We start from the raw sequence: 57,671 nt of genomic DNA, 5'->3' as shown, positions 1-57,671 counted from the left end.
TGGACTGAATCGCGGTTTGTAATCTCCCGTTACGTAACCTTCTACCTCTTTTTCGAAAGTTTCCATTCCACCCTGACCAACACCCCAAATGACACCGATGTCAAAGGGATCCATGCTTTCAGGTACTAGTCCCGAATCTTCTAGTGCTTGAGCTGCACTGTATAACGCATATTGCGTGAAAAGATCACTCCTTTTGATTTCATTTCTATCTAAGTATTTTTCGGGCTGAAATTGCTTAATTTCACTTGCAATCTGTGTTCGAAATAGGGATGCATCAAAACGGCTAATCGCTGCTGTGCGGTTTTCACCGCGCAAAATGTTATTCCAGAATGTATCAATGTTTTCTCCCAGCGGATTTATGGTTCCCATGCCGGTAACTACAACTCTTTTCATCTCTTTTTATTTTAATATTTTTGTAATAATATACCGATTGGTATTTGAATTTTTAAAAAAACTAACTTTTGATTTCCCGGTTGACCATTTCTCTCATTTTTTCTAAGACAATCGCTAAATCTTTTCCTCTTCCGGTAATTTTTGAAAGCAAAATTCCGCCCTCGATCATCGCCATAAACGTAATGGCGTAATCCTCAGCAGAAACATCTTGCTTAAATTCTCCATTTTTTATTCCTTCCTCCAGAATCAAGATTAAACGCTGGCGCCAAAGGTCAAATGAACGCTTCACTTTTGGCGTTAAAAAAGGCAGTGAATCATCTGCTTCAACAGCAGCGTTCATCATTGGACATCCGCCAGAGGCTGCGATAGCTTTAAAATTCTCTTTGTAGAAATCAAAAAAAGACAAAAGCTTCTTTAACGCTGTTTTTTGCTGAATAATCTGCTGATGAACCGCATCGGAAATGTTTTTGCTCTGATAAGTATAAACATGTATGGCCAGATCGTCTTTGTCCTTAAAATTACCATAAATACTTCCTTTTGTTAAGCCTGTCGCTGTTGTGATATCTGATAGGGAAGTCGCAAAGTAACCTTTTTTATTAAAGATGGGCGCAGTTTTCTCAATAATAAATTGCCGTGTGTGTTCTGCTTTCGACATGATGAATTCTATTCTTTGCGTGCAAATATAGAAAATACTTATCGGTATATTACTAGTTTCTTAGCATTAATTCGATAGGGTAGCCTTATTTCTTTTCCATAATGCGATACGTACAACGTGGAGCGTTGTCTATTATATATTCCGTTCTGCTGATGACATAGGCCGGACCGACCAGTTGTTGAAAATTCTTCAGCCTGTTAGCTGCTATAACCTTGAGTTTTTTTCAATTGAGTCGATATCCCTTACTGCCTCGGCATATTTTTGATATATCTTAGACTCCTGGTCACTAAAAAGTAGATTTAACGCATTCCCGCCAAGCACATGTTAAATCGATTGTAACAATTGTACCGCAATTTCAGCGTGACTATCTCGAAATCTTAGCATACCTTGTGAAGACAGGATGTAGTTTTAAAACGTAAAGTATGATTAAATCGGCGCTTTTTGAGTCCGATAATCCAAATGTGCTGTCTTCGGCGTACCAACCAGTGTAAGCTAGATTGGCTGATCGATATTGCGACAAAAAAGAGCAGCTAATATCTTTTAAAAACGCCTCTCGGGCTATCTGGAGGCGTTTTTTTTAGTTGAAATATTTTGGCCTGTTTTTAAATAGACTAGCCTATTCTTGTGTTGGCAATTAATTTCAAAAAAGTAGAAGAATGTCTTTAACAATTCATTGTGGAGATATATCTTTGTTTTTTTGCGATCCGCCATTTGATTATGCGGTTTTCCGGCATGTATTTTCTGCTGTCGACATTGATGAAGTCTAATAGCATGCTAATAGAAGTAGATTGAAGTCTTGAACCACCATAAGATATTCAGTATTACATATTATATAACCATTGGCTGAAAAGGCCCGATTTAGTTTAGTTGTTTAAATGATATAATATATTGGATTAATGATATTTCAGTTGAAAGAGTTAATGAAGATAATGGCCTTTTTTATAGTATACTTTACTATACATGCTGCAGCTGGACAGAGTTTCCTACCATTGGATGAGAATAAATATCGAGTTGACGCGGAGAAGTTATTGCTATCGAGGTCCAATGATAGTGTGAAGGCAATGCAACATTTTTATTTGGCAGATTACTATCGATTTAGAGATACGGCGAAATTTTGGAATCATATGCGTGCGGGTGAGCGGTTGGCTAGGCCATTCAGGACCTTACAGGCCATGGGCGCATTATATAAAAGCTATTATTATGGGCAATTCCTGGATAGTAAAAACGCGAGCATTGAAGTCCAGAAATGTATCGACCTGCTTGGCAATACGCAAAAGCCTTTCCAACAAGGGCTATTGGCTAGAGCATGGTACAATCTGGGCTTGATTCGATTTCCTAAAAAGGGATTTGCTGACTTTTTGGATATTCTTAATGGGAAGTGCTTACCGTACGCTAAAGCGCACGATCCTATTATGGAAGGTAGTATAAATACTATGATCGGTATGACTTTTATGTCGTCCAATCAGCTTGCAAAAGCGGATGAATACCATCAGTTGGCGATTAAGCAGCTTGAGCAGCAACCTCCGAGTGCCGCACTTTTAGTAACTTACCTCAACGCAGTAAGCAATTATTGCTATCAGGTAAAATCCAAAGAAGCAAAAATCTTATTGGACAAAGCCAAGCAGCTATTGGACGAGTATCCAAATTCTTCTCAGCTGCCCAATTACTATTACAACGAGGCTCTTTACTTTACGACAAAGCAGCAAACGGATGAGGCGTTAAGGTTATTGGATATCGGTTTGGATTGGTCGGTCAAGATGAACAATTGGAAATTATTCCAGATGATGCGGTTCAGAAAGTTTAATGTGTATCTCCTGCAGAAAAAGTATGCCGATGCCAAACTGCAGCTGGAGGAAATTGTAAAAAATGGCCTATTGACCCGAGATCTTTATAATAGCAAAATAGTATATAGTCAACTGGCAGCCGTAAATGAGCTGATGGGTAATTATCAGGATGCACTGAAGATGTCCAATACCGCAAATAAGCTATCCGATAGCATTCTGCAGGTCCAACTGCTGGAAAAAATGAATGAGATGGAGACCAAGTATAAGACCGTTGAAAAGGAAAAGGAGATTCTGAATCTGCGTGCAGAAAAGGACCGGAACCAATTTCGAGTTTTTCTAGTTTTGGGTATTGCTATTTTGCTTTTCTTCATTGTGCTATTTACTGCTTTTTTTTACAGAAAGCAGCGGAAGCTCAATACACAGATACGGCTCAACCACGACATAGTATTGGAAAAATTGGAAAAGGAAAAGCAGTTGCAAATTTCGGAATCTATGCTCAAGGGGGAGCAGCAGGAGCGGCAGCGCATTGCTCAGGATCTGCACGACAGCATAGGCGGTATGTTGACAGGGTTAAAATTTAAGATTGCGGGCGACGTAGCGAAGAGTACAATCTTGACGGACGAAATACCGCAGAAGCTGAATGATATTTTGGGCGAAGTAAGGCGGATCTCACATAATCTAATGCCTGCATCTTTACGTCAGTTTGGGTTGATAGCAGCATTGGAGCAATTATGTCTGGCAATGAAAAATAGTCATGTTTCCATTCAGTTTGAGAATTACGAACCTGAATTGAATGTCGATTTTCAAAAAGGATTGGCCCTCTATCAAATTGTTCAAGAAGCGATTTCAAATGCACTAAAGTATGCAAATGCAGATACGATTATTGTTCAGGTAAGTAAATCGCAAGAAATATTACATATACTTGTGGAGGATAATGGTAAAGGCTTTGATTCCTCCGTATTAAATTATGGATTGGGATTAAATAATATGGTCAATAGGATTAAATGGATCAACGGATCAATTGACATTCACAGCAAGCTTGGATCCGGAACCCAAATCGAAATTGCTATAACTGTTTAAATTGGCTGAGTCATGAAGATAATTGCGGTGTTAGATGATCATCCCTTACTGTTGGAAGGAGTTGTTTCTTTTCTCAATAATCAGGACGGGTATCGGGTATATCCATTTTTGGAAGAGGTGGCAATGATTGAATTTTTGGATACAACTAGAGTTGACTTGGTTCTGATGGATATGCAGCTTTCCAACATTAGCGGCGTAGATGTATGTAGGCAGGTCAGGAAGCAATTCCCTTTGATTCCTATAGTCGCCTTGAGCAATTTAGCCGATGGCAATCTTATTTTTCAGTTTATGCGTGCCGGCGGAAATGGCTATATTTTAAAGGATGTGTCCAACGAGGAATTTTTAGGTTGCGTACAACTGGGGATAGATGGCAAAGAATCAATTTGTGATCGTGCAAAAGAGCTATACACGGGCGCAGTTGCCACAATGAAAAGCCTTCCTAGGCTGACACAACGTGAAAAGGAGATTTTGATTTTGATTTCAAATGGACTGACAACGAATCAGATCGCAGAAAAGTTATTTTTAAGCCCAGTTACTGTAGAAACGCATCGGCGTAATCTACTGACTAAATTCAAAGTCAAAAATATGATTAAACTTGTACAGTTTGCAATGAAGCATAAGTTATTGGACCTTTAATCGAGGGCGCATCTTAGTGTTCGCCGTAACCTACATTATCTAGCTTACCTTTGAATACTCTAAATTGGATAATGAAATAGGCTATTACTAAAATGGCAGCAACTATAAACCAGCCTAAACCTACAGAGAGACCATATTCGTGTGCAGCAGTATTTTGAATCGTCAAGGACGGATTTACGTCATTCGTTGATGGTAATAATATGGGAAACATGGAAGCCACGGTTGTGGCAAAGCTCCCGAGTATAAAGAGGGATGAAAACAAGAAGCCCATACCGTCTTTCTTAAAGCTCCTGATCCAGAATTGTCCGAGCAATCCAGCTGCTGCAATTAGGGGAAATAACCATAGCCAATAATGATTTTGAAAATTGCTTAAAGAGATGGGTTTTACGTAATGCCATACATAGGCTGATAGCATAACGAGAATAAGCAAGACAACGTTGAGTTTAAAAACAATACGTTTTAATCTATCGTTTAAGGTGCTGGAGGTTTTGAGGATAATCCAGCCTGCTCCATGAATCGTCAATGTAACGACAGCGACTAAACCCAATATAACGGTAAACCAGTCAATAATGCCTTGATGCTGGGCTAAGGGGTCAAAGGTCGGGTTCCAAAGTGCAAGGAAAAAATAATGTGGCTCCTGTGTTGATACACCATTTTCGACCATACCAAGATTGACTCCACGAACGACGTTTCCCAGGGCCGCGCCAAAGAAAAGCGCAAGCAATAAACTTGCTAGTCCAAAGGCTTTGTCCCACAAAGCTTCCCAAAGGCGATGGTGTATCTGACCTCTCAACTCGAGGCTTATTGCCCTAAAAATAAGTAGCCATAACACAAGCATTAGCGGTAGGTAAAATCCACTGAAAGAGGAAGCGTAAAGCGTAGGGAAAGCAAAAAACAAGACACCTCCGGAAGCAATAAGCCACACTTCATTGGCATCCCAAAATGGTCCAATGGAATTCGTTACAGCTTTTTTCTCCTGTTCCGTCTTAGCGAAAAATAGATGGACAATTCCTGCTCCAAAATCGTACCCATCGAGTACAATATAGATTCCCAACATAAAAGTTAATACGATAAACCAAAATATTTCCATAGCTAATTAGGTTAATGCAGGGTAAGTTTCGGGACCTTTTTTAATGATTTTGAGGACTAACATCAGAAATAGTAAACCCAAAAGAATGTACAGACCAACGAATCCCAGAAAGGTGAATAAGGTGTTTCCAGAAGAGACTGTAGGGGATACACCGTCTACCATTCGCATGAGATTATACACAAGCCAAGGTTGTCTTCCAAGCTCGGCCGTGTACCAGCCTGCCGTATTGGCGATATAGGGAAAAGGGATCATAAACATGATAATCCATAATAACCATTTTGTTTGGTATAATCTGTTTCTCCAAAGCAGTAGCACTGCGAGCACCATGACTCCAATGAATATGGTACCAAGACCTACCATGATGTGATAACTATAATAAAGTCCAGGCACGTTCGTTGGGTGTAACGATTGGTCGAATTCATTTAATCCCTTAATTTCTGCATCCCAGCGTTGATAGGTAAGAAAACTGAGGACATTCGGTACGGCTATTTTATTATCCAATTTTTTATTTTCCATGTCCGGTTGACCGATCAGAACAATCTCTGATCCGCCTTTTTCTGTTTTGAAAATTCCTTCCATCCCAGCAAAGGCAGCGGGTTGGTATTTTGCCACATTTTTTGCAGCCAAATCTCCGGTAGGAAAGGCAAGCATCACCGAAGAGATCGCACCAAAGATGACCCCGCTTTTAACGAATATCTTACCAAATTTGCTATGCCTGTCACTGAGCAGATAAAATGCGCCAATAGAAGCAACAAAAAAGGAACTTGTAACCAAAGATGCGGCTTGATTGTGAAGATAGGAGGGCCAGAGCCATGGATTACTGAATAATGCGCTAAAATTATTCAGTATAAATTTGCCGTTTTCAAGAATCTCATAGCCCACCGGATGTTGCATCCAAGAATGTGTGGCTATAATCAGGAAGCCACTGGCCCAGGATCCAATAAAGACCATCAGTCCTGATAGAAAATGGAGCTTATGGCCGAGCAACTTTTCTCCAAAAAGGAACATTCCTAGAAACGAAGATTCTAGGAAAAAGGAGAACATGCCCTCCATAGCTAGGGTCTGCCCAATAATCCCACCGGTAAGTTCCGAAAACTTCGCCCAGTTTGTGCCAAACTGAAACTCCATGGGGATGCCGGTGACAACGCCCATGGTAAAATTAAGGGCGAAGATTTTCATCCAAAATTTTGAAGCGTGGTTGTAATCTTCGTTTTGAGTCTGCAGAAATTTCCATTTAAAGTACACGATCATCAGCGATAAACCCATGGTCAATTGGGGGAAAAGATAATGAAATGTAATAGTAAATGCGAACTGAAGCCGATTGTAGAGAATCATATCTTCCATGGATCCGAAGTTTTGGTTAAAAGACAGCTAAATATAGCCATTTTATTTCCCGATTTAGCTTGGAGCCAATTTATTTTTTGCTAAAAATTGTTCATTTTTATCATTTTCTGAGTTAATTGTAAAATAGTAGAACGATAATCCCTCATGACTCACCATAATCCCTTATTTATCTTATCTTCGTCCGATTTAATGATGGACTAGAAAGGGAGAGAAGAACATAAAGGGAAATGAAGAAAATAATCATTTTGATGGGTGTTTTATTAATACCTGTACTTTTAATTGTCGTAAATAATATCGGTCGCGGAAGAACTGCTAAAGATAATATTGTATTTAGGAGCAAATTATCGGATTACAATCTGTTCAAAGGTAAATTGGCTGATCTTGTGCCAAACGACCAAGGGATTTCCTATGAATTAGCATCTGCCTTATTCACAGACTATGCTGATAAAAAGCGTGCAATCTTTCTTCCCAAAGGGGAAAAAATGAGTGCATCGGACGATGGACTACCCGAATTCCCCAATGGTACTATCATAGCTAAAACTTTTTTCTATTCGGCAGCAAATGTGGTAAAAGGGGCTAAATTACAGCTGCTTGAGACTAGGCTTATTATCAATAAAGATGGGCAATGGAATGCGGCTACCTATCAATGGAATGCAGCTCAAGATGAAGCTTTTCTACTCATGGACAGCGCTTCCGTTCATGTTTCGTTTCTAGACAGCAAAGGTGTCGAAAGACAGACGAATTATATCATTCCTTCGCGGGAGGATTGTATCGCATGCCACCGTCAAGGAAATCATATGCTTCCAATAGGTCCCAAAATAAGAAATATGAACCGTATTGTCCATGTCAATAAAGAACCTATCCAGCAATTGTTATATTTGAGGGATAGGGGTATGCTTGATTTAAAATCGTTGAGTGATTTTAGCGCCCTGCCAAGTTATGATGATGTGACCCGGTCGACACCTGTGCGAGCACGTGCTTATTTGGATCTTAATTGCGCCCATTGTCATAATCCTAAAGGTACCGCTTATATGACTATGCTGGATCTCCGTTACGAAAGCCCCTTGAATGAAACTGGAATTTTGTTGAAACAGGCCAGGATGATTGGAAGAATGTCAACATTAGGAGAGATGCATATGCCCCAAAAGGGAACCACAATCTTGCATGATGACGGAATATCGTTGATCAAAACCTATTTGAAATCTTTAAAATAAAAGGTCTTTTAAAGATGAAGTTGTTAGCATCGACTGACGATCGCCACAGAAAAACAAAGCGGCACTTATTGATTTAAGTGCCGCTTTGTTTTTTTATAGAAAAATAGTTTTAAAGCAATTCAAATTCTTTTTCTTTGACATCGCGACTGTTGGGGCCAATGTACACTTTGAAATTTCCTGGCTCTGCGATATAATTCAGGCTGTTGTCAAAAAATTTCAAATCATCCACGTTAATTTTAAAGTTTACCGTTTTTTGTTCTCCTTTTTTAAGGAATATTTTCTGAAACCCTTTTAGTTCTTTTACGGGACGCGTAACTGATGCGACTACGTCTTGTATATAGAGCTGTATAGTTTCCTCAGCATCATAGTTTCCAGTATTACTGATGTCTATACTCGCTTGTAGCGTACCTTTTTCGTCTATTTTGGTACGGTCGAGACGAATGTCACTATAGGTAAAGGTCGTATAACTTAAACCATATCCAAAAGGGTAAAGTGGCGAATTACTTACATCGAGGTAATTGGATTTGAATTTTTCAAAATCACCTGAGTTTCCGTAAGGTCTACCGGTATTCTTGTGCGCGTAATAGATCGGAATCTGACCAACATTACGTGGGAAAGTTGCCGTAATTTTTCCCGATGGTACAACATCTCCAAATAAGACATCAGCCACTGCTTTTCCAGTTTCTGTTCCACCAAACCAAACATTTAATATCGCGGGCACGTGAGCATCTTCCCATGTGAGCGTCAGTGGTCGACCCGTAAATAGCACAAGAACGACTGGCTTTCCGGTAGCCAACAATGCTTTTAAAAGATTCTGTTGATTTTTTGGAATATCCAGTTCCGATCGACTGGAGCTTTCTCCAGACATTTCCGACGATTCGCCGAGCGCAGCGACGACGACATCGGACTGCTGGGCAACTTTTACGGCTTCTGCAATGATCTCTTCTTCTTTTCGGGGATCACGTGCGATTGTACGGCCAAACATAGTTGCATGTTTTTGGTAATTCGGATCCTCCAACAGATTACTGCCTAGGTGTGTCAGGATATTTACTTTGTTACCCAATACAGCTTTCATGCCCTCAACCAAGGAGGCCGTTTTGTCTAGTTCAGCACTGACACTCCAGGTTCCTGGCATATTTGCTCCTGAATTGGCTAAAGGGCCAATAACAGCGACTGTGCCTGTTTTTTTCAATGGAAGCGCTTGGTTTTCATTTTTCAATAAAACAAATGATTTTGCTGCAATTTCTCTTGCTTTCGCATGATTGTCTTCAGATCCAATCACTGTTTTCGCCCGTTTTTCATCACAATAGCGATATGGATCATCAAATAAGCCTAATTTGTACTTGGCTTCCAAAACAAAACGGCAAGCCCTGTCAATATCTGCGATTTTGACTTTTCCAGCGTCCAAAGATTTCTTTAGCGTCGTAAGAAACCCTTCACCGACCATATCCATATCAACACCCGCATTGAGACTTAAAGCAGACACCTGCTGGAGGTCACCTAGACCGTGTGCCGTTAATTCATTTACCGCTGTATAATCGGTTACGACCAATCCTTTAAAGCCCCATTGTTTGCGTAAAACATCAGTCATTAACCATTTGTTTGCTGAAGCAGGGACACCATTAATATCGTTAAAAGACGTCATAATACTTCCAGCTCCGGCGTCTATTGCTGCTTTGTAAGGAGGTAAATATTCATTGTACATCCGGTGAAGGCTCATATCCGTGCTATTATAATCACGACCGCCTTCGGCTGCACCGTATAGGGCAAAATGTTTGACGCAGGCCATCATGGTGTTGTATGCCGCGAGATTATCACCTTGGAAACCATGGACGATAGCCTCAGCAACCCTTGAGCTAAGATAGGTATCTTCACCTGCACCTTCAGAAATACGACCCCATCGTGGATCGCGAGAAATATCGACCATTGGCGAAAATGCCCAATTGATTCCATCCGCAGTAGCTTCCTCTGCCGCAATACGTGCAGATTGCTGAATTAAATTCATATCCCAAGTAGCGGCAAGTCCCAAAGGAATAGGGAATACGGTACGGTACCCATGAATGACATCCATACCAAAGATAATGGGTATTTTTAAACGGGACTGTTTAATGGCTATCTCCTGTGTTTTGCGGATCTTAGCGGGGGTACTCATGCTGAAAATACCACCGATTTGACCATTTCTAATTTTTGATTCCACATCAGTGGAGACAGTCGTTCCTGTAGTCGCCTCACCACCTGTTACTAGATTAAGTTGTCCAATCTTTTCTTCGACAGTCATCTTAGCCATCAGCTGATCAATGAACTTGTCCATTTTCTGATTGCTTTGAGCCGAACTTGTATGCCAAGCGAGAAATGCAAGAAGGAAAGCACCTACTACTTTTTTCATCTTATTATCTTTTGTTTATGTGCGCATGAATCTTCTACTCTGCGCTACTTAATATTTAGGGTAGATGTTCAATTTTAATTGTTGAACTTTTTGATACTATGCAATGTTATTTTCGTGGTAGGAACCATTTTCAACGTGTGATGGATCGAAAATGATTCCACAGACCACTATTTTAAATAGGGACTTGTAAAACCAAGTTTTTTTAGTCCCTGTTGAATTTCCGGGGCTTGCATAAAAAGATCCCAGATTTTACCAGTTCTATAGTTTTCGATCATCACTATAATAGGTCCCTGATCAATCGCCAGATACCGTTGTGGATACCAATTTGCTGTTTCGCTATACGCGTCGTAATAGCCATATTTACCCCAAATTTTGTCGCCAAGTTGTTTGTCGAGGTATTGTGCAAATTGAATGCTTTCGTGCGGTGTATAGGGAATGGATGATAATGCCGCTGTTGGCGCGATCACGCCAGGATCGTTGTCTGGGTGATGGGCATCATAACCGTTGATGGAATAACTGGCTGTCCAGCCCCATCCTTTAGAGGAACCATAACCCGTGTAGCCTTTTGGGTTTAGATCAGCATAGGCCAAATTTATTTTGGCATGGTTGCTTGTTGCTTCCCAGTAATCTGCATATTGATCTTTTAATCCCTTGGGGCTTAATCCTAAATAAGAATAATGCTCCCAGAAAAGTGGCCCCACTTCGCCTTCTTTGGCATTATGCTTAAGGACGAGTGGAATGTCATATTTTTTAGCTGCTGTTTTAATCGCACCTGATCTTGCCCAGCCCTCATGGTATACCGATGGAGCAATAGGATAAGTAGGCGAGGAGGCTGCTAAGATATAGGTGATCAGACATTCATCATACCCTCTTACCGGGTGATTTTGTTGAAAGTTAAATTTGGGGCTCCAATGCCAATACATGACATTTTGCCCATTTGTATAATGATTCCAATTGATTTCTTTCCATAGCTTGTCAGCCTTTTGGGCAACCTTTTGAGCAGAATCATCTTTATCCTTTAGGTACTCCCGAATGGCAATCAGACCCTGTGCTAAGAATGCGGTTTCAACAATATCGCCGCCATTATCTTTTTCACTGAATGGTTTAGCTGTGCCTAGTTCGCCATCATACCAGTGAGCCCATGCACCTTTGAACCGTTCGATTTTTCCTAAGTAATCCATGATGTGATCCAATTTTTGGACACCTTGTTCTTTGCTGATAAACCCGCGTTCCATGGCGACAATCATCCCCATAAGACCGAACCCACTACCACCTATGGTGACGACGTTACGGTCATTTTGAGGGTAGACACCATCCATATGGATGCGTTCCCTGGCGAGGCCAGAAGTAGGCTCCGCACCTTCCCAAAAATATTGAAATGTGTGTTGCTGAATATTGGTCAATAGCGAATCTTCATTGACGCGGCCTGCATTTGTTGAATCAATTTTTGAGGGATTGTCTGGACTGCTATTGATAGCATTTTGGCACGAACTGCTGAGAATAAGCGCCAAAGCTATACCGGTGAATACGGGATATGCTATTCGTTTTCTCATGGATATGTTGTTTAATTCTTGAAAAAATGTTCAAACGGCCAAAGGCCGTTTGAACGGAGTTACTTTTACTTATATGATTACCAACCGGTATTCTGCGACATTTCTGGAGTTTGGATACGTTGATCTTCCGGAATAGGGAAAAGCATCATTTTCTCCTGGAACGCTTTTCCATTGGCTGCCATGGCTGCTTTAGCCTGTTTTGTACGAATGAGATCAAACCAGCGGTCGTGCTCAAATGCCAATTCAAGGCGTCTTTCTTTCCAGATCAATTGACGGAGCTGTGCCTGGTCTGTTGTTGTTACATTAGGCAGTTTCACACGAGTACGAACAGTGTTTAACGCTGTGAGTGCCTCACTGTTATTTCCTAGTTCATTCGCAGCCTCAGCAAGGATAAGGTAAATTTCGCCCAGACGAAGGTAACGTACATTTTTATCACCATCAGCTGCACCTCCGTTTGCAGAAGAATACGCTTTTTCATTGTACATCGGATTCTCTACACCATTGTCAATCAGACGACCGTCGTAAAGAGTTTCACCCCTGAAAATAATCGTTGCATCGCGACGGATATTATCTTTTTCGGCATTGAAGGCATCCAATAGGTTTTGGCTTGGAATATTAAAACCCCAGCCTAAATTGACGGCTCCACCACGAGGCGCCTGTACCTGACTATATTGTTGGATGCCGTGAGCAATGGAAGTACCACGGGCTTGCCATTCAAAGAGTGATTCCGGACCATTTTCTCCCGCTAATCGCCAAATCGTTGCATAATCCGGCTCAAGGCTGTATCCACCTGATGTAATGACAGTCTTAGCCATATCAGCCGCTTGTTGCCATTTGCTTTGGTACAAATATACCTTCGATAGCAATCCTTGTGCAGCCCCTTTGGTCGCTCTGCCTAAATCTTTTGCTGCATAAGCAGATTTGATAGGTAGGTTGTCAATAGCAAATTGTAGATCTGCTTCAATATAGGCATACACTTCAGCTGCAGGTTCTCTCTTTATATAATCTCGTTCTTGGATAGGCACATCACCCCAACCCCGTACAAGATAAAAGTAATTCAAAGCACGAAGAAAACGGGCTTCAGCAATTAATCTATTTTTATAGGTTTCATCAGTTAAACCGTAATTTTCAGTATATTCTATGGCTCTTGTCGCGCGACCAATAGATTTATACCAACGCGCCCACATGGAAAGAAAGGATCCAGTTGTTGAGGTATAGGTTAGATTGTCTAAACTTAGTTTATCGCCGCCAGCATCGGTTTCAGAGCTGCCTTTATCTGCATTATCAGAAATCATTTCTGTAATGCCTATATACGAAAATGAGTAATCCCAGTCGGTAAACATGCCGTAGATTCCATTGACATATTGCTCTGGTGTATAAATTTCTTCACTATCCTCAGCTTCAACCAGTTCCTTTGAGGGTACATCCAGGAAATTATTGTCTTTGCAGCTCTGTAATGCAATTCCTGCAGTGAACATGAGCGCTATATAGAGTTTGTTAATTTTCATTGTTTTCAAAACTAATTGATTAAAATTGCATGTTAAGTCCAAATAAGAAATTACGGGTAGTTGGATAAGCTGAAAGCTCGATACCAGACGTAAGGTTTGGACTGCCATCGCCTGCCAGTTCAGGAGAGAAACCACTGTAATTTGTAAATATAAATGGATTTTGTGCCGTCACATAGAGTCTCAGCTTAGATTTTGAACTATAAAGTTTGTTGAAGGTGTAGCCAAGAGTGATATTATTGATTCGGAAGTAAGCTCCTGATTCAAGAAAATAGTTAGAGGCCCAGTATGCTCTTTCAGCACCAGGATGTTCATTGGTTGAACCTGCGCCAGTCCAGCGATTTTCAAAAGTCGACAGGGCAATATTCTCCCCAGCATTGGAGCGTACACTATTTAAACCGTTGTAAACCTTATTGCCGGCAACACCATAACCCGAAACATTGAAATCGATCATTTTATAATTCACACCTATATTAATGCCGTATGTGGAGGTTGGTAGGAATGAGCCAAAGAATTTTTTATCACGAGAGTCAATTACACCATCACCATTTTGGTCTTTGTATTTCAGGTAGCCCGGCTTCGCAACTCCAAAAGATGGTGTGCTAGCGACATCTGCGGCGTCTTGATACACACCATTTGTCTCAAACATCCACCACGCATAGATGGGTTGTCCAACACGTAGCCGTTTGGTGATTTCGCCATTATTTAAGCTACCTCCTGTAGCACCGTCAAAAGTATAGACTACCTCAGTAACCTTGTTTTTATTATAAGCATAATTCACGCCTACAGTATAGCTAAAATCGGGACTTATATTTTTGTTCCAATTCAATGCCACTTCCAGACCTTGATTCAGCACTTTGGCACCATGCGCATAATAATTTTTCTCATCTGGAGCAGAGTAAAGTGGCGTTACATCAAGAATGGTGTTGGTATTAAACTTATGGTAATAGTCAACCGATCCTGAAAGCTGATTGTTTAAGAATGCAAAATCTAATCCAGCACCAGTTTCCCTGGTTACTTCCCAGGTCAGATCTACGGCAGGAGTACCTTTTGCACTTCCGTACACCATATTTTGTTCAGGGCCGAGTACATAATTGTAGTTTGCGCTTTCCGGACTTGATAAGATCGTGGAAACATTTAATGGAATATCTTGATTTCCTAATTTACCCCAATTTCCGCGCACTTTTAGTAAATTGATCCAAGTAGCGTCTTTCATGAAGCTTTCATTGGTGACGGTCCAGCCCAATCCAACAGAAGGGAAAGTACCCCAGTATTTTCCTGTATTACGAAATACACTTGATCCGTCACGGCGCAAAGTAGCTGTTAAGTAGTATTTACTATCGTAATTGTATTGTAGTCGACCAAAATAGGATGCTAATGCCCTTGGTGTGTAATTGGTTTGTAAGGAGACTATACCGTAATCATTAGTACCTTTGGCTAAGTTAATATTCCAATATTGCTCTTGTTCCGGTACATTGTAGCCTGTTTGGCTGCTCATACTGTTGATATCGTATTTTTCACGCGACATACCAACGACGGCTTCGATATTGTGCTTGTCAAAACTTTTGTTGAATGTCAGGAAGTTTTCGAATGACCAGCGAAATTGCTCAAGATTCTCGTATTTTAAGCTGTTGTCGACATACTCAACGGCCTTGGGATTATCGGCTTTTAATTGGTTGAATCTAGCTTCATCCAACAATGTGTTGGCATTTAACCATTGATCTTTTACGTTATTAAAAATCCGTTGTTTTGAGTAGAATTTATTCCCGCCGATACGCGAGTTGATTTTTAAATAATCGGTTATTTTGAATTCGCCTTCCATACTTCCTTGTAGACGGAATGTATTTGTTCTTTCATTTTGGCGGAGAACTTCATAAACTGGATTACCAATAGAGTTTAAATTTCCAATAGGTTCCCCGTTGGCTGCGTCAATGCCAGCCACTCCCGTTTTTGTATTTACGCGACCAAGACCATAGCGGCCATTGTCAAACATGACTGGAGCAAGCGGCGATTGACGATAAGCGGTAGTAAAAGCACTATATGGTTTTGGTGTTGCGTTAGTTAAAGTAAGATTTAAATTTTGACTGAATTTTAGACGATTGTTTAAAAATTTATAAACATTGTTGTTGCGTACTGTATTTCTCACAAATTTAGAACCATCAAGAATACCATTTTCGGTATAATTGTTTGCAGACACAAAATAGTCCACTTTTTCTGTTCCTCCAGAAAGATTGACAGCATTATTAAAGACAGAACCTGTGCGTAACAACTCATCATACCAATCTGTATTATATTTTTGTTTCTCGGCTAAGAGGTAAGATGCATTAGTCGAGGTAAGGTATTCATTGGCAAATATTCTAAACTGATCAGCATTGGCCATTTTTACGCGATTGAGAACGTTCTTAATGCCTGCAAAGCTTTCGTAATTAATACTTGTCGTTCCAGTTTTACCTTTCTTTGTTGTTACAATGATGACACCATTTGCAGCCCGAAGACCGTAAATTGAAGCCGAAGACGCATCTTTCAAAACATCCATGGATTCGATATCGGATGGATTGATATTATTGATGTCCGTCTGTGCGATACCGTCAACAATATAGAGTGGATTTCTGCCTCCAAGCGCTGTACCCAGACCTCTGATGATGACGTTCGGTGACGATCCCGGAGCTTCGTTGGCAATGATATTGATACCGGCAGCTTTGCCCTGTATAGATTGCATGGCTGACATGGCCGGTTGCTTGGTGATATCGGACGATTTCAATGAACTGATCGATCCGGTTAGATCGGCTTTCTTTTGCGTACCGTAACCGATAACCACAACCTCTTCCAATGCTTGATTCTCATTTTCTAAAAATACATTCAGCTGTGTTTGGTTGCCGATGTATACAGTTTGTTTGCGATAACCGAGAAAATTAAAGACTAGAGAATCTGTAGGAGCGGCGTTAATCTGAAATTTCCCCGTTGCGTCGGTTTTCGTAGATACAGCTTTCCCTTTAATACTAATGGTTACGCCAGGCATGGATATCATGCTTGAGCCATCTTTGACCACTCCTTGTATAGAAGTTTGTCCATAGGCAACAGAGACGACCATGGAAGTCAAAAATAATGCGGATAGATTCCTCATATCGTAAATTTTTGGTGTTTGTTTAAAATACAGTTGGTTATTTCCCTGAGGCAAATATGTTGATGTAGTACAACATTCCCAAAATTTAACATTTGCACATCACTACTACACGAAAATTTCCCCTGCTCAATCGTGTTTTATGTGTATGTTATTATTTTGATAATCAATTTTTTAAATTGTTTTTTTTGATGAAATAACACACTCTTTAGTGTGTTTTATACACTAAAGAGTGTGTGTGGTAATGATGTAGTGTTTGCAAGGAGAATTTAACGTTCTAACAGAAATTCAGATAGGTTCTTGTCTGTTGGAAGTCCTAGTTTTTTGCGTAATCTATAGCGTCTGATCTCGACGCCGCGCGTACTAATGTTGAGCAACGAAGCGATTTCCTTACTCGACATATTGAGCCGTAAATAGGCGCATAGCTTAAGGTCATTGGGGACTAGATCAGGAAACTCCTGCTTCAATTTTTTGAAGAAGTTTTCATGCGATTCATTAAAACTTCTTTCAAATATATGCCAGTCACGGTCGTCATTATGGGCATCGTCTATGAGCTTATTGATTTTTTTCAGCTCATCCGAACTCAGTTTGTTCCCATCCGCATCTTTAAGCTGTTTAAGTTCGTCGTGCAAGTTGTTCAACATCTCATTTTTGTAGACGATATTGAGTGCTGCATTCGCCAATTCTTTGTTTTTTAATTGAAGCTGGTCTTCCAATTGTTGGTTTTTCAGTTTGATCCAGTCTTTTTCCTTTTTTTCAGCTTCGCGTTCCAAAGCAATCTTTTTTTCTTCGAGCCATTTTCGCCGTATTTGAAACTGACGCCTACGCTCACGTTGAACATTAAAGATATAAGCAAAATATAGAAGTATTAAAACAGCAAGTGTGTACAAAGCCTTTGCCCACCAGGATAGATACCAGGGATGCTGAATTGTGAAGGAGTATGATTGGATTTCAGAAACCATCCCCATATTATTTTTTGCCCTTATTTTAATTTGGAATTTTCCATAGGGCAGATTTGTGAAATCCTGGTAGGCAGTCTCACTCCATTCGGACCAATTGTCTGAGTATCCCTCCAGATAATATTGATATTGAAGCGGTGAAGATGAGTAATAGGGGCTCGAAAAGCTAATTCTAAGGTTATTGTCTGAAGACGATAATTTAAATGTTGAATCTGGAAAGATAGCTTGTCCGGTGGTCAAGTTGATGAGCTGTGCTATTTGCGGAAGTGGCAACCTATGTTTTTGTGATTTGTCTGTATGTCGATAGATCGCAAACCCATCATCTAGCCCGATGAGGTAGTATTGATTTTCAATAGGAAGGATGTTTTCATAGTTATTCATCATACGGTCCTGTAGTGGACTTAATAGGTTGGAGTCAATGTGTAATTTACCCTTGCTATCAAAATCTACTTTGGCAATTTTAGTCTTCTGAATAAACCAATAACTGTTTGTGTTGATCGGTATGATCTTATTCGAGTTTTTATAGGTACCTAGTGCGGCGTTCAATTCATTCGCATAACTGAATCTCTTTACAATATTGTCGAATTGAAGGAATCCGCTGTCAGTGGCGAATACAAGATTATTTTCTAACGTATACACCCCTTTAAATTGTCTCTTCGAGGCAATACTGTCCTGTTTGCAGGAGAATAATATATTTGCCTGTTGAAAACTCGGGTCAAATCCGATAAGTTGTAGTTGTCCCCAGTCTCCAATCCAAAAGGAATGAGTATCCTTTTGGGCTAAAAATCGAACGGGCTCCTTAATACCCTCAAATTGCTGCACAAATTGTAATTGCATACCATCGAAGGTAAATTTTGAAAGACCGGTATAATTTCCTTGCAGGATATTTCTCGTGCCAAATATAGGTTTGAAAATCCACCCCCCGGTGATCTGTGAAATCTTTTCTAGACGGCCGTTAAGTAGCTTAAATGTTCCATCGTTGTGGCCACAGATGAGTTCATCACCGAATAGTGCTAACGTCCAAACCTGGCCATTTGAATTTGGGACCTGAGTGAAGTTTAATGCATTGTAATTGTTCAATCCCTTCCATTCACTGGAAAATAATCCTTTATTGGTACCCAGGTAGATTTTTCCCTGATAGATAATAGATGTATAGACCGTGCCAATTTTTCCAATAAAATCTGTATAAAATGAAATAGGGGAGTTGATTTCAATACGATCGATACCATTATCCAGTCCTACCCAGATATTCTTTTGGTTGTCTTTGACGATACTGAGCACCGTATTGTTTTGCAGCCCATTGTTTTTATTGATGTGTTGAATGACTTGGCCATCCTTGTTGATAATGATAACGCCGTTCTGGATGGTGCCAAAGGCGTATTGTCCATCATAGAGGTAGATGCCATTATTTACCTGTGATTGGCTCAATAGCTGATTTGCAGGAACCGACCAAGGTTCGATAGTTCCGTCGGCTTTCATCAGATAAAGGCCGTTTCGTGCGGTGGCGATGAGCGAAGTATTTGTGTCGAAAGGCAATAGGGCAAGGACGTTTTTATCTTTTAAGACGTCTTTGCCTTTGATTGGAATCAATTTACCCTGTCTAAATTCATGCAGACCACTGGGTAGTTGTTCGAAAAACAACTTTTCATTAAGCTGATGTGGGAATAAAAAAGGCTCTCCTTTTGCCGTTAACTGCCTTATCGTATTGTTTTCCCAAATATAGGATTTGGAAAAGGTATGGAAAAATACGCGCTGGTCTTCCACAATGATTTTCCAGATTTCTTCGTTTGGAAAATAGGTCTTGTCGCGTACCAGCCTCGAAAGACTATGATAAGTCAAGTTTCCAAAAGGCTTAGCAGTCCAATAACCAAATTCTCCTCTGCCACCGGTATAAATTTTACCATCTTTACCTATCGAAACACTTCGGACGGTGGAATGGTTTGGTAGCGGAAAGATACGCCAGTACTGTCCGTCAAATTGTAATAGACCTTCAGTATTTGCACTATAGATACGGCCATCTTTGTCTACTGCCAACGACCAGTTTTGATTTCCAGCCTTGTATTGGTCTTTTTTGAATTGTTTAACAAAAGGTGTACCTGTAGGTATGATGGTCTGGCAATAGCTGCAGTTTGGAAAAATAAATAAAATGGTGCAAAACCAAAAGATATAGACGTTCCTATATTTTTTTATTGTCATCGACTCCCTCACTTAAAATTGATTTGGGGTACAATATATCGATTTTATTGGAGAATTGGTAATCTCCGAGCTCATATAGCACTTGAAAATCTCCTTAAGACATCCCTCTTGTGCTGGGGAAAAAAATCATTTGGTTGATCCTACGTATTTCTTTTGATATTTCGATTTTTAATAGCTGGGGTACGGCACAAAAGACCAGAATAAGTGCTACCGGGGATATTAAAAAATTAGGAGAAAAAAAAGGTTTTCAAACGGGGAGAATGAAAACCTTCAATAACCAATTATAAACCTAAATTATGATGATACAAATATAGTTGTTTTTGATACTAAGTTAAAAACAATTCATCTTGTATGTGTATTTTTGTGGTCAAACGACTACAGGGGGTCTGTGTTTTCTGTGTGTAAGACTCATTCAACAACTAGCTGCTCTTGACGAGCTTATTTATCACATATAAGGTGATCAAACCCAATATGGAAAATACGCCATATCCTAATCCAATCTGAAACTGAGTAGCAGGGTTTACTAGACTCACGGTGAGATAGCTGAGTGAAGATGTGAGCAGGTAGGTTATTCCGCCTACTAGTCCTCCGGCAATACCAGCCGACAATGGAAATCTTCCCAAACAGTAGCTGAAATAATTGTTAAAAACGAATCCGGCAGTACAATGTACTGCAAATGCAAAGAACGTAAGCGTGTATAAATTCGCTTTATAAAGTGAAACGATCAGCATGCCTATGATGAGCAATATTTGAATAAAGTTGGCAATTCTCAGTTTGGGTATCAATGCCTTTTTGATCAATGCTTTTCCAATAAATCCACCACACATCCAGGCTAAACCCATAATAAGGGAGATGTAGCCAGTGGTAATCGCGCTATATCCCAGTTGATGCTCAATAAAGAAGGGGCCACTGAGATTGTAGAACATGACCAGGCCATAGGATATGCCGCACATGAATATGCCGAAGGTAAAATCGATGCTTTTTAGCATCATTTTAAACTCGCTAATCAAATAATCGATGTGAAGGGGCTTTTTCTGTCTGATTGTTTCCCTGGAAAAGATCAGTTCAAGTACAAAGAGCACAGCACTATATGCAGCCAGAACAATAAAGTTGGAACGCCAGCCAAATTGTGTTTGGAGGTGACCACCGATAAAGGGAGCCACAATCGGTCCGATCGACCAGACGATGGTCATGATACTCAGGTAGTGCTTACGCTGTTCACCGTCGTAGACATCTACAAAATAGGCTCTTTTGGAGATGACAACAAATGCCGATAAAATTCCCTGTAAAATCCGCATTAGGTAGATAACCCAGATATCCTGCGTGTGTGCCGTGACCCAAAAACTGATAATAAAAAGAAAAAGTGAAATGAGGTTAATGCGATACCTTCCCCAGGCATCCACCAATGCTCCTGTGAAGAACTGAGCGATACCATAACTAATTAGAAAAAGCGAAAGCGTCAATTGAATTTTGCTTTCATTTAAGCCAAGTTCCTGCGCCATTTGTGGCATTGAAGGAAGATAAATATCTGTGGCAAGCCCGGTAATCGGAACAAGTGCAAATGCAAGTATTGTCGGTATAAATGACTGTTGTGAGGTAGTGTTTTTTTCCATCCTTTAAAAATTTTTATTTGTTTTCCGTCGCTACGGACGTTCACGCTGCCTTAAATAGCGGGCATGTCACGGAAGGGTGGAGATTAATGCTATTTTCAAAAATTTCATGACGCAAAGTTATAAAAAGCAAACCTTTCGTTCTGTCCACTATTTTCCTTGCTTGGTCATTGATTCGTCAAATAAGAATAGGGGGTAAAAGAAAAGTCCCATTGCTCTGGCAGTCGTGACGGGCCAGGGACAATGAGACCTTTTGAAAAGATTGACCTATTAGAATCTCGATTTCAGAAATTCTTTGACAAATTCATCATCGTTTAAGTCTGGGTAATCGCTATATACGCGATCAATTTCTTCCTGCTGTCCGATGGATAGATTTTCTTCCGGATTTAGGCACCAGATACCTTTCATCAGCCCTTGTCTGCAGAGTACCGCATGTAATCCCGGTATACATCCATGGAAAGCATTCGCTGGATCGAAGAAGGCAGCATTGCTATCTGTTACAGCAATGCCTTTGCTCAGTAGCTGACTTGCGGTGCAGTTATTGGGCTGTTGCTTATATGCTTTTATTTCTTGTAGGAGTTCCACGGCTTTTGCTGTCCAAACGGCCCAGTGGCCTAATAGCCCTCCTTTAAATCCTATGGAAATGTTTTCTCCAGCTACGGGAAAGGTATAGGTTGTCATAAGGTCGTTCACGATATTATCATCATTGCCGGTATACATGGCGATCTGCTCTCTTCGGCTTGAGTTGGCTACAGCCCGCATGACGTCCAAGGTCTGGTAACGGTTGAATGAGGCACACTTGATTGCGACCACGTTTTCGATTTCGGCAAACTGCCGCCAAAAGGAATAAGAGAAAATGCGGCCCCCAACAGCAGGTTGAAGGTAAAAGCCAAAGACAGGGATAACAGCTGCAACTGCTCTGACACGATCTAATATCGCCTGTTCTGTCCAGGTCTGTAAACCACCCATACTCAAAAGTCCAATATCATAGCCGTATTTGACGGCAATGGTGGCTTCCTGAATGGCTTGTTGTGTGGTACCACAGATGCCCGCGATTTTGATAAATGGCCTATTAAGTTGTGCTTTTTCGACTTCTTCGCTAGCCCATTTTAATACCGTTTCAAAGAGATTGACCTCAGGATCGCGGATTTCAAACTGGGTCGAATGGACAGCGACAGCGATTCCGCCTGCTCCGCTGGCGATGTAATATTGGGTCAGGAGACGTTGATGTACCTCGTCGATAGTGCGATCCTCATTTAGGGCTAGGGGATGTGCAGGAATGACTGTTCCTTCCCAAAGTAGCTGTTGTAATGTGTGGTCTAAAGTATTCATTAGAATTTTCCTTTTCGTTCTTGAAAATGCGTGTCCTTGTTCCAAAGTTCACCGCCATGGCTTAGCCATTGAGCAGTAATGTCTATTGCTTCCCGAATCGTTGTCTTAGGATAGCCAAATAGACGGTGACATTCTGAAGCGTTGTTTAGTAATGCTGTGCCAGCAGGCGCATTAATAAATATCGGCCTTGTATTAAAATGTTCTGCAAAACGCTCGGCTATCCATCGGATAGAGAGGATTTCTGGCCCTGTGACATTCAATATTTTGGCTGGCGACTGGCAGTGCAGCAACGATCGCAAAGCAATTTCATTGGCATCTCCCTGCCAGATAACATTGACATTTTCTGTCGTCAAATCTATGGGAAGCTGGCCTTTGACTGATTTAGCGATTTCTACCAATACACCATAGCGAAAATCTACCGCATAATTTAATCGATAAATTAGGGTAGGTGTACTATTTTTCTTTGAAAAGTACTCAAATATGCGCTCGCGGCCTAAGCAGGATTGTGCATACTCGCCAATCGGCTGGGGGGATGTTTCCTCGGAAACACCCGCATTGCTTATCGGTACAAATGGCAGTACGTTTCCCGAAGAAAAGGCGACGATATTGGATCCTTTAAAATGAGAAGCCACCATTCCGGGAAGGTACGTATTCATTGCCCAGGTAAAATCTTCATTTCCGGTGGTGCCGAATTTATGTCCAGCAAGGTAGATGACATTTGGAACTTGTGGTATTTTTTTGAGTTCCTCTTCATTAAGTAGGTCGCAGGCAATGGTCTCTATGCCTAGATCCTCCAGCTCCTGTTGAAGTTGTTTGGTGGAAAAACGCGAAACCCCGATGACCTTCTTGTCAATCCCGGCTGCCTGGATAGCCCGTATAGCCAATTTGGCCATGCTCGGACCCATTTTTCCGCCAATTCCTAAAAAAAGAATGTCACCTTCTATCTTTTTGATGTCTTCAATGAGGTCTACTGATGGCGCAAGTATTTGCTGCTCCAATTCTGCTAAACTGTTATGATCCATGGCTGATTATTTAATTAAATTATAGAAATTACTAAAGGCAAGAAAAACAAGTAGGATAAGTCCAAGGATAGCCCATAATTTTGTTAAAGGTGTATTTGTCAGGGCACCCATGATTTCTTTGTCATTGGCGACTAGAAATAGGATCAATCCAATAAAAGGGACTAGGAAAATCGTAATGCTTTGGGCAAAAACAATGAGCTCAAGCGGTAGGTTCCCAAAAATAAGTGCAATTGCAGATCCAAAAATCATGACCAGCGAAATAAAGAATTTCACTTTGGGGTGATTAAGATCGTTTCCATAGCCGAAAGTATCTCCCAATAAGGAGCCGCCCAGCACCGCATTGCCGATCAATGAGGAGAATGAAGCGCCGAAAAGACCGATAAAAAAGAGGTGTGAAGCGTAGGTTCCCAAAAGAGGTTCCAATGCACGGCCCATTTCAGCAGCTGAGCTTAATTTAATTCCCTGGGGATGAAGAGTATTGGCTGCGCACACCATTACGGCTGCACTCATGATTCCAAGGATAATAATCCCGATTCTACTTCCTATAATTTGCCGCTTCAAAGTCTCGTGGGTCGGCGATAACTTTCTTCTTGATTGCACCAGATAGCTTTGATAAAATGCACCGACGATGGAAAAACAGGACGCTGTAAAAGCAATAATTAATCCTACAGAAGCGGGCGGGATACTCGGTAAAAATCCGAAGAAAAAGTCATGCGATGGCGTTTTGATCATAATAGCTGTGGAAAGAAAAGCAAATAACATGAGTATGATAAGCGCTAGCATGAGCTTTTCCAATAGCGCATAGAAGGACTTAAAGAATAATAATAGAATGCCGATCACGTTAAAAACGATGATCCATATCTTAGGATTACTACCCGTGGCTTCTGAAACAGCGATGGAGACACCTGTAGCATTCCCGGATTGAAAGCATGTCGACACGACGAAGATTCCCAGACCGATGATAATGGAAGTTGTTTTTCCAAATTTGTTGCGAATGATGGCGAGTAACGACTCGTCGCGAGCAATGCCGATACGTGCAGCCATATTGGTAAATACCATCATAAAGAAAATAGCGACAACGACAACCCATAATAGGGAAAAACCGTAATCTGCGCCCATTTTGGATGTGATGGTCATTTTACTGGGGCCGAAAACCAGGGCAGCGGTAATAACGCCTGGCCCTAGAATTGAAAGCCAATTTTTAAGTATAGAAGAAGGCTTGGGCTCGTGTTGGTGTTCCATAGAATTTATCGTAATGAGGTTAAATGCTGTTGGTTGATTGTACTGGCAGAATTTCCAAAATGTGTGCGGATATAATTGGTGATTTCAACGATGTCTTCATCTTTCAGAAAGGAAAAAGAGGGCATCGTACTCTCGTATTTTGCTCCACCGATATGCTTGTCTTTCAGTCCATGTAAGATAACTTGCAATAAATCCTTTGGATTGCCGTTGACAAGAGGCGAATTGGCCAATGGTGGAAATGTATTGTTGAGTCCTTTTCCGTCTGCTTTGTGACAGGAAGCACAATACGCTTCATATAGTGTTTGTCCAGTTTTGGCCGGATTGTTCATTGCTTTGGGGGTAGTGGGTTTAATAATTGGAGCCGAGGCCTTATCCGTGATGCGGAGGCGATAGATCACATCATCATCGGGTTTTGGAAATCCCTTTTGGGGATTCCAGTCGCGGTTGCTGGAACAGAAGTAAATATCTCCATTGGGTAAAGTCAATACCGAGCGGAGACGACCAAGCTGATCTTTGAATAAAACCTTCTCATCGACGATCTGCTGGCCATTGGCGGATAATTTTAGGATGCGTAAAGATTGATTTTTTAAGGTCGCAAGCAATAAACTATGCTTCCATTCGGGGATAACACCGGATCCATAATAGGCCAGTCCTGATGGTGCAACGACGGGAGTCCAGGATTTAATGGGTTCCTGCCTTGGCGAGCGTTTTGCAATCGCCTTTTCCTTATCGGTATCAATCATGCCTTCGATCTGTGGCCAGCCATAGTTTTTAAGCGGTCGTATCAGGTTGATTTCATCCTCAATAGCATCGCCATGCTCAGATGTGTAGATCAGGCCTTTGGCGTCGTGCGTAAGCCCCTGCATGTTCCGAAACCCCCATGCATATACATAACTATTTGCAATCGGGTTATCTTTTGGGATGCTTCCATCAAGATTGAGGCGCAAGATTTTGCCGTTCAAAGTGCTGCTGTCCTGGGCGAAGGTATCACTTGCGGCATCTCCTGTGGCCCAATAGACTTTTTTGTCGGTTGAGACAATCACTCTAGAACCGTTGTGTCCGGTATTCCCCGGTATTTGCAACAGCAATTTTGGATGTGCGAGCTTGCCTTCTGGGCTGTATTCGTATCGATATAAATTGGAAAAAATGGAGCTATCTTTCTTGCTGGTATAAGAAAGGTAAAGGTAGGCTTGCTGACCTTCCGGTTGATACAGTGCCATTCCTAATAGTCCCAAAGTGCGCTGATGATACACGTCAGCTAGGCTGTCTATTAAAGTAACTGCTTTCGTCTTTATATCCAGCTTTCGTATACTTCCACTGATTTCGGAAAACAAGATGGCATCGTTGACTTTGTCGTATTGCAAGTCCCAAGGGACATGGAGCTTTGTAGCTTCTTTCGATAGCGACAGTACACTATGTTCAAGCTGGATGCTGTTTATTGCCGCGCTTTCTGTCTCCGTTTTTGCAACACAGGAAGAAAGCAGGGGCATTAGCAATGCAAGCCAGATATATGTTTGTTTTTTCATATAGGATTTGCGGTTACTCCTTTGATTTATTTGGTTAGTCAAATGTAGTTTAATAAAAATAAATATACAAAAAATAAGTTAAATTGTATACAAAATTATTTTATCAAATAGATTTTTGTGCCACTAAGGATTGAATTCTCTATTGAAAGCTATAGTTCGATAGGCTAAACATGCTGCTACATTCATTACGATTTGTAAAAAAATAAAAAAAATATTGAATTGTATACAAAAAATATATATTATTGTATTCATTATGATAAAGTAAGAAAAGCGATATAAATCGTATTCGAATTAAAAATTGCTTTTTCTTAAAAAACACCAATAAACTAAAGAGCTTATAAATCATTTATTTAACCACTTTAACCTGAGTATTCATGATACTAAAGCAGATTAAAATCCGGGATGTAATAAACAGGAGTTGCCTATTAATAGGGCTGCCTTTTATTTCAATGGCGACCTTTGCAAATCCGCCTTCTTCCCTTAATAATGGAAAGATTCCGATCTTGAATGTTTTGAACCCGTCGACGGGTTTAGCTAAATTTCAGCAACAGCTCGTTGGGCAGGTGCTGGATGCCAAAGGGCAAGCCTTGTCTGGCGTAGAGGTGCGTAACCTTAGAAATTCGACCGTCAGCGTTACGGATCAGGAGGGGCGTTTTAAGTTAACTGGTGCCATTTCGGATCAGATTCAATTTCGGTTAATTGGTTTTAGTACAAAAGTGGTATCAGGAAAAGAAGTACAGGCTGTAGTGCTTGAAGCAAGTGAAAGCGCGCTGGATGAAGTGGTTGTGGTCGGTTATGGCAAGCAGAAAAAAGGCAACTTGACCGGAGCAGTAGCTAGTGTCAATTTTGATCAGTCGACTTCAAGTCGGGGGCTTTCAAATGCTTCTCAAGCATTGCAAGGTGTTATTCCTGGCTTAGCAGTGAGTCAAAATTCTGGAATGGCCGGAAATAACGCGGCAGATCTTTTGATCAGGGGCTTAGGGACTGTCAATAGTGCTGGACCTCTGATCGTGGTGGATGGTATGCCTGACGTGAATATGAACCGTGTGAACGTCAATGATATTGAAAGTGTCACCGTTTTGAAAGATGCTTCTTCGGCAGCGGTGTATGGTTCCAGGGCAGCTAATGGAGTTGTCTTGATTACGACAAAATCTGGTAAAAGAAACAGTAAAACGGCTATCTCTTTTAGTGCTAACAGGTCGCTTGTCAAACCCACTCGCTCTTTTGATTTTGTGAATAATTACGCAAAAGCGATGACGGCTACGCAAAGAGCCCAAGCTTATAATACAGCTGCATCTGCATTCAATTTTAAAAATGGGACGATCGACGAGTGGTTGGCTTTAAGTATGATCGATCCAAGATTGTATCCGAGTACCGATTGGTGGGATGTCATTCTCCGCAATGGTCAAAGTGGTAATTATAACGTTTCTATCAACGGGGGTACTGAAAATAATAATTACTATTTATCAGTCGGTATGCTTGACGAGAAAGGGATACAGATTAATAATGATTTTAAACGTTACAATGCTGCATTTAACTTTGAAACCAAGGTGACGAATACGATTGGCGCTGGAGTCAGGTTTTCGGGCAACTGGTCTGACTACCGGTATAATTACGAGGACGGTATGACTGCAAACTCGACCAGTGGAATGGATTTGTTTACTTCCCCTGCAGGCATATTGCCTTACGATCCTGTTACAGGGTACTATGGAGGTGCGATGTCTTACAACGAAAGTCCACAGGCCAACAATATTTATGCGGATTACATGACACGCAACCAAAACCATATGAATCAAAAACAGGCTTTGGTGAATGGATATTTAAACTGGAAACCATTTAAAGGGTTTGAGGCCAAAATAGATTATGCCCTAAATTATGATACCCGTTTTCAATGGAAGGCAGATATGCCGACAAAATTATATAATATCCGGACGGGATTGTCTATCCGGGATCTTGTTCCAACAAATGATGGTATTTATAATACCGACAGAAACAACTACAAAACACAGCTGAACTTCAAGCTGAGTTACGACCATAAGTTTGGTGCCAATCATGATTTTTCTGCTCTGGCCGTGTATTCGGAAGAATATTGGAATAATCGTGTGCTGGCGGGGAGCCGGTTGGATCGCTTACACCCGAGTTTGCATGAAATCGATGGTGCTTCCGAAGATGTGCAAAATGTTTCTGGATCATCCTCCGCAGAAGGTCTCCGTTCTTATATTGGCCGATTGAATTATACGGCTTTTGGAAAATACATGTTTGAAGGGAACTTTAGGGTAGACGGTTCTTCCCGGTTCTTGCCGGGCGATCAATATGGGTTCTTTCCTTCTGCCGCAGTGGGTTGGCGAATTTCGGATGAGGTATTCATGAGGTCACTCAAAGATAAAATCAAAATGAGTTCGGCCAAATTCAGAGCTTCTTATGGTTCTTTGGGTAATAATAGTGGTGTAGGCTTGTATGAGCAAAAGCAATCTTTGGTCTCCAGTCCTTATTATTTGATCGACAACAGTACAGGTACCGGTTCCGTGGTAAAAGGTCTGATCAATAAGAAACTGATCAACTATGACCTGACCTGGGAAAAGACGCGTGTGTTTAACTTGGGTCTGGATCTTGGCTTCTTTAACAATAAGCTAACCGCTGAGTTGGATTACTACGAAAGAAAAACGATTGGTATGAATCGCCCTTCGGACGTATCGATGCATCTGACAGGTTTATTTACCGCTCCCCGAAGGAATATTGGCGATATGATGAATAAAGGGCTCGAGGCAAATGTGACCTGGAATGACCGAAAAGGGGATGTTGGGTATATGCTGAACTTTAATGTGGGCTATAATAAAAACAAGTTGCTTTCCTGGAACGAACAATTGCAAAGAGGTTCGGTATTTATTGATATGCCTTATAACTTTATTTATGCCTTTGAGTCGCTGGGTATCGCACAATCTTGGCAAGATATTTATAATGCTGTTCCTCAGGGCGCTTCTCCCGGGGATATCTTGTTGAAAGATGTAAATGGTGATGGTAAATTGGATGCGAATGATCGTGTGGCGTATCCAGCGTATCAGTTGGGTAGACCCAAGGTTAATTACGGGTTTAGAGGTTCGGTAGATTACAAAGGCTTTGATTTCTCCTTTCTGCTTCAAGCTGCTACTGGAAGAAAAGAATTTTGGATGAATAAAGCGAATTCGAACTTTTTAGGCACGGCAAATCAGGCCATTACTGAAGACCAGTGGAATAATATGTGGAGCTTAGATAACCGCGATGCCGACTATCCTAAGTTGCTTCCAAGTACGCTGGGGTCAACAAGCCCTAATGGATATTTGAGTACATTTTGGTTGCAAAACATGTCTTATTTAAGGGTGAAAAATCTGCAGCTTGGTTATACTTTTAAGAAAGAATTACTGACGAAGCTTGGTATTCAAAAGTTGCGTGTGTTTGGTTCGGTAGATAATTTAGCGGTATTGACCAGTTTCAAAGGGCTGGATCCGGAAAAAAGTACCTATACCAATGATGCCTATCCAATGACGAAGAGTTTTGTGGTTGGACTGAATGTAGACTTATAATATTTAAACTTATGAAATCGATATATAACATACTGTTTATTTCTTCTTTGCTGCTGCTTGGTTTATCCGCCTGTCGCAAAGATTTGTTAAATCAGAATCCGACAACAACACCAAGTTCCGAAACTTTCTGGGTGAATGAGAATGATGCACTTGCTGCATTAATGGCAAATTATTCCATCTTCAGACCTTGTTTTGATCGCGATTACCATTTTGATGGACATGGAGATTTTCTGAAGATGTACAATACGGGTGCGGCGCCAATCTCAATGACCGTCAATAGTCCCATGAACTATGGTTCTGGAGCTTCTGCAATGTATAGGGCATTATATGGCTCTGTATTCAGTTCTAATTTTGTCATCGAAAATACCAATGCGCGTTTGTTGCCGTTTGCAAAAACAGATGCGGTAAAGCAAACATTGGAAACTATCGTAGCGGAAGCTAGATTGCTGCGCGCCATCGCATATTTTAGGCTGGTTTCCCTTTGGGGTGATGTGCCTTATTTTTATAAGTCGGCACCCGCTCCTGCCGAGGCTGATACGGTACGGAGAATGCCTATTGCACAATTGAAAGATTCCATTATGGCTGATTTGAACTATGCGGTGGACAAATTACCCAATAAAGGGGCTGCTATTGGTAGGGCGGGAAAACCTGCAGCCTTGGCGTTTCGTGGTAAGTTTCAATTGTACTGGGGCTCGTGGAAGAAAAATGGATGGCCCGAATTGGATGGATTTGTCCAGTCTGCTGCGGATGCCAAGGCGGCATATGCTGCCGCTGCTGCGGATTTTAAGCGCGTGATCAATGACTTTGGGATCAAAATGTTTAGAAATGGTGATCCGGGTCAATGGGGTGAATTGGGTAAAGCAGATGTGCTGCCGAATTATTATTATATGTTTATTCCGTCAACAGGTAACTTGAGTCAGGATGAAGAGATGGTCATGGTGCTGACGCATGGTGGTGTCGGAACAAAACAGAGTGAGGAGTATCAGCGGGTATGGACTGGACCGCTGGTGTCTTTGGGGCAGAATCAGGCTATTCCGCGTTATGAACTGGCCGACCGGTATCAATCGACCGTTACCGGAGATTTCTTACCTAAAATGGTGCAGATGGATCCAGTGAAAAATCCAGCCGCACGTACGACGGTAAATTCTGCTGTAAACCCCGAATCGTACCGTAATCGCGATTATCGCATGAAAGCAACTTTGTTGTGGGATTACGAATTGATTATGAGCATGAGCCCTACAGAATTGACCGGCTATATTCCATTTATCTACAAGACTTGGGGGGCAGCAGTGACCGTAAACGGTGTTTCTTATAAATCTTCGTTCACCGATAATACCACCAATCTTTCGGGACTGCAATCGCGTAAATTTGTGCGCAATTATGGCGGTGTGGCGCGTAGCGATGGAAATTACAATTGGCCTTTAATGCGTATCGCTGATGTATACCTGATGTATGCAGAAGCAACCAATGAGGTGGGTGGTCCACAGTCAGATGCAATCGAGCTAGTCAATAAGGTGAGGCGTCGTGGTAATCTGCCGGCACTGGCTGGCGCTAAAACTGCTTCTCGGGACGCCTTCTTTGATGCTATTGAGCAGGAAAGAATTGTTGAGTTGTTTGGTGAAGGTCAACGTCCTTTTGATCTGAGGAGATGGCGTAAACTGGAAACGGCATTTGGTAAACCTTATGGGGATGGGAAATGGTTTCAGGATAGCTTTGGTAATAATTGGGAGCGCTTTTTCTTCAATGAGTCTGAATTGACGTATCAAAGATGTTATATCTATCAAATTCCAGAAACAGAACGTTCAAGAAATCCGAATTTAACACAAAATATGCCTTGGAAATAATATGGTAACACTTGACTGTAATAAAATGAAATATACGTTATTTTTAATCGGAATGCTATTTGTTAGCTTGTCCGGTTGTAAGGAAGATTATCCAATCGATGAGGATGGTTTATTGATCACAAATAGGTCGGAATGTTATGTCAGTAGTTTTGAGCTTTTGGGGGCTGATTTTCAGACAGTACGTACGAAGGCTGCTGTAGTTGATACCCTCGCGCAGACCATCAACGTAGAGGTGCTATTTGGCACAGATTTGAAAAATTTATACCCACAGTTTTCATTGGTCACTGATGCGGTACTTGATCCTAAGATTTTAGGAAAGGAAGATTTTTCCAATTTGGGTACGCCGCGCGAATGGACTGTCGTGTCGGGAAACAGAAAGGTGCGCAAGACTTATAAGGTTTATTTGACAGTACAAAAATAAGGAAGCAGATGAAAACAAATTATTTAAAAATAGGGCTGTTATCTCTCGGATTTGGATTCTTGTTGTTCGTTTCTTGTAAAGAAGAAGCTTATGAAGTTCCAAAAGCAAAAGATGGCTTACAAAACGATATCATTAAACGTTCTCTAGGACCCAATGTGGCTGGTTCTACACTAGATTTTGCTTATGCTGCGGCGATATTGCCGGATCAGGGAAACCTGACCTCTATTTCGGTCGAGGCCAGTATTGTGGGGGATGAAGGTACAATGCTTGAAAATAAATCATATGCTACAAGTAGTACAGGGGCTGATGTCGGTGTTGTCGTTGGTGATCCGGCAACCGTAAATGGAAATAGCATGGAGGTAAAGTTTACAAAAGATACCTCAGCTTCAACCTTGCGCTATAGTTATAAAATACCGGCAGCGGCAAAGGGCAAAGCCGTTACCTTTACCTTCAGGGCAAAGGCCAGTAATGGACAGGAGATCACATTGAAAACGGAAGCTTATGCGATCCGTAATATGGATATGGCTTTGGACTTGACGGGGAAGGATGGTGCGGCTTGCTTTTTTTCTGTTGCCGACTTGAAATGGTATACTGCGGCAGAAGCGGCAGCAAACCCGGATAAAATTGATTTTGTTTATTTGTACCGGGCATTGCCGACAGTGACCTATGCACATTCCTTGGTCGCGCCCACGGCGGATACCGGCTATTTTCCGAGTTTCACTTTGCCGGCAGGATTAACCAATAAAACGAAGATTGTGAAGGCTTGGACCGTGCGCGACCAGCAGCTGGCAAGATTGCAATATAGTGTATTTGTGGATGATATGGATCTGGAAGATAAATCTTTTGCAGATGCCCCGGATTTTGCCATTAATCTCAAAGCTGAAGCAGGAATATGGGTGCAGACAGCCGATGGTAAATACAACGCTTATGTATTTGTGAATAGCGTAAATAATACCACCAAAGAAATGAAGATAAGTGTAAAAAGATTGCAAGTAAAATAAGGATATGGGTGTGAGGATATGGCTAAAAGTCAAGTTAGGCATGTTGGGGGTCGCTTTTATGGCGATCCTCGGTAGCGCCTACGGGCAACAGGCAAAGGTCACTTCGGTAAAAGGTAAGGCGCAGGATCTGCAGGTACAGGTAGATATCCCGGCTGCAGGTGTCTATAGCTTAACTTCGGAAGGTGAAGTGACTGATTTGAATAAAATAAAAGCCGCCGATAAAACGGGTATGGTGACACTGTATGCTACGATTGAGGTTCGTGCTTCGCGACCGACCAAGCGTATCGTATTTGATAGTTTTAGGGGTGCGAAGCAGGATCTCGGTAAATTCTATTTTGAGAAAGGTAAGCAAACGGTCAATATGCTGTTGCCTGCCGATTTTAAGGTTAAAGCTGTTTCGATCCATGCATTTGTACCACCAGTTGTGCCTCTTGCGGCAGAAAATTATAAACCCCGTATTGTTCCGCCTGCAGGACATCCCCGATTATGGGTGAATAATGAATCTTTGCTGCTCGTTAAAGGTAGGCTTAAAGAGGCTGATCATCTGGAGGCGTGGGAAAAAGTGAAAGCGCTTGCGCTGCAGCCTGTTCAGTTTACTTTCGATCCGGATAAAGAAACGTTTTACGACGAAAAGCTCGAGCGCGCTATCGAAGCTAAAGCATTTTATTACCTGATGTCTGACGACCAAAAAATAGGGAAGGAGGCGGTGGTACTGGCAGATCAGTACTTAGAAATGTTGGAGTTTGGGAACGTATCCTATGGAGATATAACGCGTGAGTTAGGGCGTGCTATTTATACCGGAGCGTTGGTTTATGACTGGTGTTACGCTTTGTTGGATATGCGCACCAAAACAGGCTTACATAAAAATATGATGCGTCTGGCGCAGGATATGGAAATTGGCTGGCCACCGTTTTATGGTATCGAAAGTATTATTAATGGACATGGGAACGAGGCGCAGATATCGCGCGATTTGCTTGCAATGAGTATTGCTTTGTATGACGAAGATCCCGTACCTTATAAATATACTTCCTATTCCATTTTGGAAGAATTGGTTCCGATGCGCAAGTTTGAGTATCAGTCGCCGCGTCATAATCAAGGGGTTGATTACGGCGGATATCGTTTTGGCTGGGAAATGCATGGTGCCTGGTTGTTTGACCGCATGCTGGGCTATCCAGTTTTCGATGATAATATCAAAAATATGCCGTACTATTGGCTCTACATGCGGACGCCGGATGGTAAAATGTTGCGTGACGGAGATATGTTCAACGTAAAGTACAACAGCAGTGATGACTTCTATTGGAAAAATCCCCAAACCATGCTTCTTTGTTATGCTTATTCAGGTGATCCGGTAATCAAGGCTGAGTTTATCAAGCAGGGCAGTTTGCCAGATAATCCAATCTTGTTTCTCTTGTTGGACGATCCTAAATTGAAACCAGATTTTGGACGTGATAAAATGCCGTTGACCAAAGATTTTGGACCTATTTTAGGGTCTATGGTTGCCCGCACAGGATGGAGTGAAGATAAAGAAAGTTCTAATGTTGTTGCAGAGATTAAGGGGGGTGGTTATCATTTCGGCAATCATCAGCATGCAGATGCTGGGGCTTTACAGATTTACCACCATGGAATTCAGGTCGGCGATCTGGGTTTGTATCTTTCGTATGGCTCTCCCTATGATTTTAACTTTAATAAACGGTCGGTCTCGCACAGTATGATGCTGGTGCGTGATCCTGCCGAGCCCCTTTTGTTCCGAACAAAAACCAATGATGGTGGAACGCGCTTCAGTCAGCGTTTTCCGAGGACGGTTGATGAAGTTATCCATGATTCGTGGTATCATACCGGTGAAATTAGGGCTTCAGCTTTCGGTCCGGATCCCATTCAGCCGAACTACAGCTATTTTAATGTAGATCTAACCGCAGCATACACGGCTAAAGTAAAAGCTTATGCTAAAAGTTTCTTATTTCTGAATTTAAAGAGAAAGGATGTGCCGGCTATCATTGTGCTATTGGACGAGCTGGAAACGAACGATCGAAAATTTGAGCCCTATTGGCAGATTAATACCCTGGAAAAGCCAGTGAAGACGGAACAAGGATTTGTGCTGAGCAGTACGTTTAAAAATGTAGCTGGTTCAACTTATGTGGATCTGCTGAAACCGAAGCTAGCGGACAGTGAGGTTAATATGTATTCAGGCGATTCGACAGCTTTTGTTTTTGGTGATCTTTATCACGTGAAATCTCCTTGGCCAGAGGCACGGGGAACGCGGATTATGGTTTCTCCTAAACAGCAAAATAATCAGTTTAGTTATGCTTCGGTTTTTCAGATGACGGAAAGCGGCTCTTCAAAATTACCATTGCACTACGACGAAAAATCGAATTATTACATCATCAAAGTAGCTGATCGTTTGCTTGTTATTGCAAAACCAAACCGATATCTTGATGAGCCTATTGAGCTTGTGGTGCCGGGAGATCAGTCTTATGAAGTTGTTGTGGTTGGGTTGAAAGATGGTTTCTGGAATATGAAAAGTTCATTAAAAAATAGTAGCTTTAATATAAATGTTCTTAAGGGAAATCATACAACCAGTTGGAAATCTAAAGCCGAAACTATTTATTTATCTCCGGGTAGGCGGTATGATGCCCAAGAAGGAAGGATTAATTAAAGAATATATTGTTTAAATTTTTTTAATGATTTTGTATTCTTATTTTTGTGCCAAATTGTATACAATATGAAAGAGGATTCGCTTGCCTATAAGGTTTATTTAGAAGTGCGTAAGAAAATTTTGTCTAGTCAACTGGTTGGGGGGGCAAGATTGGTGGAGAGCGCTTGGGCAGATAAGCTTAATGTAAGCAGAGTTGCTGTTCGCGAGGCATTTATGCGTTTAGCTGGAGAAAGTCTGGTTGAATTTGGTGAAAAAGGTGGTTGTTTTGTGAAGAAAATGACGGTCGAAGATGTAAAGGATATTCGTGAACTTCGAGAACTTCTCGAAATAGGGGCCTTGAAGATTTTGTTTTCAAAGAAAAATAAACAACTTATCGAAGATTTGGAATTGATATGCAATGATTTTTCTGAAATGGTTAGCAAAGGGTATTATGGTGGTGCGTGTGAAGCGGATGTACGCTTTCATGAGCGGATTATTGAGGGGACCTGTAATTCAAGATTAATTTCCATTTACAAGAACAGTAATATCCCTTTATTTCATATGAAACTTGGAGCTATTATGGGCCAAATGGAGGATTATTTGGATACGGAAAAAGAGCATCGTGCGATTGTGGATGCGCTGAAAGCTGATGATTGGAATAAGGCTTACACTACGCTGGTGCATCATTTGGATCGAGGTGAGCAGGAAGCTTTGGAATTAGTTTAGTATTTTTGGTTTTTATAGCGGGTCTATTGGTTACAATAGACCCTTTTTTGTACAGTCCCACTGTAATAATTGCCCATTTTGGGCTTCGGTAACAATTAGTCCTTGAATGCCTTGTCGATCCAAGGCACAATTCGTTGGATTCATTCCAGGAGTAAAAATTTCCTTTGTAGTCTTGCTGTTGATATCCATCGAGAGGATGTGCTGTGATCCATAGATTGCCGCAAAAAGATGGTTATCATGACTTAAAGCTATCCCGTCTGGGCCGATGCTCCCGCCTGTTTCTAGGAATTTTTCACTATGTTCTACCTGACATGATATAGGATTCCAGCGCATTCGCCATATCCATTTGGTACCTGTTTCGGCCACGAAGAGCGAACAGTGATCTGCTGCGAAGGCCAATCCGTTTGGATAGAATAAATCGGTTTGGATTTTAGCAAGCAAGCCATGTGTATTCAGGCAACAGAGGTATCCTGTGCCATCCGCTAAGTCATCTCCTGGGCAGGTAAACAATAGGTTGCCAAGTCGGTCAAAACATAAATCGTTGGGCATCTTTAAGGGTTTTCCTTTAATTTCTGTAGTGATGGTCGTGCATTTTTTGTGAATGGGATCATAGTAGCGTATGCTATTTTGTTGTGAATCGCAAAACCAGATATTTCCTTTTTTGTCTATCGCAATCCCATTGGGATGGCCGCCAACGGCTATTCTGCTATGCCGATTGTTTTTATAGTAAACCAAGTTTCCTGCTTCTTTCTCGACAAGCCATATGTTGCCCTTATGATCGAAAGCCGGGCCCTCCGGAAATTGAAGTCCGTCTAAAAGAATATTCATTTTTAAAAATTTTAAAATTTATTTTAAATGTATACAAAAATATCGTAATTTGGTATACATAAAGTAATGCGAATTTAAATACAAATTGCTGCGTCATACGCAGCCGTAATGATCCAATTATAACAATAATAAATAGCAAAATTTTTAATAAGCATGCAAGAAAATGAAAAATCATCCGCTATACTGCGGGAGAATGCAAGATGGATACCTGGTGGAGTGGTGTCCTTAAACAGGAAGTCAGATCCTAATATCTGCTTCGTAAAAGGAGAGGGCAGCCAAGTCGAAGATATTGACGGCAATAGGTACATTGATTATCAGGCCGGATTTGCAGCATCTTTTTTGGGGCATAATGATCCCGATGTCAATGCTGCAGTGTTGCAGACATTGCAGGAGCAGCAAGTGTTGATGGGAGCAGGGCCAACCTTATTAGAAGGTGAATTTGCAGAGCTTTTTTGTCAGTCTGTTCCTTCCGTGGAGAGTGTTCAGATCACGACGACAGGATCGGAAGCAACTTACCATGCCATCCGTATTGCCCGGGCTGTAACAGGGCGTGATCACGTGATTGTGATGCAGGGCGGGTATAATGGTTGGCATAATGATGTGTCGTGTAATGTGATCAGCCAACGTGCAGATGTGGGGTCGTACCAAAGCCCTGGGGAATATCCTTTCGATTCATTAAGTGCCGGTGTTCCCAAAAACCACAGCGATTTAGTCCATATTGTGAACTATAATGATTTAGAAAGCGTGCTGTATGTGGTTCAAAAATATGATGTTGCTTGTATTTTATTGGAACCGATTTTACAGAATATTGGAATTGTAAAGCCACAGGAAGGTTATTTGGAGGGTTTGCGTAAAATGGCCGACGAGCAGGGATTTCTATTGATCTTTGATGAAGTGAAAACCGGATTTCGACACGCACTGGGCGGATACCAGTCGATCTGCGGTATTCAACCAGATCTTTCAACATTCGGAAAGGCGGTTGCAAACGGCTATCCATTGGGTGTTATTGCAGGAAAGAAAAAATATATGGATTACTTTGTGGATCCCGACAAATCCAAAAGAGTTATGATTGCCGGTACTTTTAATGCTTTTCCATTAACTACTGCGGCGGCAATTGCGACATTGAAAAAATTGGGTAGCTCCAAACATGGCGTTTATGCCCATGTCGAAGCATTAGGTGCGCGTTTGGAGCAAGGATATAAGGAAATATTTCCTAAATTAGGCATACCATTTTATGTCGCACGACAAGGATCTGCCTTCTGTACATATTTTATGGATCATGCGCCTGTGAATTTTCATGATATTTTGGATAACCACAACTTTGAATTGGATACCCAATATCGTAAGAAGCTCATTAAAGAGGGAATTTTCAATTTTCCAGCGCCAATTAAACAAGGAAGTATCTCCTTTGCACATACTGAGGAGGATATTGACAGGACTTTGGAAGCAACTGAACGCGTGATAAAAAGTTTGTAAACCCTAACTATGAAAATAACCGCTATTGAAACCTTTGTGTGCCATGCGCGCATGCGAAATTGGATTTTTGTCAAAATCATCACCGACCAGCCTGGTCTTTGGGGCTGGGGCGAAGCCACATTAGAATGGCACACGCAGAGTGTGGTCGGTGCAATCAAAGATATTTCTCAATTGTTGATCGGGGAGGATCCTCGTCGTATCGAGTATCTATGGCAGATGATGTATAGACAACACTTCTGGCATGGAAACGGGATCGTTCGAGGTACGGCCATCAGTGGTATTGATATCGCCTTATGGGATATTCTGGGCAAAATACACAATGTTCCTTGTCATGAGCTGTGGGGCGGCCGAGTACGTGATTATATTCGTTTGTATTGTCATTTAGGAGGTGGTCGCATGGAGGATTTTTATGAGACGGCTCCAGATGATGCGAAGAGATTTGGTGATCTTGCGCTGAAAGCCGTTGATGAAGGTTTTACAGCTTTTAAATCGATGGCTGTTCCTGAAACCATGTCTTTAGAAGGTCTTCGCCCAATTAAATATGCAGAGGCTTGTGTAAAGGCCATGCGTGATGCGGTGGGCGACGATATTGACATCATGGTAGATTGTCACGCGCGGCCTAGTCCACGTATGGGGATGCAGTTTGCTAAAGCGCTGGAGCCTTATGGGCTGTATTTTTTTGAAGAACCCTGCTGGCCAGAGACCATGGAAGATATTGCCTTAATCCAGCGTGCTGTTACCACACCTATTGCTTCGGGCGAACGATTGATTGGTGTACATGCATTCCGGGATATGCTCGAGAGGCGCGCGGTGAGTGTGATTCAACCCGATATCACTCATTGCGGCGGTCTTTCTGAAGCGCGTAAGATCGGGGCTTTGGCTGATGCCTATCGTGTGTCAATGGCACCACATAATCCACAGGGCCCTGTGAGTACAGCAGCCTCTATCGAGCTGGGTTTTGCAACACCTTCCTATATTATTTGTGAGAGCGTGCATAAGGACGTCGAATGGCGGCAGGATGTAGTTACCGAAGGGTTTAAGGTTCAGGAGAAAGGGCGTATTGTGCTTCCGAATACACGACCTGGATTGGGTATTGAAATCAATGAAGAAGAAGTGAAGAGACATCCTTTTCAGCAGGAGATATTGCAGCGAACATTTTACAAGGATGGTAGCGTAGGGGATTGGTAGTCTTAATATTGGTACTCTTAAAATAGCGTAGATGGAGGAATTTAAGAATAAAGTTGTGTTGATCAGCGGGGGGCTCGGTGATATCGGAAGAGCAATGGCTGAGGCATTTTTAGCGCAGCAGGCCATCGTCTGTATCTCAGATCGGTTTGAACCCCATATCGCTAACGAGCGATGGCCGCTATTAGGAAGATCCCAAACTGGCATCTTTTACGATCAGGTTGATGTGGCTGATGCAGCACAGGTGGACGCCTGGGTTGCACGCATACATCGCGAGTTTGGGGCGATATCCGTTGGGATTGCCAATGCTGCCTGTGTTACGATCAAAGATTTTAGGACATTGACAAGCCACGAATGGCGGAATGAAATGGCCGTTAATCTTGATGGTGCATTTTTTATGGCCAATGCCTGTGCAAAATCATTTATAGCGGGTGGTACTGCGGGTTCAATTGTATTTCTCGGTAGCTGGGCAGCACATGCAGTCCATCAGAATTTACCGGCTTACAGTGTTTCGAAGGCAGGGATAAGGATGCTCTGTCAGGCCTTGGCACTTGAGTATGCCAAAGATGGGATTCGCATCAATGAAATTGCGCCAGGCTATGTCAATGCAGGATTGAGTAAAATTGTATGGTCGACAAATAGTGAACTTCAGGAAAAAGCAAAAGCGATCGTGCCCCTCGGTGAGATCATCGAAGCTGATGAGATCGCTAAACAGGTCCTTTGGATTTGTTCAGACAACTGTAAGCATATGACTGGTACTTCTATTGTGATGGATGGCGGTCTTTCCTTGATTAGACCTTAGGCTATGAAACAAAAAGATAGCTTTAAAGATACAACAGGAAGGTTGGCCGCAAGGTTCGGACTTAGTCAGGCTGATATTACGCCGCCGATCGGTATTTATTCCCGTAATTGGGGTGCTGCTGCCTTTGATCAGGCGACAGCTATCCACCAGCCGCTGATGATGCATTGTTTGTATATCGCATCCTTTGATCAACCGCCTGCAATTATAGTAACTGCAGACCTGGGCTGGTGGAAAAATGCAGCCGATGAGAAAGCTTTGCGCTTTGCGCTACTTGAGCATTTTGATCTCGATGAATCGCAGCTGATTTTTGCACTATCACATACACATGCAGGCCCAAGTATCTGTTCGAGCGATGCCGGGCAGCCTGGCGGACAACTGATTGTGCCTTACCTGAAATTTCTTACACAACAGGCGATATCTTGTATTGAAACGGCACGCAGTACGCTGTTTAAAGGAAGTTTGATCTGGAATTATGGCGTTTGTGATTTGGCAAGCGACCGTGATTTGAAGGTGGATGCACAGTATCTGATTGGTTACAATCCATTGAAAACAGCCGATACAACGCTGTTGGTCGGGCGATTACATGACAGTGCCCAAAATTTAAAGGCGGTTATTTGCAATTATGCATGCCATCCCACAAGTTTTGCTCATGAGAATGACTTGATCTCACCCGATTTCGTAGGCGAAATGCGAAATACGGTGGAAAGCGTGCTTGCTGTACCTTGTCTTTTTTTGCAGGGCGCATCGGGAGATCTGGCTCCACGGAGACAGTATGTAAAGGATCCGACAATAGTAGAAGCCAATGGAAAACAGTTGGGATATGCCGTGCTTGCGACACTGGCCCAAGAACAGCATAGTCATAAAAACTGGGGGTTTAGAGAGGCATTGATTTCAGGAGCTCCATTAGCCTGCTGGGAATTTCAGGAACAGCCTGTTTCAACCGATTTTAGACAAACGGTAGTATCGGTCAAAGTACCTTACAAAAATCTGCCTAGTCCCGAAGCCATTTTAAAGGAATATGAAAGCTGTACCGATCGTGTGCTCAAAGACCGCCTTTGGCGAAAATATAATACATGTAAATCTATTGGGAACAAAAAGGAAGCAATTATTCCCGTATGGATATGGAAAATGGGAGATGCGGTATTAGTAGCCCAGGCCAATGAAGCCTATTCCTGTTACCAAATGGAGGTTAGGGCTCAGTTTCCAGATCACACAATTGTTTTTATCAACATTGCCAATGGATATGTAGGGTATCTCGCACCAAGGGAGCTTTATGATAAGGATATCTATGCCGTGTGGCAAAGCCCTTATGCCAGTGGAAGTCTTGAAATACTTATTGAACAAACGAACTTAGAAATTCAAACATTATTGACCGATGAAACTCGATTGGATTGACATCATTATTTTTGCCGTATACATTATCGGTATAGTGGTACTGGGATTATATGCTTCTCGAAAAAACTCCGTTTCAAAACGTGATTATTTTCTCGCGGGCGATAAGCTGCCCTGGTGGATGATTGGCGGAAGTATCATTGCTGCAAATATCAGCAGCCATCATCTGGTAGGAGCCATGGGCGCTGCTTATAGTCGTGGTTTCGTAGCGATTACCTTGGAGTGGGGAGCCATTCTAATCGGTTTTAATGCATTGCTTTGGATATTTCTGCCATTTTATATCCGAAATGGCTTTTATACGATTCCCGAATACCTCGAAAAAAGATATGGCAATGCTACCCGGGTGCTTTATGCTATTCTGATCTTGTTTACCTATGTATTCGTGGAGATTGGTGCTGTTCTTTATTTGGGTGGCCTTTCGTTACATGCTTTGTTCGGTATTCCTATCCTATACAGTATTTTTGGCATGGCAATTCTAACGGGCTTGTATACGGTGTTAGGGGGGCTGAAGGCGGTAATATGGACAGAAATGGTGCAGCTTGTCATTCTGGTGCTGGGGGGGATAGTTTTGACTTTTGCAACCATCGATGCAGCGGGAGGATTTCAGTCTGTTATCGATTCAACCAAAGATTGGAAAATGTTCTATCCCGCAACTGATCCTGATTTTCCCTGGACCATGTATCTTGGCGGGTTGTTATGTATTAGTGTGTTTTATTGTGCCACAAATCAATTTATTGTGCAGCGCGTATTGGCTGCAAAGAATGAATGGCATGGACGCATGGGGGTAATCTTTGGCGATTACCTTAAATTTTTGGTTCCGCTGATTATTACCATTCCAGCATTGGTTGCTCCTAAATTCTTACCGCATCTCGATCAGCCCGATTTGCTGTTCGCGACCTTGGTAGAAACATTATTGCCCAAAGGTCTGGTAGGGTTGGTTATGGCCGGATTAATCTCGGCAATTATGTCTCATATTTCGGGTGCGATCAATTCCTGTACGACGATTCTGACAGTTGATATCTATGGCCAGTACATTAATAAAAATGCAACGGACTATGAAGCCATCCGTTTTGGGAAGCGCGCCGGAGTAGCGATTATCGTTCTCGGAATCATGAGTGCAGTTGTTCTAATCAGTTATTCGGATAAACCAGTTTTTCTTTATCTAATGAACCTATATGGTCTCTTCACACCAGGTATTGCGACTATGTTTTTGATGGGTGTATTTTGGAAAAGAACAACATCGCAAGGAGCATTGACGGCTGGTTTATTGACCATTCCGCTGTCTTTACTTTTGGAATATGCATTGCCTGAAATGCCATTTTTCAATCGAACTGGTATTGTATTCTGGACATGTATGATCGCTTGTGCAGTAGTCAGTCTAATGACACCTGCGGTTGCAGAAACGAGGTTGACAAATCTTGTGCTCACAGGCGAAACTTTTCAGGTTCCCGATCAGGATAAAGCCGCTTATCGAGGATTTCGAAATCCAACGCTGTGGTGGATAATCATTACGGTGCTTGTACTCTATTTTTATGTACGTTATTTTTAACTTAACTTGTTGCAAGATTTACTTATTAAACGCTTCAAATAAAGGAAAACATGCTGAAAGAACTGCACGAAAAAATTAAAAATATTTTTCCAAAAGTTGTTGCTATACGCCGCCACATCCATCTAAATCCCGAATTGTCCTTCCAGGAGTTCGAGACAAGTGCTTATATTCAGCAAAAACTAGTAGAGTTGAATATGCCATTTAAGGTTGTAGCCAATACCGGTGTAGTTGCTGTGCTGACGGGTGAAAAAGCAATGAGCAATGATATTATTGTGCTGCGGGCTGATATCGATGCATTACCAATCCATGAACAAAACAAGGTGAGTTATAAGTCCCGAAATGAAGGTGTGATGCACGCTTGTGGCCATGACTTTCATACGGCCAATCTTTTGGGCGCAGCGTCAATATTGAATGCGTATAAAGCCGAATTTTCCGGAAAGATCGTTTTCCTGTTTCAGCCTGCGGAGGAAAAGATACCCGGTGGGGCTATCCAAGTTTTGGAATCTGGAATTTTGGAATCTTTTGGTGGTACCATCAAAGCTGTACTAGGGTTACATGTAAGTCCTCGTGTTGCATTGGGGAAGGTCGGTTTGCGTTCCGGCCGGTTTATGGCTTCAAGTGACGAGTTTTATTTTACCATAAAGGGGCGCGGTGGTCATGCTGCAGAGCCGCATAGGGCTATTGATCCGATTATGATCGGTGCACAGTTGCTCACGACCTTGCAGCAGATTGTTAGCCGAAAAGCCAATCCCGATGTACCTTCTGTATTAACCTTCGGACGTTTTATTGGTGATGGGGCAGCTAATGTTATTCCAGAAGAAGTGAAATTAGCTGGAACATTCCGTACAATGGATGAGGTATGGCGCAGGGAGGCACTAGCAACGGTGGCTGAAATAGCAGCCACGCTTCCCATGTCGCTTGGGGCAGAGGTCGATGTTGAAGTACGGCATGGTTACCCTGCTCTTTATAATGATCCTACCTTAACGCAAAAAGTCAAAGCGATTATTGCGGATACAATGGGGGCAGACGTGCCACAGGAACTCGACATCTGGATGGCAGCGGAGGATTTTGCCTATTATTCTTATCGTTATCCTTCGCTGTTTATGTTGATCGGAACTAATAACGATGAACCTTCAACCCAATATGGTCTTCACAATCCACAATTCAACCTTGATGAAAAAGCGTTCGAAACAGCGATGGCTGTTATGGTCAATGCTGCGATCTCCCTTTTGAATGAATCAGATGAATAGAAAAGAATTTTTGATGTCCTCTTTTGCATTTGGACTATCCTATGCCGTTAATGCGAATAACAAGGTGTTTTCAAGGCAAGAGAACGTAAAAAAAATAGGAATCATCGGACTGGACATTACCCATGCTGTGGCATTTACAAGGGCGATCAATACGGCAGATAGCAATCATCCCTATGGAAAATTCAGGGTTGTTGCGGCTTATCCCTATGGAAGTAAAACAATCCCTTTAAGTATCGAGCGTATTCCGAAAATTACAGCGGAAGTGCAACAGCTCGGGGTTTCGATTGTATCAAGTATTGCCGAGCTATTGAAAAAAGTAGATTATGTGCTTTTGGAGACAAATGATGGAAATCTACATTTGGAACAGGCACTTCAAGTAATCAAAGCTAAAAAACCTTTATTTATCGATAAACCAATAGCGAATTCCTATGTGGACGCTTTCAAAATTTTTGAAACGGCAAAAAACTACGATTGTTCTGTATTTTCCTCAAGCTCATTGCGTTACATTAATGGGCTTCAGGAATTGGATCGAGCCAATATTATTGGGGCTGATGTCTATTGTCCGGCGGTAACGGAACCTTCACATAAGGATCTCTATTGGTATGGTATCCATGGGGTTGAAATGTTATTTGCGTTGATGGGACCGGGATGTCGTTCGGTGAGGACTGTTCAGGAAGAGGGTACTTCGTTTTATGTTGGGGACTGGTCGGATGGAAGAATTGCCTCACTTCGGGGCATTCGCGAGGGGAAGGATGATTTTGGTGGTACGGTTTTTTTGAAAGATCAGATTGTACATTTGGGACAATTTATGGGCTATGGCCCCTTGTTGGATAAGATCCTTACGTTTTTCGAAACGGGCGTAAGTCCGGTGGACGAAAAGGAAACCTTGGCAATATGCGCATTTATTGACGCCGCCGAAGAAAGTAAATTAAACGGTGGCAAGGCAGTTTTGCTTCAAAAATAGAGGCGGCGGTTTCAAAAATAAAGGATAGAGCCTGCTTAATAATTACTCGCCACCGTAATCAACAATGGACTATTAAAGATTGAAGCGGGGGATATGACGGTTTCGTTCAGGGGAACAGTATTGCCATAACGCTCTTTCAATTTAGCTTTTACTTCGGGACTGCTTAAATCAAAATCTTTCAGCTTTTCCAGCTTCCCAATTTCGATGTCTGCTCCACGTTGGTATATTTTCCAGATCAATTCCGAGCAATAGATCTTATCGTCTGACCATTCGAATGTCGCGTCGTAATTTTTGCCGATAAAATTTTTGCCGATTGCTTTGATTTTGGCTATTGTCGAGCTGTTTAGTATATTGTTGGCATTTTTGAGGCGTTTGACGGCGTAATGTTGCTTTTCGCCACGCGCAATCCAGTGTTCCAGCTTCGTTACAGTTACAGGCTGTACGGCTTCCAACACGTAAGGTTTGCCTTGTTCGTAAAAAATAATGCCACAATGGGAATAGGGAGAACGTGTTGCTAATTGGATGGCCTTGCATTGTGGTGAAATAGAAGACTGAAAGATCATATCGCCATCGTTGAACTGGGGCAATTTTGAATTAGCTTTCGATTGCTTGGAAATCATTGGCTTTTTTTGCGCATGGACTGGTAGCGTCAGCGCTGTAGTGATCATAAGATAACTAACAAGAGATATCAGGTAAATAAGTGTCTTTTTCATTGTTTTATCGATGAAGTTACTGAAATAGTTTCATGATTTTCTTTGACTTGGTCCTTTCGGCGAGTTGGAAAGCAGATAATACGTCGGATTCATATTGATATACTTTCTCCGTGCTGGCACCTTTCTGCAAAAGATAATCTATGGCTATTTTGTTTTTCATTAAGATCGCTTTTCCAAGTAATGTACATTGTGTGAAGCTATAATCTGCTTTAACTTCATCTATACCCAGACGGTTCAGACTATTTAAAGAAGCTTTACGGATAAAATCCATGTCATTTTTTTCTATTGCCATCTTCAAGACTTCGAAATCATTAAATTGTCTATTTCGAGGCAGAAATAAGCGGTAAAATTGTTTGGCAATAGCATACTGATCCTTTTCTAAAATCCGATGAATGGCATTGCTGCTAAATTCCTCTACTGTGGAAAATCCATGCAGCTGACTAAAAAATAAAAGTATATTTTCAAAAGGGAGCATGGTCGTTTCGAGTTGCAGGAGGCCATGGAGGTCATTCGTGTCAAACAGCTCCTCTATGTGCTTCAGACTATCCAACGTCATCGTGCGAACTGCCGGCTGCATGCTAGGCAGCCAATTTGAGGATTTGGATACAACAAATCTGTGGTCGGTAATCTTATAACTGGCGGAAATGGGAGGAGTATCAAAGCTAATGATCGTTATTATTGTATCGGATAGCTCATAGTGCTTTGATCGAAGGTGCTCTACCGTTGAATTTGTAAATACCGCGTTTAAATCAACCTGAATTGTGTTGATTTGATTCTCCTCAGCCGACAAATTGTAACAAAGTATTCCTTGGTCGCTGATGTAAAAGGGCAGTTTGTCGCCTGTCTGTTGCTGTATATCAAACACCATACTGCTTTGGGATGAAAAAAGTACCGTTGGCAGGAATGATAGCCAACAAAGTAAGTAAAGACCTGTTTTTAGCCATTGGCGATTAATAGGATAAAATGATCGCATAATTAATCGTGATACTGTTCTAAAAACTGATTGATCTGATTCGTTAGACCGAAAGATTCTGTTTCCAATAAATTGATTTCAGCCTCTATCTCGGTTGTCGTCGGTGATAAGGTTAGCTTTTGGTACACCTGAATGTCCAGTTCCAAAACAGCTAATTGCAGCGCTAACAGATGCTTTCCCTCGGTAGTATGGAGCTGCAGTTCGTTGAAGGCATGTTTTAAACGTTCCAGTTCAGCAATTGACTTTTGAAAGTCATTTTCATCGGCCTTGCCAAAGTTCGGATAGGTTTCACCCAAGGTACGAAAAGCATCGAGGTATTCTTCCTCTGACATTTCATAAATATTCGAATAGAGCATATTGTACGCATCGATGGCGTCATAGGTCTCCTCATCCATTAAGTCTTCGCGATAGTTTTCGACCAATTGGTTGATGTCTTGAGATTCAATTTGTATGATTGATTCAATATCTTGTTTGATAAGATTGGCTAATTCCATGCTTTATGCTTAAATAAATCAAAGTCTCTCTCAGCCTACAAATGTGCTGACAAAGATTTTCGAGACTATGGTATAGACAAAGATCATGTTTTATCGTAAAATTTCAATCCCTATAATCCGCTAATTTCGATGAAAACCAGATCGATTTTTTCGTTACACAGATTTTTTCAAATTATTTAACTGGTTTTCAGTGCTGTATGTTCTATTTTAATTTTTATGAGTAAAAAGTACTCAATATATTTTGCAGCGTTAAATTTAATCTCCATATTTGTTGAGTAAAAAATACTCAACAGGATAAAGGAAAATTAGAAGTTATGATTGTATTAAATAAGCATCAGATAGTCACAGAGCAATTTCCAAATGGGGAGACAAAAGTGAAAGATTTTGATCAGTTGATCTTAAAGAACAATCTCATCGAATTTACTTATCAGGAGGATGGCGATTTGATCCGCTTGCTTTTTGTCAAAAAGCGACTGGACGAGGTTCCCTGCGAATCTTGCCGTCTACTGATTCGATATATGCCCTATAGCCGCATGGATCGTAAGATTGAAGGTGATTTGTTTACCTTACAGTATGTGGCTGACTTTATAAATAGTTTACAATTTGATACGGTATCTGTTGTCGAGCCACATTCCAATGTGACGTTGGAGCTCCTGGCGAACAGTGTGGGGATTTATCCGGCACTGGACTGGTTGCCACAATTAATGGAAAAACTTGATTTTTCAGCTCAAGACCGGATTGTTTTTCCGGATAAAGGAGCCGCGGCACGTTATATCAACAGTGGTTATGAAAATAGCTGCATTTTTGAGAAGAAGCGAAACCCACAAACAGGCCGAATCGAAGGGATGGAGCTCAAGGCCGGGGATATTCCGCTCGGGGCAAAATGCATTATTGTCGATGACTTATGTTCTGCAGGTGGAACCTTTCTCTGGGCAGGGAAAATTTTGAAAGAAATGGGAGCTAGTGTGGTCTATCTTTTGGTTACACATTGTGAACCTCGAATTTTTAAAGGCGCATTGCTGGATGATGATTCACCGATAGTCAGTGTGTTTACCACCAATTCAATGATGGATACGGTCCATCCTAAAATAAATTATATCAACTTAACAAATGAGAACCATGTTTAAATCGATGAACAAAAATCCAATCCTTTGGACAGATGGTTACAAATTGTGTCATAAGGATCAATATCCGGATCATACACAATGGGTATACGAAACCTGGACTCCACGCATGTCACGCCTAGAAGGTATCAATCATGTTGTTTTCTTTGGACTTCAAGGGGCACTCGCCGAAATCACCAATTCATTTGATGAGAACTTTTTTGCCCAGCCGGAAGAAAAGGTCGTCGCGGCGTATGAGGAAGCAATCGCATCCGTTTTTGAGCCGACAAACGTTAATTTTGCCTCAACACATGAATCAAAACATATCCGCGATCTGCATCGATTGGGCTATCTCCCAATCAAAGTAAAAGCCTTGCCCGAGGGCAGTCTAGTGCCAATCGGTGTGCCGATGTTTACGATTGAAAATACACATCCGGATTTTTTCTGGCTGCCCGGATATCTGGAGACACAGCTATCCGCTTACGTCTGGTCGCCGATGACTGCGGCGACGATAGCGGATCAATATAAAAGATTGTTGATGGGCTTTGCGGAGACAACGGGCGACGTCAATAAAGTTTTCACCCAAGCCGGAGATTTTTCCATGCGTGGCATGGGTTCTCCCGAAACAGCATATCGTACAGCCGGTGGGCATCTATTAAGCTTCGGTGTATCGGCTACGCTTTCTGTCAGAGAGTATCTGAAATCGTACTACCATGCAAAAAGTGATGTAATGATGTATACCCCATCCACGGAACACAGCGTTATGTGTTCCTATGGAGACGACGAAGTGGAAGCTTTCAGGCATCTCATCACCAACGTCTACCCAAGTGGAAATATCTCTATTGTATCAGACACCTATGACCTCTGGCATGTCGTAGATCATGTTTTGCCGCAGTTGAAGGACATTATTATGGCAAGAGCGGGTAAAGTGGTGATCCGTCCCGATAGTGGCGATCCTGTAAAAATTATCTGTGGTGATGCAGAATCTGATCGCAGTACTGTTCAGAAAGGTATTGTCGAACGTCTATATGAACTTTTTGGCGGCACGACCAACAGCAAAGGATTTAAGGAGCTGGATTCACATATCGGAGTGGTATATGGCGATTCCATTACACTAGATAGGGCCAATGAAATCTGTCAAGGTCTGCTTGATAAGGGTTTTGCTTCCACCAATACCATATTGGGAATAGGCTCTTATACCTATCAATATGTCACACGCGATACTTTTGGTTTTGCGTTAAAAGGGACTGCCGAAATTGTCAATGGAGAATTTAAAGCAATTCAGAAGCGTCCCGCTACAGATACCGGAAACTTTAAGAAATCGCAAAAGGGTATGGTGGCTGTTGTTTTCGAACATGATGAACTTCGTTTAATAGATAACCTGAACCCACAAACTGTAGCTGAACTGGAAAATAGAAACTTGCTGCGAGAATGTTATTTGAACGGTGAATTTATTCACACGTCTAGCTTTGAGGAAATAAGAAATAGATTAAAAACCGAAACAATTCGAGTATATGGAAAATAGCGTAAACAAACCGTTTTTCATCCAGGATGAAAACGTAGCACAGTATGCACAATTAATGGCATCCTGGATTGCTCAGCAAGTGAAATCGGCCGGCCGTAAAGGACTTGTATTGGGAATGAGCGGTGGTATCGACTGCAGTGTTGTGGCTTGTTTATGCCGCCTTGCTCAAGTGGATGTACACTTGGTTATGATGCCCTATGGCAGCGATATGAATACTAGTAAAAGCCATCAGCATGCGATGGAGCTTATTCAGAAGTTTGATTTTCCCTATCATGTATTTGATATTCAGCCCGCGGTTGATGCCCTGACGATTCAGCGCGAAGGGTTTATAACGGAAGCCTCAGCAGCAAACAGAGCCTTGAGTATAGCGAATATCCGTCCACGTGTGCGGATGACCTATTTGTATCAATTTGCGCAGCTAGGAAGTAGATTTGTCATCGGTACAGGTAATATGGCCGAAGCTACCGTGGGTTATTTTACAAAATGGGGCGATGGTGCCTACGATCTGAATCCGCTGGCAATGGTCACTAAACAGGAAGTGTATACATTAGCAAAATACTTGGGCGTACCGGAATCTATTCAGTATAAAAGTCCGTCTGCTGGTCTTTGGGAAGGGCAGACAGATGAAGAGGAATTGGGGATGACTTATGCGCAAATTGATGGGTTTATTCTTAGCGGCACATCGGGCGACCTTACGATAGACGAACGTATTCGTAAGCGTATTGAGCAATCTGCACATAAGTTTGCTGCGATACCTACTTTTAAGGGGTAGTTTTAAATGTTTAAGTAAACTAGCGCAAGCGCGCTCAGGTTGATCGGACCGCAAGGACGATTAGCGTTTTAACGCAATAAATACGGACTTAAAGAAAATGAATAGCATGAAAACACCATTTGATCAGATTGTCGATGTGCAGCATATTGCCAGCGGCAAAAGCGATAATGTACCGGCAATGCTGGCCTTGGCACATGAGGAAAAGGTCGAGCCTGCAGCTTTGGATGCGAAACGAACACTGCTTTTGGCAATAGATGTTCAGAACGATTTTATGGAATCTATTGGGAGCCTCGCCGTCAAGGGTTCCAAAGGAGATGTTCACCGTCTAACACAGTGGATGTACCGCAATTTGGGTTCCCTGACACAAGTGATGTGCAGCCTTGATTGTCATTCGATGATGCAGATTTTCCATGCCGACTGGTGGGTGGATGCGGAAGGAAATCATCCGGAGCCATTTACCATCATTCGCTATGCCGATGTCCGCTACGGTATCTGGCGCGCTACCGATGGCTGCCATACAGCATTAGCGCTCGATTATCTCCAGCAGCTGGAATCTGCGGGTAAAAAACAATTGTGTATCTGGCCATACCATTGTTTGGAGGGAACCTGGGGTGCACAGCTTGAGAGTCAATTTACGAATATGCTCTATTTCCATAGTGCTGTGCGCAAGGTAAAACCGATCTTGGTTTACAAAGGACAGGATCCGTATACGGAGATGTATGGTATTATCAAAGCCGAGTATGATGACAATAAATTCGTAAACCATGCTGTACTTGAAGCAATACGGGCATACGATGCTATTTATATTGCGGGGGAGGCATCAAGCCACTGCGTATTGGCTTCGGCGGTACAGATTTTGGAATATTTTGAACATGATCGGTCAATTACCTCCCGTATTACTTTATTAACAGACTGTATGTCGCCGATCGGCGGATTCGAAGAGCAAACGCTACTGCAGTTTGACGCACTTAAAGAAAAATATGGGATACAGCTCAAACTGTCAACCGAAGTAAATTTGTAGCTCATGGAAAGTTCAATAGAAAAATACACCTATGTATATCCCAGACCGGCTGTCACAGTGGATTGTGTCATCTTTGGCTTTGATAAAAGCCAGCTCAAGGTATTATTGACAAAACGGGCAATAGAACCTTTCTTGGGAAAATGGGCATTTCCTGGCGGTTTTATCCAGGAAGATGAAACAGCCGAAGACTGTGCGCTTCGTAAGCTGCGCGAGGAGGCGGGTCTCCAGGATATTTTCCTTGAACAGCTATATACGTTTTCAGACTTAGCTCGTGATCCGCGTGGAAGAGTGATCAGCATTGCTTATTATGCACTTGTCAAGCCTGAAGCATATATGTTGCAAGCGGGTGTAGATATTGAAGCGGTTAGGTGGTTCGGCATTGATGAAAATAAAGATCTCGCTTTTGATCATATGCAGATCTTGAATACCGCAATCCAAAGACTCAAGGGGAAAATACGTTATCAGCCGATCGGTTTTGAACTTTTGCCCGAGCAGTTTACGTTGCCCGATTTGCACAATTTGTATGAAACCGTTCTGCAGCGCTCAATCGACCGCGGTAATTTTCGGAAAAAAATCCTCAGTATGGGGTTATTAATCGACCACAGCGATAAGCAAAAAGATCGGCGTGCTAGGGCCGCGAAGATCTATAGTTTTGACAGGGTAAAATATAAACAACTTACTGAATCGGGTTTTTATTTTGAAATATAAGTTTAACCATTGGAGCCAGACAGGCGGTCGTCAATGAACGACTGCCTGTCTGTTTTAACCCAGGCTGAATCTTTTGATATCTTTAATAAAGGCTCCGTGCAGATTTCATATCATCCCGCAATTGTCAGGTGAAGTCGGGTTAGGCTAACCCTGAAAATCGCCACAATCATGGACTTCAAACTGATCGATCAAAGCTTTCTGTGTGTAGTGTTTTGCGATACGTTTATTCTTTAGCAAAAGAGCATCCCCCTTTATTTGCAATTCGAAAATAGGTTCTTTCTCTACTCGCTTGAAGATAAATTCATTGTGTTGAGTCTTTAGGATTAAGCCCGCCTCGCTGCTGGTATAGGTGAAGTCCTTAATCTGGTAGATTTCATTCGAATCACAGACGTTGACCAAATGAAGCTGCTCTTTACTGATCTTGATTTCTGCAAGATCACAGGCATAACATATTCCCGAGAATTCGATCCCATATTTTTTAAAACTATTTTTGCTTTCCGGCCGAAGAACGGTAATGGGATAGAGCTGCCTGAAAAGCGTAAGGTCATCAACGGATAGCGAGGTTTGGTCTTGTTGTTTGTGTATGGAGTCTATGCTGGGAGCCCTGCTAAATACAACAGTAGATTTTTTAACCTCATTCTTTTGTTGGCAGTTAAAAAGCAATGCCACGCAGGGCAGAAAAATAATCTTTCGTATTAATTTCATTGTCGTTTCTTTTAGTAATGATTGTCGTTGCTGATAAACATATGGATTGACATGTAGTTTTCATTGTTCAATCTCGATACATTTTTTTTAAATAGAGACCGAAAAAAATCCCTATTTTCCGCTATTCGAAAAAACTGATAAATGCGGTATTTTTATCACATTCGCACGAGTCATAGGATGATTTAAATCAATGCGACAAAGACGAAAAATAGAAAAATTAACGCATGGCACATCGCATTTATATTTATAATGTAAATCTCAAGACCAAAGAAACATATCCTTTTTATCTGGCCGAATGGAATTACGAAATTCCTATCCTCATGCGGCCGTTATTTTCCGCCAATATTCGGTCTAAAGGTAGCCAGCTTTTTGCAAATAAGGAAGATGGAATCGCTAGGCTTCGCTATTTTTATGCGTTGTTGGCCGATAGGTATCAACTGCATTATAAAAAAAAATATTATGAGCCTGTGAACCGAATGTTTGAATTTTTGGGAGGCTTACCTTTCGATACATTTCAGATCGATGGGCGGGATGTGTTTAGCATGAACGCGGAGAAAGATACCCTGCAGGCTAAAGCATGGGCCGAAGAAATCAGCATGCAAGCCTTATTGTATGAACAAGCTGTCGATGAACAATCCTTAGATCCGCTGGGCTCGCTGTTGGAAACTTCTGGCTATGCTTCTTTTTTGGATGCTCTTCAAACCGATTGGATTGATTACGGATTGGGATTATGGTCGGAAGAGCTTTTGCGGGACAAAGGAGCTGAGGTTTTTGAAGCAGAGGGAAAGCAAGGATTAAGAAATGCGAAAGGTGATCTCCTGATTCCGGCAATATATGATGAAATATTCGAATTTAATGAACAGGGGATCGCTGTAGTTGAAGCAAATGGACGATTTGGCTACATCCATGCGAGCGGCGCTGAACTGGTATCCTGTCAATATAGTGATGCTTTTGACGCCCGGTCTATCCATGGAAACAACTATGCAGAAGTGGAAGTGGCAGGAAAACGTGGCGTACTACATATTGATAGCAAACAGCTGAGCATACCTGCCTTATACGATGAGCTCGACTGGATCGCCTACGGTTTTTTAAATGCGAGACAAGGGGAGAGCAACATTCTCCTTTCAGTTGAAGGACGATTGATTATTTCAGATCCTGTGCCCGAGTCGTTTATGTATGACTATAACAAGCTGTTCTATAGCCGACAAAAAGGAACGATAAAAAAGAAGTATTATCTTATGGACGGTCAGTATTTGGGGACTTTTTTGGAAGGTAGCCTGGAGCCATTGGCCAATCGGTATTTTTGGATTAAACCCAATAAGCTACAGCCAAAAATTTCTGTCATTCAACCCAATGGTAATATGTTGGATGAGGGAATTGACCGGATTATTGTGTTAGAAGGCTACCGAAGTATCGCGTATCTCAAAAATAAGAAATGGCAGCTTTATTCGCTTGAACATGGGATATTCCGATTGATGGATAATCTGATAGAAAACGTCGCAGTAGATAGTATACAGCAGTACCGTAAAGATATTTTTGTCTTAAGCTGCTCCAAGACACAGGGGATTTATGATGCGCATCGCGGAAAATGGTTACTTGAACCTGCTGATGTCTATCAGAAAATCGAACATTGCTTTTTGGATTTTATGCGCATACACTGCCCACAGGGAATGCGCTATTTCGATACGAAGCTTAAATTTTGTAGTGAGCCTTATGATTATATCTGTTCGCCTTTTCACTATCCAGCGCCCGATGCAGTCTCAGGCGAACTTTTATTGCTTTTTAAGGGTGAGCGGATGTTTTATCTCGACCTAAACCGAAATGTGATAGAAATACCGGAGACAGCATTCGGATATTTATATACAGAGCGCTATCATCTACAGGGACGCGATCAAAACTATTTTGTACAGTTTTATCAAGCCTGGACGAAACGCAAGGGGGATGGGTATGAACAGTATTTCGATAATGACACATTAATGGAAAAGGGGAAGAGGCTTGATGCTGAAGGAAAATTCTCCGAAGCTATTCGCTTGCTCACAATCGGAGCCGGTCGCGGTAGTGCAGACTGTCAGTATTTACTTGGAAATATATATACAGATGCAGACTACGAGGGGATGGATATCGAAAAGGGAAAGTCCTTCTATGAACAGGCAATGGCGCAGGATCATGCTCAAGCATGGAATAACTGGGCGTTTCTTTATGCGACAGCACATGGGGTTGAACTCGATATTTCGAAAGCTTTAAAAGGATATAGGCAAGCTGTTGCACTTGGAGAAGCTCAAGCTATGAGCAACTTAGGGAATTGGTATTACGAGGGTGTCTACGTGGAGCAAGACCATAGCGTAGCCTTGGATTACTTTAAGCAAGCGGAAAAGGCGGGTATTTTCAATGATGCGCAAATGGCAGAAATCTATTATCAAAGACACGATTACACGAACTTATTGCGTTATTTGAAGAGAGATAAGGCAAATCAGTTTGCGGCTATTTATTATGGAATTTTGTATGAGGAAGGACTGGGCGTTAAACAAAGCTTACCCAAAGCCATCCGTTACTATGAGCAGGCCAATCAAGGGAGCGTGTATGTCTATGCTGTCAATCGTTTGCTGCAGCTGTATGCTGCGCATGGAGTTGCAGCAAATGCTGAAAAATATGAGTTTTGGTTACATTTTGCTAAAGAAAATGCTGTGGAAATTGAATAATAGCACGAGCATTATGATCGCATGGAAAACGACTCATTACAAATACCGCTATCGCACGGATAAGAGAAGTGTCTTTAATAAATTAGTTAAACATAATTAGTAAATCATGTTGTCATCAGCAAATATAGATTTCAGCGGCATTCTAATCGATTTGATCACGATTGTTTTTTTTGGATTTGGAACAGTTTACACGCTCGCGCTGGGGATTATTCACATTGTAAGGAAAAAGACGCGAACTGTAGGTTATTATTTGCTGTCGTTTCTGCTGTCGAGCCTTATTGGGCTGGCTATTGCAGGATTGATGGCCTTTCTGTGGGTATTGTCACTTCAATAAAGCGTGATGGCGTCGTTGGCTTTATTGCCATGATCTTTTATCGATGAAATGATCATTGCGATAAAGCCAACGCTATTAATAGTTTTTGGCATTGGCAATGTGCATAAGGTGATGGTTACAATGCCAGGCATATAAGCCAATGTTTACCTTTAAAGAGATCAACCTTTTGGTAGCCGGATGAATAAATCCTCTTTCTAGCTGTTCATCGGTTAGACTTTTGAGCAGAATCCCCCAACGTTCATGTAGGCCTTCAAGTAATTTTACCGAACTTTCTATGGGAATATTCTTAGCGTCTGGAAGTTCGGCCCACAATTTTTCTTCATATAATTTGATGGTGGGATCTTCT

General features: G+C 41.8%; 43 protein-coding genes (2 of these 43 running past the window's edge). 23 read left to right on the top strand and 20 right to left on the bottom strand.

Annotated features, from left to right (window positions below; all coding sequences use genetic code 11):
* Together fabF and B3139_RS06820 are read right to left on the bottom strand one after the other, a co-directional pair.
* On the bottom strand, positions 1–393 hold the beginning of the coding sequence (fabF, locus tag B3139_RS06825) for a beta-ketoacyl-ACP synthase II (RefSeq protein ID WP_209575826.1). Its footprint begins 846 nt before the window's first position; the window shows 393 of its 1,239 coding nt (coding positions 1–393); its start codon is at positions 391–393; the stop codon falls past the left edge of the window.
* A 61-nt stretch (positions 394–454) separates the two neighbouring features.
* Positions 455–1,048: a TetR/AcrR family transcriptional regulator gene (locus tag B3139_RS06820; RefSeq protein WP_209575824.1), complete on the bottom strand. Its 594-nt coding sequence runs from the start codon at positions 1,046–1,048 to the stop codon at positions 455–457.
* A gap of 896 nt (positions 1,049–1,944) precedes the next feature.
* On the opposite strand from B3139_RS06820, the gene B3139_RS06815 reads away from it, so the two are divergent.
* Positions 1,945–3,912 carry a sensor histidine kinase gene (locus B3139_RS06815; RefSeq protein ID WP_293881107.1) on the top strand — a complete coding sequence of 656 codons (1,968 nt, stop codon included), beginning with the start codon at positions 1,945–1,947 and terminating at the stop codon, positions 3,910–3,912.
* Between the two features lie 12 nt (positions 3,913–3,924).
* Positions 3,925–4,548 (top strand): response regulator, encoded by a 624-nt coding sequence (locus B3139_RS06810; protein WP_293881105.1) that lies wholly within the window; start codon positions 3,925–3,927, stop codon positions 4,546–4,548.
* A gap of 13 nt (positions 4,549–4,561) precedes the next feature.
* On the opposite strand, the gene cydB is transcribed toward B3139_RS06810, so the two are convergent.
* Together cydB and B3139_RS06800 are read right to left on the bottom strand one after the other, a co-directional pair.
* Complete coding sequence (gene cydB, locus B3139_RS06805; protein WP_293881103.1) at positions 4,562–5,638, bottom strand: cytochrome d ubiquinol oxidase subunit II; 1,077 nt, start codon at positions 5,636–5,638, stop codon at positions 4,562–4,564.
* A 6-nt stretch (positions 5,639–5,644) separates the two neighbouring features.
* The gene (locus B3139_RS06800) at positions 5,645–6,982 is read right to left on the bottom strand and encodes a cytochrome ubiquinol oxidase subunit I (RefSeq protein ID WP_293881101.1); all 1,338 of its coding nucleotides are present in this window, start codon (positions 6,980–6,982) and stop codon (positions 5,645–5,647) included.
* 227 nt (positions 6,983–7,209) lie between these two features.
* Here B3139_RS06800 and B3139_RS06795 point away from each other — a divergent pair, with 227 nt between their 5' ends.
* Complete coding sequence (locus B3139_RS06795) at positions 7,210–8,196, top strand: hypothetical protein (protein ID WP_293881099.1); 987 nt, start codon at positions 7,210–7,212, stop codon at positions 8,194–8,196.
* Between the two features lie 109 nt (positions 8,197–8,305).
* Here B3139_RS06795 and bglX read toward each other — a convergent pair whose 3' ends face one another.
* The 10 genes from bglX to B3139_RS06745 form a co-directional block, all read right to left on the bottom strand.
* Positions 8,306–10,582, bottom strand: a complete 2,277-nt coding sequence (gene bglX, locus B3139_RS06790) for a beta-glucosidase BglX (RefSeq protein WP_293881097.1) — start codon at positions 10,580–10,582, stop codon at positions 8,306–8,308.
* 167 nt (positions 10,583–10,749) lie between these two features.
* Positions 10,750–12,135, bottom strand: a complete 1,386-nt coding sequence (locus B3139_RS06785) for a glucoamylase family protein (protein WP_293881095.1) — start codon at positions 12,133–12,135, stop codon at positions 10,750–10,752.
* A 77-nt stretch (positions 12,136–12,212) separates the two neighbouring features.
* A complete protein-coding gene (locus tag B3139_RS06780) occupies positions 12,213–13,643 on the bottom strand; it encodes a RagB/SusD family nutrient uptake outer membrane protein (protein ID WP_293881093.1) in 1,431 nt (476 codons plus the stop codon).
* 19 nt (positions 13,644–13,662) lie between these two features.
* On the bottom strand, positions 13,663–16,764 hold the full coding sequence (locus tag B3139_RS06775; protein WP_293881091.1) for a SusC/RagA family TonB-linked outer membrane protein: 3,102 nt from the start codon (positions 16,762–16,764) through the stop codon (positions 13,663–13,665).
* Between the two features lie 266 nt (positions 16,765–17,030).
* Entirely contained in the window at positions 17,031–19,916 is a 2,886-nt protein-coding gene (locus tag B3139_RS06770; RefSeq protein WP_293881089.1) for a helix-turn-helix and ligand-binding sensor domain-containing protein, read from the bottom strand.
* A gap of 419 nt (positions 19,917–20,335) precedes the next feature.
* On the bottom strand, positions 20,336–21,529 hold the full coding sequence (locus B3139_RS06765; RefSeq protein WP_293881087.1) for an MFS transporter: 1,194 nt from the start codon (positions 21,527–21,529) through the stop codon (positions 20,336–20,338).
* Between the two features lie 267 nt (positions 21,530–21,796).
* Positions 21,797–22,858, bottom strand: a complete 1,062-nt coding sequence (locus tag B3139_RS06760) for a dihydrodipicolinate synthase family protein (protein ID WP_293881085.1) — start codon at positions 22,856–22,858, stop codon at positions 21,797–21,799.
* Complete coding sequence (locus B3139_RS06755) at positions 22,858–23,880, bottom strand: NAD-dependent epimerase/dehydratase family protein (RefSeq protein ID WP_293881083.1); 1,023 nt, start codon at positions 23,878–23,880, stop codon at positions 22,858–22,860. The genes B3139_RS06760 and B3139_RS06755 overlap by 1 nt, the downstream gene beginning before the upstream one ends.
* A gap of 6 nt (positions 23,881–23,886) precedes the next feature.
* Positions 23,887–25,122 (bottom strand): Nramp family divalent metal transporter, encoded by a 1,236-nt coding sequence (locus tag B3139_RS06750; protein WP_293881081.1) that lies wholly within the window; start codon positions 25,120–25,122, stop codon positions 23,887–23,889.
* Between the two features lie 5 nt (positions 25,123–25,127).
* A complete protein-coding gene (locus tag B3139_RS06745; RefSeq protein WP_293881079.1) occupies positions 25,128–26,648 on the bottom strand; it encodes a PQQ-dependent sugar dehydrogenase in 1,521 nt (506 codons plus the stop codon).
* A gap of 374 nt (positions 26,649–27,022) precedes the next feature.
* Between B3139_RS06745 and B3139_RS06740 the strand changes: the two genes are divergently transcribed.
* From B3139_RS06740 to B3139_RS06715, 6 genes are all read left to right on the top strand, one after another.
* Positions 27,023–30,208, top strand: coding sequence for a SusC/RagA family TonB-linked outer membrane protein (locus tag B3139_RS06740; protein ID WP_293881077.1), 3,186 nt, complete (start codon positions 27,023–27,025; stop codon positions 30,206–30,208).
* A gap of 11 nt (positions 30,209–30,219) precedes the next feature.
* On the top strand, positions 30,220–32,052 hold the full coding sequence (locus B3139_RS06735; protein WP_293881075.1) for a RagB/SusD family nutrient uptake outer membrane protein: 1,833 nt from the start codon (positions 30,220–30,222) through the stop codon (positions 32,050–32,052).
* Between the two features lie 25 nt (positions 32,053–32,077).
* The gene (locus tag B3139_RS06730; protein WP_293881073.1) at positions 32,078–32,473 is read left to right on the top strand and encodes a hypothetical protein; all 396 of its coding nucleotides are present in this window, start codon (positions 32,078–32,080) and stop codon (positions 32,471–32,473) included.
* Positions 32,474–32,481: 8 nt separating this feature from the next.
* On the top strand, positions 32,482–33,474 hold the full coding sequence (locus B3139_RS06725; RefSeq protein WP_293881071.1) for a DUF4466 family protein: 993 nt from the start codon (positions 32,482–32,484) through the stop codon (positions 33,472–33,474).
* A gap of 4 nt (positions 33,475–33,478) precedes the next feature.
* The gene (locus B3139_RS06720; RefSeq protein WP_293881069.1) at positions 33,479–36,127 is read left to right on the top strand and encodes a hypothetical protein; all 2,649 of its coding nucleotides are present in this window, start codon (positions 33,479–33,481) and stop codon (positions 36,125–36,127) included.
* Positions 36,128–36,193: 66 nt separating this feature from the next.
* Positions 36,194–36,832 carry a GntR family transcriptional regulator gene (locus tag B3139_RS06715; protein WP_209575775.1) on the top strand — a complete coding sequence of 213 codons (639 nt, stop codon included), beginning with the start codon at positions 36,194–36,196 and terminating at the stop codon, positions 36,830–36,832.
* A gap of 30 nt (positions 36,833–36,862) precedes the next feature.
* Here B3139_RS06715 and B3139_RS06710 read toward each other — a convergent pair whose 3' ends face one another.
* Entirely contained in the window at positions 36,863–37,660 is a 798-nt protein-coding gene (locus B3139_RS06710; protein ID WP_293881066.1) for an SMP-30/gluconolactonase/LRE family protein, read from the bottom strand.
* A gap of 153 nt (positions 37,661–37,813) precedes the next feature.
* On the opposite strand from B3139_RS06710, the gene B3139_RS06705 reads away from it, so the two are divergent.
* Genes B3139_RS06705 through B3139_RS06675 form a run of 7 tightly spaced genes read left to right on the top strand, consistent with a single transcriptional unit; the run spans position 37,814 to position 46,278 of the window.
* Positions 37,814–39,136: an aspartate aminotransferase family protein gene (locus B3139_RS06705; RefSeq protein WP_293881064.1), complete on the top strand. Its 1,323-nt coding sequence runs from the start codon at positions 37,814–37,816 to the stop codon at positions 39,134–39,136.
* Positions 39,137–39,145: 9 nt separating this feature from the next.
* On the top strand, positions 39,146–40,324 hold the full coding sequence (gene dgoD, locus B3139_RS06700) for a galactonate dehydratase (protein ID WP_293881062.1): 1,179 nt from the start codon (positions 39,146–39,148) through the stop codon (positions 40,322–40,324).
* 31 nt (positions 40,325–40,355) lie between these two features.
* Positions 40,356–41,123: an SDR family NAD(P)-dependent oxidoreductase gene (locus B3139_RS06695; RefSeq protein ID WP_293881060.1), complete on the top strand. Its 768-nt coding sequence runs from the start codon at positions 40,356–40,358 to the stop codon at positions 41,121–41,123.
* 3 nt (positions 41,124–41,126) lie between these two features.
* Positions 41,127–42,518 (top strand): hypothetical protein, encoded by a 1,392-nt coding sequence (locus B3139_RS06690; RefSeq protein WP_293881059.1) that lies wholly within the window; start codon positions 41,127–41,129, stop codon positions 42,516–42,518.
* Complete coding sequence (locus tag B3139_RS06685) at positions 42,499–44,064, top strand: SLC5 family protein (protein WP_293881057.1); 1,566 nt, start codon at positions 42,499–42,501, stop codon at positions 44,062–44,064. Before B3139_RS06690 ends, B3139_RS06685 begins: the two co-directional genes overlap by 20 nt.
* 50 nt (positions 44,065–44,114) lie before the next feature.
* Positions 44,115–45,314 (top strand): M20 metallopeptidase family protein, encoded by a 1,200-nt coding sequence (locus B3139_RS06680; protein ID WP_293881055.1) that lies wholly within the window; start codon positions 44,115–44,117, stop codon positions 45,312–45,314.
* Complete coding sequence (locus B3139_RS06675) at positions 45,307–46,278, top strand: Gfo/Idh/MocA family oxidoreductase (RefSeq protein ID WP_293881053.1); 972 nt, start codon at positions 45,307–45,309, stop codon at positions 46,276–46,278. The genes B3139_RS06680 and B3139_RS06675 overlap by 8 nt, the downstream gene beginning before the upstream one ends.
* 35 nt (positions 46,279–46,313) lie before the next feature.
* On the opposite strand, the gene B3139_RS06670 is transcribed toward B3139_RS06675, so the two are convergent.
* Genes B3139_RS06670 through B3139_RS06660 form a run of 3 tightly spaced genes read right to left on the bottom strand, consistent with a single transcriptional unit; the run spans position 46,314 to position 48,458 of the window.
* The gene (locus B3139_RS06670) at positions 46,314–46,991 is read right to left on the bottom strand and encodes a YiiX family permuted papain-like enzyme (RefSeq protein ID WP_293881051.1); all 678 of its coding nucleotides are present in this window, start codon (positions 46,989–46,991) and stop codon (positions 46,314–46,316) included.
* Positions 46,992–47,007: 16 nt separating this feature from the next.
* On the bottom strand, positions 47,008–47,964 hold the full coding sequence (locus B3139_RS06665; RefSeq protein ID WP_293881049.1) for a hypothetical protein: 957 nt from the start codon (positions 47,962–47,964) through the stop codon (positions 47,008–47,010).
* A gap of 2 nt (positions 47,965–47,966) precedes the next feature.
* Positions 47,967–48,458: a hypothetical protein gene (locus tag B3139_RS06660; RefSeq protein WP_293881047.1), complete on the bottom strand. Its 492-nt coding sequence runs from the start codon at positions 48,456–48,458 to the stop codon at positions 47,967–47,969.
* Positions 48,459–48,772: 314 nt separating this feature from the next.
* On the opposite strand from B3139_RS06660, the gene B3139_RS06655 reads away from it, so the two are divergent.
* The 5 genes from B3139_RS06655 (at position 48,773) to B3139_RS06635 (ending at position 53,587) form a co-directional block, all read left to right on the top strand.
* A complete protein-coding gene (locus tag B3139_RS06655; protein WP_293881046.1) occupies positions 48,773–49,585 on the top strand; it encodes a hypothetical protein in 813 nt (270 codons plus the stop codon).
* 4 nt (positions 49,586–49,589) lie between these two features.
* On the top strand, positions 49,590–51,086 hold the full coding sequence (locus B3139_RS06650; RefSeq protein WP_293881044.1) for a nicotinate phosphoribosyltransferase: 1,497 nt from the start codon (positions 49,590–49,592) through the stop codon (positions 51,084–51,086).
* Positions 51,076–51,858 (top strand): NAD(+) synthase, encoded by a 783-nt coding sequence (gene nadE, locus B3139_RS06645; protein WP_293881042.1) that lies wholly within the window; start codon positions 51,076–51,078, stop codon positions 51,856–51,858. Before B3139_RS06650 ends, nadE begins: the two co-directional genes overlap by 11 nt.
* A gap of 106 nt (positions 51,859–51,964) precedes the next feature.
* Entirely contained in the window at positions 51,965–52,879 is a 915-nt protein-coding gene (locus B3139_RS06640; RefSeq protein WP_293881040.1) for a hypothetical protein, read from the top strand.
* Positions 52,880–52,882: 3 nt separating this feature from the next.
* The gene (locus B3139_RS06635; RefSeq protein ID WP_293881038.1) at positions 52,883–53,587 is read left to right on the top strand and encodes an NUDIX hydrolase; all 705 of its coding nucleotides are present in this window, start codon (positions 52,883–52,885) and stop codon (positions 53,585–53,587) included.
* A gap of 144 nt (positions 53,588–53,731) precedes the next feature.
* On the opposite strand, the gene B3139_RS06630 is transcribed toward B3139_RS06635, so the two are convergent.
* Entirely contained in the window at positions 53,732–54,292 is a 561-nt protein-coding gene (locus B3139_RS06630) for a hypothetical protein (RefSeq protein ID WP_293881036.1), read from the bottom strand.
* Positions 54,293–54,516: 224 nt separating this feature from the next.
* On the opposite strand from B3139_RS06630, the gene B3139_RS06625 reads away from it, so the two are divergent.
* Both B3139_RS06625 and B3139_RS06620 read left to right on the top strand, forming a co-directional pair.
* Positions 54,517–56,991, top strand: a complete 2,475-nt coding sequence (locus B3139_RS06625) for an SEL1-like repeat protein (protein ID WP_293881034.1) — start codon at positions 54,517–54,519, stop codon at positions 56,989–56,991.
* A gap of 106 nt (positions 56,992–57,097) precedes the next feature.
* Complete coding sequence (locus B3139_RS06620) at positions 57,098–57,325, top strand: hypothetical protein (protein WP_293881032.1); 228 nt, start codon at positions 57,098–57,100, stop codon at positions 57,323–57,325.
* A gap of 75 nt (positions 57,326–57,400) precedes the next feature.
* Here the strand turns inward: B3139_RS06620 and B3139_RS06615 are convergent, their stop codons facing one another.
* Positions 57,401–57,671, bottom strand: the 3' portion of a protein-coding gene (locus B3139_RS06615; protein ID WP_293881030.1) for a YfiT family bacillithiol transferase. It continues 260 nt past the right edge of the window; the window shows 271 of its 531 coding nt (coding positions 261–531); its start codon lies beyond the right edge, outside the window — the gene reads right to left on this strand; the stop codon is at positions 57,401–57,403.

It is taken from the genome of Sphingobacterium sp. UBA1498, from assembly GCF_002325125.1.
Lineage (GTDB): Bacteria > Bacteroidota > Bacteroidia > Sphingobacteriales > Sphingobacteriaceae > Sphingobacterium.
This window is presented reverse-complemented; position numbering and strand designations above follow the sequence as displayed.

Excerpts from the sequence above, each read along its gene's own strand:
- B3139_RS06820 (WP_209575824.1), bottom strand. The coding sequence starts at position 1,048 with ATGTCGAAAGCAGAACACACACGGCAATTTATTATTGAGAAAACTGCG.
- B3139_RS06815 (WP_293881107.1), top strand. The coding sequence starts at position 1,945 with ATGATATTTCAGTTGAAAGAGTTAATGAAGATAATGGCCTTTTTTATA.
- B3139_RS06810 (WP_293881105.1), top strand. The coding sequence starts at position 3,925 with ATGAAGATAATTGCGGTGTTAGATGATCATCCCTTACTGTTGGAAGGA.
- cydB (WP_293881103.1), bottom strand. The coding sequence starts at position 5,638 with ATGGAAATATTTTGGTTTATCGTATTAACTTTTATGTTGGGAATCTAT.
- B3139_RS06800 (WP_293881101.1), bottom strand. The coding sequence starts at position 6,982 with ATGGAAGATATGATTCTCTACAATCGGCTTCAGTTCGCATTTACTATT.
- B3139_RS06795 (WP_293881099.1), top strand. The coding sequence starts at position 7,210 with ATGAAGAAAATAATCATTTTGATGGGTGTTTTATTAATACCTGTACTT.
- bglX (WP_293881097.1), bottom strand. The coding sequence starts at position 10,582 with ATGAAAAAAGTAGTAGGTGCTTTCCTTCTTGCATTTCTCGCTTGGCAT.
- B3139_RS06785 (WP_293881095.1), bottom strand. The coding sequence starts at position 12,135 with ATGAGAAAACGAATAGCATATCCCGTATTCACCGGTATAGCTTTGGCG.
- B3139_RS06780 (WP_293881093.1), bottom strand. The coding sequence starts at position 13,643 with ATGAAAATTAACAAACTCTATATAGCGCTCATGTTCACTGCAGGAATT.
- B3139_RS06775 (WP_293881091.1), bottom strand. The coding sequence starts at position 16,764 with ATGAGGAATCTATCCGCATTATTTTTGACTTCCATGGTCGTCTCTGTT.
- B3139_RS06770 (WP_293881089.1), bottom strand. The coding sequence starts at position 19,916 with ATGACAATAAAAAAATATAGGAACGTCTATATCTTTTGGTTTTGCACC.
- B3139_RS06765 (WP_293881087.1), bottom strand. The coding sequence starts at position 21,529 with ATGGAAAAAAACACTACCTCACAACAGTCATTTATACCGACAATACTT.
- B3139_RS06760 (WP_293881085.1), bottom strand. The coding sequence starts at position 22,858 with ATGAATACTTTAGACCACACATTACAACAGCTACTTTGGGAAGGAACA.
- B3139_RS06755 (WP_293881083.1), bottom strand. The coding sequence starts at position 23,880 with ATGGATCATAACAGTTTAGCAGAATTGGAGCAGCAAATACTTGCGCCA.
- B3139_RS06750 (WP_293881081.1), bottom strand. The coding sequence starts at position 25,122 with ATGGAACACCAACACGAGCCCAAGCCTTCTTCTATACTTAAAAATTGG.
- B3139_RS06745 (WP_293881079.1), bottom strand. The coding sequence starts at position 26,648 with ATGAAAAAACAAACATATATCTGGCTTGCATTGCTAATGCCCCTGCTT.
- B3139_RS06740 (WP_293881077.1), top strand. The coding sequence starts at position 27,023 with ATGATACTAAAGCAGATTAAAATCCGGGATGTAATAAACAGGAGTTGC.
- B3139_RS06735 (WP_293881075.1), top strand. The coding sequence starts at position 30,220 with ATGAAATCGATATATAACATACTGTTTATTTCTTCTTTGCTGCTGCTT.
- B3139_RS06730 (WP_293881073.1), top strand. The coding sequence starts at position 32,078 with ATGAAATATACGTTATTTTTAATCGGAATGCTATTTGTTAGCTTGTCC.
- B3139_RS06725 (WP_293881071.1), top strand. The coding sequence starts at position 32,482 with ATGAAAACAAATTATTTAAAAATAGGGCTGTTATCTCTCGGATTTGGA.
- B3139_RS06720 (WP_293881069.1), top strand. The coding sequence starts at position 33,479 with ATGGGTGTGAGGATATGGCTAAAAGTCAAGTTAGGCATGTTGGGGGTC.
- B3139_RS06715 (WP_209575775.1), top strand. The coding sequence starts at position 36,194 with ATGAAAGAGGATTCGCTTGCCTATAAGGTTTATTTAGAAGTGCGTAAG.
- B3139_RS06710 (WP_293881066.1), bottom strand. The coding sequence starts at position 37,660 with ATGAATATTCTTTTAGACGGACTTCAATTTCCGGAGGGCCCGGCTTTC.
- B3139_RS06705 (WP_293881064.1), top strand. The coding sequence starts at position 37,814 with ATGCAAGAAAATGAAAAATCATCCGCTATACTGCGGGAGAATGCAAGA.
- dgoD (WP_293881062.1), top strand. The coding sequence starts at position 39,146 with ATGAAAATAACCGCTATTGAAACCTTTGTGTGCCATGCGCGCATGCGA.
- B3139_RS06695 (WP_293881060.1), top strand. The coding sequence starts at position 40,356 with ATGGAGGAATTTAAGAATAAAGTTGTGTTGATCAGCGGGGGGCTCGGT.
- B3139_RS06690 (WP_293881059.1), top strand. The coding sequence starts at position 41,127 with ATGAAACAAAAAGATAGCTTTAAAGATACAACAGGAAGGTTGGCCGCA.
- B3139_RS06685 (WP_293881057.1), top strand. The coding sequence starts at position 42,499 with ATGAAACTCGATTGGATTGACATCATTATTTTTGCCGTATACATTATC.
- B3139_RS06680 (WP_293881055.1), top strand. The coding sequence starts at position 44,115 with ATGCTGAAAGAACTGCACGAAAAAATTAAAAATATTTTTCCAAAAGTT.
- B3139_RS06675 (WP_293881053.1), top strand. The coding sequence starts at position 45,307 with ATGAATAGAAAAGAATTTTTGATGTCCTCTTTTGCATTTGGACTATCC.
- B3139_RS06670 (WP_293881051.1), bottom strand. The coding sequence starts at position 46,991 with ATGAAAAAGACACTTATTTACCTGATATCTCTTGTTAGTTATCTTATG.
- B3139_RS06665 (WP_293881049.1), bottom strand. The coding sequence starts at position 47,964 with ATGCGATCATTTTATCCTATTAATCGCCAATGGCTAAAAACAGGTCTT.
- B3139_RS06660 (WP_293881047.1), bottom strand. The coding sequence starts at position 48,458 with ATGGAATTAGCCAATCTTATCAAACAAGATATTGAATCAATCATACAA.
- B3139_RS06655 (WP_293881046.1), top strand. The coding sequence starts at position 48,773 with ATGATTGTATTAAATAAGCATCAGATAGTCACAGAGCAATTTCCAAAT.
- B3139_RS06650 (WP_293881044.1), top strand. The coding sequence starts at position 49,590 with ATGAACAAAAATCCAATCCTTTGGACAGATGGTTACAAATTGTGTCAT.
- nadE (WP_293881042.1), top strand. The coding sequence starts at position 51,076 with ATGGAAAATAGCGTAAACAAACCGTTTTTCATCCAGGATGAAAACGTA.
- B3139_RS06640 (WP_293881040.1), top strand. The coding sequence starts at position 51,965 with ATGAAAACACCATTTGATCAGATTGTCGATGTGCAGCATATTGCCAGC.
- B3139_RS06635 (WP_293881038.1), top strand. The coding sequence starts at position 52,883 with ATGGAAAGTTCAATAGAAAAATACACCTATGTATATCCCAGACCGGCT.
- B3139_RS06630 (WP_293881036.1), bottom strand. The coding sequence starts at position 54,292 with ATGAAATTAATACGAAAGATTATTTTTCTGCCCTGCGTGGCATTGCTT.
- B3139_RS06625 (WP_293881034.1), top strand. The coding sequence starts at position 54,517 with ATGGCACATCGCATTTATATTTATAATGTAAATCTCAAGACCAAAGAA.
- B3139_RS06620 (WP_293881032.1), top strand. The coding sequence starts at position 57,098 with ATGTTGTCATCAGCAAATATAGATTTCAGCGGCATTCTAATCGATTTG.